General features: G+C 51.1%; 66 protein-coding genes and 1 pseudogene (1 of these 67 running past the window's edge). 16 read left to right on the top strand and 51 right to left on the bottom strand.

Annotated elements, in window-relative coordinates; translation table 11 throughout:
- Nucleotides 1–103 precede the first annotated feature (103 nt).
- The 28 genes and pseudogenes from ABK821_RS16405 to ABK821_RS16270 form a co-directional block, all read right to left on the bottom strand.
- Nucleotides 104–841: a hypothetical protein gene (locus tag ABK821_RS16405; protein WP_343178971.1), complete on the bottom strand. Its 738-nt coding sequence runs from the start codon at nt 839–841 to the stop codon at nt 104–106.
- Nucleotides 842–1,769: 928 nt separating this feature from the next.
- Nucleotides 1,770–1,904: pseudogene (locus tag ABK821_RS16400) on the bottom strand (OmpW family outer membrane protein); the annotation flags it as partial.
- 210 nt (nt 1,905–2,114) lie between these two features.
- A complete protein-coding gene (locus ABK821_RS16395) occupies nt 2,115–3,257 on the bottom strand; it encodes a tail fiber domain-containing protein (RefSeq protein WP_181244898.1) in 1,143 nt (380 codons plus the stop codon).
- Nucleotides 3,258–3,297: 40 nt separating this feature from the next.
- Nucleotides 3,298–12,489 carry a carbohydrate binding domain-containing protein gene (locus tag ABK821_RS16390; RefSeq protein ID WP_224359153.1) on the bottom strand — a complete coding sequence of 3,064 codons (9,192 nt, stop codon included), beginning with the start codon at nt 12,487–12,489 and terminating at the stop codon, nt 3,298–3,300.
- Between the two features lie 65 nt (nt 12,490–12,554).
- The gene (locus tag ABK821_RS16385; protein WP_020806107.1) at nt 12,555–13,145 is read right to left on the bottom strand and encodes a tail assembly protein; all 591 of its coding nucleotides are present in this window, start codon (nt 13,143–13,145) and stop codon (nt 12,555–12,557) included.
- A 25-nt stretch (nt 13,146–13,170) separates the two neighbouring features.
- Nucleotides 13,171–13,593 (bottom strand): hypothetical protein, encoded by a 423-nt coding sequence (locus tag ABK821_RS16380; protein WP_032448928.1) that lies wholly within the window; start codon nt 13,591–13,593, stop codon nt 13,171–13,173.
- Between the two features lie 41 nt (nt 13,594–13,634).
- On the bottom strand, nt 13,635–14,345 hold the full coding sequence (locus tag ABK821_RS16375) for a C40 family peptidase (RefSeq protein ID WP_127719056.1): 711 nt from the start codon (nt 14,343–14,345) through the stop codon (nt 13,635–13,637).
- Between the two features lies 1 nt (nt 14,346).
- Nucleotides 14,347–15,102 (bottom strand): phage minor tail protein L, encoded by a 756-nt coding sequence (locus tag ABK821_RS16370; protein ID WP_224359152.1) that lies wholly within the window; start codon nt 15,100–15,102, stop codon nt 14,347–14,349.
- Nucleotides 15,099–15,446 carry a phage tail protein gene (locus ABK821_RS16365; protein ID WP_224359151.1) on the bottom strand — a complete coding sequence of 116 codons (348 nt, stop codon included), beginning with the start codon at nt 15,444–15,446 and terminating at the stop codon, nt 15,099–15,101. Before ABK821_RS16365 ends, ABK821_RS16370 begins: the two co-directional genes overlap by 4 nt.
- A 6-nt stretch (nt 15,447–15,452) precedes the next feature.
- Nucleotides 15,453–18,599, bottom strand: a complete 3,147-nt coding sequence (locus ABK821_RS16360) for a phage tail tape measure protein (protein ID WP_224359150.1) — start codon at nt 18,597–18,599, stop codon at nt 15,453–15,455.
- Nucleotides 18,583–18,855 carry a phage tail assembly protein T gene (locus tag ABK821_RS16355; protein WP_004111806.1) on the bottom strand — a complete coding sequence of 91 codons (273 nt, stop codon included), beginning with the start codon at nt 18,853–18,855 and terminating at the stop codon, nt 18,583–18,585. Before ABK821_RS16355 ends, ABK821_RS16360 begins: the two co-directional genes overlap by 17 nt.
- A gap of 62 nt (nt 18,856–18,917) precedes the next feature.
- Nucleotides 18,918–19,346 (bottom strand): phage tail assembly chaperone G, encoded by a 429-nt coding sequence (gpG, locus tag ABK821_RS16350; protein ID WP_074185833.1) that lies wholly within the window; start codon nt 19,344–19,346, stop codon nt 18,918–18,920.
- A gap of 10 nt (nt 19,347–19,356) precedes the next feature.
- Nucleotides 19,357–20,100, bottom strand: coding sequence for a phage tail protein (locus ABK821_RS16345; RefSeq protein WP_219676139.1), 744 nt, complete (start codon nt 20,098–20,100; stop codon nt 19,357–19,359).
- 6 nt (nt 20,101–20,106) lie between these two features.
- Entirely contained in the window at nt 20,107–20,505 is a 399-nt protein-coding gene (locus tag ABK821_RS16340) for a phage minor tail U family protein (RefSeq protein WP_064396347.1), read from the bottom strand.
- Entirely contained in the window at nt 20,502–21,086 is a 585-nt protein-coding gene (locus tag ABK821_RS16335) for a phage tail protein (RefSeq protein ID WP_077266527.1), read from the bottom strand. Before ABK821_RS16335 ends, ABK821_RS16340 begins: the two co-directional genes overlap by 4 nt.
- A gap of 8 nt (nt 21,087–21,094) precedes the next feature.
- Nucleotides 21,095–21,448, bottom strand: a complete 354-nt coding sequence (locus ABK821_RS16330) for a head-tail joining protein (protein WP_181244906.1) — start codon at nt 21,446–21,448, stop codon at nt 21,095–21,097.
- Between the two features lie 10 nt (nt 21,449–21,458).
- Nucleotides 21,459–21,833, bottom strand: coding sequence for a DNA-packaging protein FI (gene gpFI, locus ABK821_RS16325; protein ID WP_395033982.1), 375 nt, complete (start codon nt 21,831–21,833; stop codon nt 21,459–21,461).
- 95 nt (nt 21,834–21,928) lie between these two features.
- A complete protein-coding gene (locus tag ABK821_RS16320; RefSeq protein WP_064396353.1) occupies nt 21,929–22,954 on the bottom strand; it encodes a major capsid protein in 1,026 nt (341 codons plus the stop codon).
- Nucleotides 22,955–23,021: 67 nt separating this feature from the next.
- A complete protein-coding gene (locus tag ABK821_RS16315) occupies nt 23,022–23,354 on the bottom strand; it encodes a head decoration protein (RefSeq protein WP_181244908.1) in 333 nt (110 codons plus the stop codon).
- Nucleotides 23,355–23,363: 9 nt separating this feature from the next.
- A complete protein-coding gene (locus ABK821_RS16310) occupies nt 23,364–24,695 on the bottom strand; it encodes a S49 family peptidase (RefSeq protein ID WP_181244909.1) in 1,332 nt (443 codons plus the stop codon).
- Nucleotides 24,676–26,268: a phage portal protein gene (locus ABK821_RS16305; protein ID WP_181244910.1), complete on the bottom strand. Its 1,593-nt coding sequence runs from the start codon at nt 26,266–26,268 to the stop codon at nt 24,676–24,678. The genes ABK821_RS16310 and ABK821_RS16305 overlap by 20 nt, the downstream gene beginning before the upstream one ends.
- Nucleotides 26,265–26,471: a phage head-tail joining protein gene (locus ABK821_RS16300; RefSeq protein ID WP_015367380.1), complete on the bottom strand. Its 207-nt coding sequence runs from the start codon at nt 26,469–26,471 to the stop codon at nt 26,265–26,267. Before ABK821_RS16300 ends, ABK821_RS16305 begins: the two co-directional genes overlap by 4 nt.
- On the bottom strand, nt 26,471–28,393 hold the full coding sequence (locus ABK821_RS16295; protein ID WP_181244911.1) for a phage terminase large subunit family protein: 1,923 nt from the start codon (nt 28,391–28,393) through the stop codon (nt 26,471–26,473). The genes ABK821_RS16300 and ABK821_RS16295 overlap by 1 nt, the downstream gene beginning before the upstream one ends.
- Nucleotides 28,368–28,913: a terminase small subunit gene (locus ABK821_RS16290; protein WP_126488843.1), complete on the bottom strand. Its 546-nt coding sequence runs from the start codon at nt 28,911–28,913 to the stop codon at nt 28,368–28,370. The genes ABK821_RS16295 and ABK821_RS16290 overlap by 26 nt, the downstream gene beginning before the upstream one ends.
- Nucleotides 28,914–29,206: 293 nt before the next feature.
- Complete coding sequence (locus ABK821_RS16285; RefSeq protein WP_126488842.1) at nt 29,207–29,626, bottom strand: hypothetical protein; 420 nt, start codon at nt 29,624–29,626, stop codon at nt 29,207–29,209.
- The gene (locus tag ABK821_RS16280; protein WP_126488841.1) at nt 29,626–29,958 is read right to left on the bottom strand and encodes a hypothetical protein; all 333 of its coding nucleotides are present in this window, start codon (nt 29,956–29,958) and stop codon (nt 29,626–29,628) included. Before ABK821_RS16280 ends, ABK821_RS16285 begins: the two co-directional genes overlap by 1 nt.
- A gap of 90 nt (nt 29,959–30,048) precedes the next feature.
- On the bottom strand, nt 30,049–30,228 hold the full coding sequence (locus ABK821_RS16275; RefSeq protein WP_224250511.1) for a hypothetical protein: 180 nt from the start codon (nt 30,226–30,228) through the stop codon (nt 30,049–30,051).
- A 299-nt stretch (nt 30,229–30,527) separates the two neighbouring features.
- A complete protein-coding gene (locus tag ABK821_RS16270; protein WP_217290983.1) occupies nt 30,528–30,692 on the bottom strand; it encodes a YnfU family zinc-binding protein in 165 nt (54 codons plus the stop codon).
- Between ABK821_RS16270 and ABK821_RS16265 the strand changes: the two genes are divergently transcribed.
- A complete protein-coding gene (locus ABK821_RS16265) occupies nt 30,691–30,948 on the top strand; it encodes a hypothetical protein (RefSeq protein WP_142445542.1) in 258 nt (85 codons plus the stop codon). The two genes, ABK821_RS16270 and ABK821_RS16265, sit on opposite strands and share 2 nt — an antisense overlap.
- A gap of 370 nt (nt 30,949–31,318) precedes the next feature.
- Nucleotides 31,319–31,489, top strand: a complete 171-nt coding sequence (locus ABK821_RS16260; protein WP_217294396.1) for a YnfU family zinc-binding protein — start codon at nt 31,319–31,321, stop codon at nt 31,487–31,489.
- Between the two features lie 214 nt (nt 31,490–31,703).
- Here ABK821_RS16260 and ABK821_RS16255 read toward each other — a convergent pair whose 3' ends face one another.
- The 12 genes from ABK821_RS16255 to ABK821_RS16200 form a co-directional block, all read right to left on the bottom strand.
- On the bottom strand, nt 31,704–31,898 hold the full coding sequence (locus tag ABK821_RS16255; protein ID WP_220138176.1) for a hypothetical protein: 195 nt from the start codon (nt 31,896–31,898) through the stop codon (nt 31,704–31,706).
- Nucleotides 31,899–32,013: 115 nt separating this feature from the next.
- Nucleotides 32,014–32,307: a hypothetical protein gene (locus tag ABK821_RS16250; protein ID WP_032734587.1), complete on the bottom strand. Its 294-nt coding sequence runs from the start codon at nt 32,305–32,307 to the stop codon at nt 32,014–32,016.
- Nucleotides 32,304–32,498, bottom strand: coding sequence for a hypothetical protein (locus ABK821_RS16245; protein ID WP_064388790.1), 195 nt, complete (start codon nt 32,496–32,498; stop codon nt 32,304–32,306). Before ABK821_RS16245 ends, ABK821_RS16250 begins: the two co-directional genes overlap by 4 nt.
- Nucleotides 32,449–32,724: a hypothetical protein gene (locus tag ABK821_RS16240; protein WP_014837906.1), complete on the bottom strand. Its 276-nt coding sequence runs from the start codon at nt 32,722–32,724 to the stop codon at nt 32,449–32,451. Before ABK821_RS16240 ends, ABK821_RS16245 begins: the two co-directional genes overlap by 50 nt.
- Nucleotides 32,721–33,065, bottom strand: a complete 345-nt coding sequence (locus tag ABK821_RS16235; RefSeq protein ID WP_042944971.1) for a hypothetical protein — start codon at nt 33,063–33,065, stop codon at nt 32,721–32,723. Before ABK821_RS16235 ends, ABK821_RS16240 begins: the two co-directional genes overlap by 4 nt.
- Nucleotides 33,062–33,604: a glycoside hydrolase family 108 protein gene (locus tag ABK821_RS16230; RefSeq protein WP_049094270.1), complete on the bottom strand. Its 543-nt coding sequence runs from the start codon at nt 33,602–33,604 to the stop codon at nt 33,062–33,064. Before ABK821_RS16230 ends, ABK821_RS16235 begins: the two co-directional genes overlap by 4 nt.
- Complete coding sequence (locus ABK821_RS16225; RefSeq protein ID WP_031280382.1) at nt 33,601–33,900, bottom strand: phage holin family protein; 300 nt, start codon at nt 33,898–33,900, stop codon at nt 33,601–33,603. The genes ABK821_RS16230 and ABK821_RS16225 overlap by 4 nt, the downstream gene beginning before the upstream one ends.
- 704 nt (nt 33,901–34,604) lie before the next feature.
- Complete coding sequence (locus ABK821_RS16220; RefSeq protein WP_219676272.1) at nt 34,605–35,207, bottom strand: hypothetical protein; 603 nt, start codon at nt 35,205–35,207, stop codon at nt 34,605–34,607.
- Nucleotides 35,208–35,220: 13 nt separating this feature from the next.
- A complete protein-coding gene (locus tag ABK821_RS16215) occupies nt 35,221–36,252 on the bottom strand; it encodes a DUF968 domain-containing protein (RefSeq protein WP_224359148.1) in 1,032 nt (343 codons plus the stop codon).
- Complete coding sequence (locus tag ABK821_RS16210) at nt 36,252–36,455, bottom strand: hypothetical protein (RefSeq protein WP_224359147.1); 204 nt, start codon at nt 36,453–36,455, stop codon at nt 36,252–36,254. The genes ABK821_RS16215 and ABK821_RS16210 overlap by 1 nt, the downstream gene beginning before the upstream one ends.
- Nucleotides 36,452–36,844: a DNA-binding protein gene (locus ABK821_RS16205; RefSeq protein WP_224359146.1), complete on the bottom strand. Its 393-nt coding sequence runs from the start codon at nt 36,842–36,844 to the stop codon at nt 36,452–36,454. The genes ABK821_RS16210 and ABK821_RS16205 overlap by 4 nt, the downstream gene beginning before the upstream one ends.
- A 342-nt stretch (nt 36,845–37,186) precedes the next feature.
- On the bottom strand, nt 37,187–37,420 hold the full coding sequence (locus ABK821_RS16200) for a DinI-like family protein (protein WP_224359145.1): 234 nt from the start codon (nt 37,418–37,420) through the stop codon (nt 37,187–37,189).
- Between the two features lie 449 nt (nt 37,421–37,869).
- Here ABK821_RS16200 and ABK821_RS16195 point away from each other — a divergent pair, with 449 nt between their 5' ends.
- From ABK821_RS16195 to ABK821_RS16185, 3 genes are read left to right on the top strand one after another with little or no spacing between them, the layout of a single operon-like run.
- Complete coding sequence (locus ABK821_RS16195) at nt 37,870–38,955, top strand: DNA methyltransferase (protein ID WP_224359144.1); 1,086 nt, start codon at nt 37,870–37,872, stop codon at nt 38,953–38,955.
- Nucleotides 38,956–38,974: 19 nt separating this feature from the next.
- The gene (locus ABK821_RS16190) at nt 38,975–40,009 is read left to right on the top strand and encodes a ParA family protein (protein WP_224359167.1); all 1,035 of its coding nucleotides are present in this window, start codon (nt 38,975–38,977) and stop codon (nt 40,007–40,009) included.
- 3 nt (nt 40,010–40,012) lie between these two features.
- Nucleotides 40,013–40,882, top strand: coding sequence for an SIR2 family protein (locus tag ABK821_RS16185; RefSeq protein WP_224359143.1), 870 nt, complete (start codon nt 40,013–40,015; stop codon nt 40,880–40,882).
- A gap of 177 nt (nt 40,883–41,059) precedes the next feature.
- Here ABK821_RS16185 and ABK821_RS16180 read toward each other — a convergent pair whose 3' ends face one another.
- Genes ABK821_RS16180 through ABK821_RS16140 form a run of 9 tightly spaced genes read right to left on the bottom strand, consistent with a single transcriptional unit; the run spans nt 41,060 to nt 45,007 of the window.
- Entirely contained in the window at nt 41,060–41,272 is a 213-nt protein-coding gene (locus tag ABK821_RS16180; RefSeq protein WP_004103039.1) for a hypothetical protein, read from the bottom strand.
- Nucleotides 41,273–41,668, bottom strand: a complete 396-nt coding sequence (locus ABK821_RS16175) for a hypothetical protein (protein WP_224359142.1) — start codon at nt 41,666–41,668, stop codon at nt 41,273–41,275.
- Nucleotides 41,661–42,014, bottom strand: coding sequence for a hypothetical protein (locus ABK821_RS16170; protein ID WP_224359141.1), 354 nt, complete (start codon nt 42,012–42,014; stop codon nt 41,661–41,663). The genes ABK821_RS16175 and ABK821_RS16170 overlap by 8 nt, the downstream gene beginning before the upstream one ends.
- On the bottom strand, nt 42,011–42,277 hold the full coding sequence (locus tag ABK821_RS16165; protein ID WP_224359140.1) for a DUF977 family protein: 267 nt from the start codon (nt 42,275–42,277) through the stop codon (nt 42,011–42,013). Before ABK821_RS16165 ends, ABK821_RS16170 begins: the two co-directional genes overlap by 4 nt.
- Nucleotides 42,278–42,279: 2 nt before the next feature.
- On the bottom strand, nt 42,280–42,720 hold the full coding sequence (locus ABK821_RS16160; RefSeq protein WP_224359139.1) for a PerC family transcriptional regulator: 441 nt from the start codon (nt 42,718–42,720) through the stop codon (nt 42,280–42,282).
- Between the two features lie 13 nt (nt 42,721–42,733).
- A complete protein-coding gene (locus ABK821_RS16155; RefSeq protein ID WP_224359138.1) occupies nt 42,734–43,279 on the bottom strand; it encodes a replication protein P in 546 nt (181 codons plus the stop codon).
- Nucleotides 43,191–44,174 (bottom strand): DUF1376 domain-containing protein, encoded by a 984-nt coding sequence (locus tag ABK821_RS16150; RefSeq protein WP_224359137.1) that lies wholly within the window; start codon nt 44,172–44,174, stop codon nt 43,191–43,193. Before ABK821_RS16150 ends, ABK821_RS16155 begins: the two co-directional genes overlap by 89 nt.
- Before the next feature lie 54 nt (nt 44,175–44,228).
- Nucleotides 44,229–44,783, bottom strand: coding sequence for a toxin YdaT family protein (locus ABK821_RS16145; protein ID WP_048982894.1), 555 nt, complete (start codon nt 44,781–44,783; stop codon nt 44,229–44,231).
- A gap of 2 nt (nt 44,784–44,785) precedes the next feature.
- Nucleotides 44,786–45,007: a YdaS family helix-turn-helix protein gene (locus ABK821_RS16140; RefSeq protein WP_040228062.1), complete on the bottom strand. Its 222-nt coding sequence runs from the start codon at nt 45,005–45,007 to the stop codon at nt 44,786–44,788.
- 131 nt (nt 45,008–45,138) lie between these two features.
- Here ABK821_RS16140 and ABK821_RS16135 point away from each other — a divergent pair, with 131 nt between their 5' ends.
- From ABK821_RS16135 to ABK821_RS16105, 7 genes are all read left to right on the top strand, one after another.
- On the top strand, nt 45,139–45,549 hold the full coding sequence (locus ABK821_RS16135) for a helix-turn-helix domain-containing protein (protein ID WP_040228064.1): 411 nt from the start codon (nt 45,139–45,141) through the stop codon (nt 45,547–45,549).
- Between the two features lie 251 nt (nt 45,550–45,800).
- Entirely contained in the window at nt 45,801–45,923 is a 123-nt protein-coding gene (locus ABK821_RS16130) for a hypothetical protein (RefSeq protein ID WP_259657996.1), read from the top strand.
- A gap of 533 nt (nt 45,924–46,456) precedes the next feature.
- Complete coding sequence (locus ABK821_RS16125) at nt 46,457–46,651, top strand: DUF1482 family protein (protein ID WP_205351987.1); 195 nt, start codon at nt 46,457–46,459, stop codon at nt 46,649–46,651.
- 161 nt (nt 46,652–46,812) lie between these two features.
- A complete protein-coding gene (locus ABK821_RS16120; protein WP_224359136.1) occupies nt 46,813–47,109 on the top strand; it encodes a hypothetical protein in 297 nt (98 codons plus the stop codon).
- Nucleotides 47,110–47,250: 141 nt separating this feature from the next.
- Nucleotides 47,251–49,341 carry an exonuclease gene (locus tag ABK821_RS16115; protein WP_224359135.1) on the top strand — a complete coding sequence of 697 codons (2,091 nt, stop codon included), beginning with the start codon at nt 47,251–47,253 and terminating at the stop codon, nt 49,339–49,341.
- A gap of 51 nt (nt 49,342–49,392) precedes the next feature.
- Complete coding sequence (locus ABK821_RS16110; protein ID WP_181244914.1) at nt 49,393–49,641, top strand: excisionase; 249 nt, start codon at nt 49,393–49,395, stop codon at nt 49,639–49,641.
- Complete coding sequence (locus ABK821_RS16105) at nt 49,619–50,746, top strand: phage integrase Arm DNA-binding domain-containing protein (protein WP_181334505.1); 1,128 nt, start codon at nt 49,619–49,621, stop codon at nt 50,744–50,746. The genes ABK821_RS16110 and ABK821_RS16105 overlap by 23 nt, the downstream gene beginning before the upstream one ends.
- A 45-nt stretch (nt 50,747–50,791) precedes the next feature.
- On the opposite strand, the gene ompW is transcribed toward ABK821_RS16105, so the two are convergent.
- Nucleotides 50,792–51,430: an outer membrane protein OmpW gene (ompW, locus tag ABK821_RS16100; RefSeq protein ID WP_395033980.1), complete on the bottom strand. Its 639-nt coding sequence runs from the start codon at nt 51,428–51,430 to the stop codon at nt 50,792–50,794.
- 312 nt (nt 51,431–51,742) lie between these two features.
- On the opposite strand from ompW, the gene ABK821_RS16095 reads away from it, so the two are divergent.
- From ABK821_RS16095 to yciA, 3 genes are all read left to right on the top strand, one after another.
- Nucleotides 51,743–52,486, top strand: coding sequence for a YciC family protein (locus tag ABK821_RS16095; protein WP_138361306.1), 744 nt, complete (start codon nt 51,743–51,745; stop codon nt 52,484–52,486).
- A 54-nt stretch (nt 52,487–52,540) separates the two neighbouring features.
- Nucleotides 52,541–53,080 carry a septation protein A gene (locus ABK821_RS16090; RefSeq protein WP_138361305.1) on the top strand — a complete coding sequence of 180 codons (540 nt, stop codon included), beginning with the start codon at nt 52,541–52,543 and terminating at the stop codon, nt 53,078–53,080.
- Nucleotides 53,081–53,380: 300 nt separating this feature from the next.
- Nucleotides 53,381–53,779 carry an acyl-CoA thioester hydrolase YciA gene (yciA, locus tag ABK821_RS16085; protein ID WP_138361304.1) on the top strand — a complete coding sequence of 133 codons (399 nt, stop codon included), beginning with the start codon at nt 53,381–53,383 and terminating at the stop codon, nt 53,777–53,779.
- Between the two features lie 32 nt (nt 53,780–53,811).
- On the opposite strand, the gene ABK821_RS16080 is transcribed toward yciA, so the two are convergent.
- A complete protein-coding gene (locus tag ABK821_RS16080) occupies nt 53,812–54,348 on the bottom strand; it encodes a YniB family protein (RefSeq protein WP_138361303.1) in 537 nt (178 codons plus the stop codon).
- A 130-nt stretch (nt 54,349–54,478) separates the two neighbouring features.
- On the opposite strand from ABK821_RS16080, the gene hxpB reads away from it, so the two are divergent.
- Nucleotides 54,479–54,619 carry the 5' end (the start) of a hexitol phosphatase HxpB gene (gene hxpB, locus ABK821_RS16075; protein WP_343178973.1) on the top strand. The gene runs 528 nt beyond the window's last position, so the window shows 141 of its 669 coding nt (coding positions 1–141); the start codon lies at nt 54,479–54,481; its stop codon lies beyond the right edge, outside the window.

Below are 54,619 nucleotides of genomic sequence, written 5' to 3'. Positions count from 1 at the left end.
GCTCAGACGAATCACTCAACAGCCAGCGCACCTGCCGCCCGAAGCAGAGGGGCATATACTGAAGAAAACTGAGGATCCATATGGGGTGGTCCATGCCTTGCTTTTACAATAATTTCTGCGCTAATGGTTCAGGGGAAGATAGCGAATCCGACTCCCTGGGAAGCACAAAACCCCGTTCCATTAAACGCGCTGCGATAGCAGGTTGTTTGACTGCCAACGCCAGGCGAAGCAGATTATCCGCACTGCACAAAGGCACAGAGGTGCTCTCCGGCAAATCCAGACAGTAATCCATCCGCGTCACATTCCCTGCCCTGATATAAGTGCGTAAAGCCTCGCAACGCGCAGCGGCAGTAGTTCGTTGAAGAAGAACGTTAACGATTTCATCTTTCAGTATGTTGTTACTTATATAAACAGGTAAATAAATCTGATCAGGGGATGCCCCTGCATCAAGCATGATAGTGATAACTTCAGGATATGGCGTATTCTTAGCCGCCACCTGTAAGGGAAACAAAGCTTGCGACTCAACAACTTCTGACTCCGGCCAGAAAATACGCAGTGGCTTCACAATGCCGCCCATCACGGAGGCATCTGGCGTGGATACGAATTTTTTTTTATAGCGCTCATTTTCCAACGCGAGCCCGGCAATAGCGGCTCTGACCTCGTCTGGCGTTGCACGGGCATAAAATTGCGGTTGGTACAAAACCCCGGGCTCAGACTGAACGGCGCGGAGATGATTGACCGAATCACCAATTATCCCACATCCGGTAACAAAGAATACGATGGCAATAGCTATTGCCCCGAATATAACCTTAACCTGGTGTCCTTTACCAAACTGATGCATAGCAATTCCTTGTCAATATCTGGTTATACCCGTCATACTTCAAGTTGCATGTGCGTTGGCTTTCCTCGTTCACCCCAGTCACGTACTGGAGTACGCTCCCGGGGATTCACTGCGTCGCCGCCTTCCTGCAACTCGAATAATTTAGGGTATATATTTGCTATTTCTTATCACAATCAAAATGAATTGCACAACTTTTCTATCTAAATGTTCGCGCAAAAAAATCGTCTGACCGTTTCTTCAGGACTCATATCATAAATTAAAAATATCTTTATTCCTGTGTAAATCATAAATTGCCGCTATTTTTCCCTAAAATGGGCGCTTTTAATAAATCCACTAAATATTTCTGTGCATAGTAATATGCCTCAACTAATTTAAGTCGCAGGGCAAACAGCACTCACACTGAAGGAACCGCTGAAAAAAATCCTTATTTATATGCGAGCTTTTTCAGCAACGTTCATATAAAGCGCATGTTGGCAGGGTGTACCGTAACCCGCGGGCAGAATTGTTATCGCGAGGTTTAGCGGGAATGTTCCCTATCAACCCAGTTCTGCACTGCTACCATCTGCATCGCTCAGTTTGGTTGATGGGCCGTTAGCGAAGGAGGTTACAGGCTTTCAGAACCGATGTTTTACCCTGCCCCTCTTTCCACACTTCCCTGGAGCTATGACAGCGACCAGACCACCAGAGGGCAGCCCGAACAGCGACGTTTTTAACGCCGATTGAAAAAAATCGCTTCCGCACAAAAGTTGGGGTTGATATCTCAAATGAGAAATATTATCTTTCTCACTACCGAATAGTTGAGTAAACAACTCAGGTATTCGGTACGACATTGCTCACATTGCTTCCAGTATTTTTGCCCGCACTTGTGCGGGCTTTTTTTTATGGCTTACAGCAACCGGCCATGCAATGACCGGTTTTGCAGACGACGTTAGAAACGGTAGCCTGCAGAGAACATAAACACCCACGGATCCAGACGGACACTGTCGTGCTGCTGAGCGCCAGCCAGTTTATAGTTCGCGGTGGTATCGATATCCATGTACCAGACCGACACACCCCCAAGAAAAGAGTAATGATATGTTTTTTAAACGAAAATCCTTGTGTCAGAATATGAAAATAAGTTTTTTTTCGCAATTTTAACATCTTGATTTGCCTGAAAATAATTATCGTTTTGCAGAATGTTTTTGTACATATCAACAGCACAAATACTGTATATAAACACAGCTATAATGACGAAGTAGGAGAAGAAAAGAAAAAATCAGGGCTGCTATCCGGTTTAACCTAAAATATTGTTTAGCTTAGTCTCTAAATAATCTACTCGCTCAATCAGCACTTTTACCGCCGCCAGTGTATCCATCAAGAGCACGTTGTTATCGAGCTGAAGGCGGTCATCGTCCACCCTCTCACCGTTGAGCATATACGACGTGTTAATCTGCTTAACATACTGTTGATCGACCTGCTGTGCCTGCTGCGCGATTATTCCCCGGCGCGTCCTGTTCTGCTCATCGTCGTTATAGACGAACGTCACCAGCTCAAGCTGACGAATGCGTTCAAAAGACAGCTGGCCGTCAGTCGGTTGAATGTCATGCTTTAACCGCGCATCCGATGTGCCCTGGAACTGAACGTTCCCGTTCTGGCTGCTGTAGATTCTCCCATCGTTCAGGAACTGCCAGTACTGAACCGCGTTAGCGTAGCCGCGAACCATTAAAACATACCTGTGGTTTGTGCCTACCTGCTCTTCGTACCACGATCCTGCGGCGCCTGAGTCGCCGTTACTGTCACCCCCCCGGTAGTTGAACCTGTACAGCGTCTGAGGTGTGCCGATAACCGTCCCATTTGCCGGGTTGGTGGGATCGACATCAACCCTTGAAACATATCCCGGCGAATAAGGGGCGCTGTAAATCGTTGACGCCCCTGAGTAAATCCCGAATCCGCCACGGACGCGCAAACCGGGATAAATAGCCAGCGCGCCGTCTTCAGTGATGATCCGGTGTGTGTAGTCAGCAGCGCTACCTTTGTGGTGAAAATCAATAAACGGCGCGGTATCGCTGCTGATCTCCAGATTGCCGGCATCAATCGCAGTGAACTGCGTACTGCTGTTCTTCCTGAGTATTTGCCCTGCCGCTGTAATAGTGGCGCTGAACGTCACGCCCTTACTGAACGTCTGCGGCTGCGTAAATGTGTTTGTTATAGTAGTCTTCGCCACGCCTTTCAGGGCGTTGTCGATTGCAGTCTGCCGGGTGCTATATTCGCTCAGGAATTGCGACCACGATTTCACAGTCCCGGTCGTGCCATCCGGTTTAGTTACCGTCACGTTACCGGAGCCGAATAGAAATTGCTGCTGATTGGCCAGGTCTGTATAAGTTCTGTCGAAGCACTTCTGAATGCTGGCTGCTAATGCGTCGCTGATTGTTGCCATGTTGATTTCGGCCCCCGAAGGGGCCGCTCCATTTTTTTAATTATCTCCATGAACCTGTCGAGCGGGTCATAAGTGCAAAACCGCCCACCCACCTATAAATACCGCTTCCCTCTACCGTAATCTCGCATCTGACGTTCTGGTCGGTAATTCCGGCCTTCACTCCCATCACAGGGATATAGCGAGTTGATGCGTTAGACGCTGCGGAAGTCACACTAAACTCGTTTACCTTCTCACCCTTAATCCATACCATGATTTTGCCCACAAAATTCACATCACAGGCGACAACGGCGGAGACGGCATAAGTTTTAGATAGCCCCGCGCCAGAATCATAGTGAGTAATGTCGGGTCTTACCCCATTCTTGAACACCCCAGCAGAGCAAATGTCTCCAATAAAATTGCTTGCCTGCACGGTCCCCCTGAATGTCCCATCGGTAGCGTCGATTGTTCCACGGAATGATCCGCTTGACGCCTCAACATGTCCGCGAATGGTCACGTTATTAAATACCGCTGAACCGGCCTTGTTGATCGCCCACCCGGCGGTGTCGCCGTTCCAGTTGGTCGACTGGATATTATTGCTAATCTGCGCAAAGTCGATGACCAGATTTCTGGCCATCGCCTGCTGCATATATGCGCCGTTACCGTCGACACCGAAGGCCAGATTGCTTTTATCGCCGTTGGGCACATAAACACCGAACTGGTCAGCCTGCACCAGGAACTGTGATTGCCCGCTGCCGTTAATCCCCAGCTGAATCCCCGCAACGTAGTTCTTGCCGCCGGAAGATGTGTTGACCTTCACGCCCCATTGCGCACCCAGTTTTCCGTTTAAATCCGCCACGGTTGATGCCGTCTGCTGAACGGTCGCTGACATATCCCCGACCTGAGAGGTCAGCGTGGTGATCTGCTCAGTGGTTGATTTTTCCAGGTCAGCAACGGTTTTGCTCGTCGTTGTAATTGCAGCGCTGTTGTCACCAATCATGCTGCGCATCTGGTTAAAGCCGTTCGACATCGCCAGGCCGTTGGCTGCGATAGTTTCATCCTGCCGGGTTATTCGTGATTCAGCGTCACCTACACGTGAGACCAGGCTTGTGATTTGCCCTGCCTGTGCTTTGATATCCTTGCCCTGCTGCGTCACGGTAGCAGAGAGCGCTGTCGTCGCATCGGCAGCGGCTTTTGCGTCCGCTTTCGCATCCTGCGCATCGGTCACGTCGACGATGGTCAGACCGTCAATGAATAGCGAATACCCGGCACCGCCTGACGTACCACGGCACGAGACCCACAAAACGCCCTGTGCGTGGGTGCCGGAGATAGTTGCGACGCCGGTCACCTGGACCCATTGATCACGTTTACCCCCCAGGGAAGTTGCGGTGTCGTTTACCACAACCCCTGCTGGCCATGAGTTACCGGCTCCGCCTTCGCCGCGTGTCATCATACCGATGCGCGTAGACCAGCCCGATGGCGGGGATTCGGTCCCCTGCATCATCACCCATGCGCTGAAACGATATTTACCACCGCTACGAATAGCTAACCAAGTACCGGTTGTCTTGTCGCTGTTCCCGGTTTCACCGCTGTTACGGGTCACCTTACCGGACTTGCTGCCATCGCGTTTTGCCTGCGTCGTCGCGATGAACTGCGCACCTGCGATCCGCTGGTTATCTGCATACGATTCAAACGAGCCGTCAATGAACGGGTTCAGAGACTTCTGCGACACGGTCCCGAGGTCCGCTTTAACCTGTGTCACCGCATCAGCCTGGGCGCTGATAAGGTCGCCCTGGTTCTTGACCGTGGTCTGAATAGTAGAGATGCCGGCAGCATTTGCCGCGATGTCTACCGCGTCGGTGACGTCCAGCAGATAGAGATCATCAACATAGAGGTTACCTTTGGACAGTAACGCCATGAAGCTGACCTGAGCGAACGTGGTGGCCGTCGCTTTCCAGGTCTTACTAATCTCTGTCCACTGCGATCCGGTCTGGTAGTTTTTCGGGTCAAACTGGACTTCGATAACCGGGTTGGTCTGGCCGGTGATACCCATGCGGATTTTGTTATTGCCCTGCGCCGTCGATGGCATCTCGGCATTGCCATCGGCACGAATCCACCCGCCCAGCTTATACGTGCGGCCTTTCTGGATCGGGATGTCATATTTCTGCGCAATGGTGTCCTGCGCGGAGTTGTGTGCGGACAGCTTCAGGATACGACCGCCTGAGTGCGGCGACTGCGCGTCGATAACAGTGGCAACGGTGGTTGAGCCTTGCGTCCAGGAGTCCAGGCCTCGCTCGAAGCCACCATTCGCGACAAGATTACCGGCCATCTTATTATCGATGTCCGCCAGCGCAGCCGTGAGGTTAGAGGATACTACGGTGGTAGCTGCTGCGTTCGCGATGATGTCCTGCTCTGTCTTCGTCACACGCTGCGTAAGCTGCTGCGTCGCGCTGGTGTTGGCCGCGATTAGGATGGCATCGGTGATGTCGTAGATCGCCACGTAATCGATATCCACCTCGGCGGCGTCCGGGAAGCAGTAGATCCCGAAGGTGACCGCCACGGTGCCGTCCGGGCAAGCGTTGAAGTCGTATGTCTTGACGTCGAACGCCGTGGCGAACTGTAGCGTCTGCTGCTCGTAGCCGCTGGTGCCATCCGGGCGGTGCGCCCAGCGTCTGACCATCAGGTTACCTGCCCCGGAAACTTTCTTCGCTTTGACAACAATGCGGTATTTCTTATTCCCGCCATCCACCTGAAATTTGTGCTGCCCGTTTGGGAAGATCCCGGAGTAGTTACCGGAAGCCCACTTTATGCGGACGCCCGCTTTACCCTCTCCATAATCACCGAATTTAATCTGCCCGCCTTCCTGAGTGGTCCACGCGACAGACCCTTGGCGAAAATCGTAGTTTGGGACGAGATTAGCGCCAGCGTCGCGTAGAGACTCGACCCATCCCGCGACGCTGGTTAGCGCCTGGCTGGTCGTGTCGATATCTTTGCCCTGCTGCGTTGTGGTCTGCTCAAGCTTCGTGATTGCCTGACTGTTCGCCGTATTCCCTTTTTCGACGTTAGTCACGCGGCCGGTGACGGCGGTAATTGCGTCGCTGTTCGCCTTGATATTTTTGCCTTGTTGCTCGACGGTACCGGACAGGCTCGACACACTACCGGCAGCGGCATCTGCGGCGGATTTGGCTTCTTGCGCGGCCGTGACTTCCCGCAGATGCCAGTCGGTAGCGTACCAGACAGACTTAAACGGGCTGCTTTGGTTAATCTGCAGAAACGGGCGCAGATATCCGTAAGTCCAGCTGGCCGGGACCGTCCAGCGCCAGACAACCTGTCTCCAGGTTTGTGTCGGGGCCACGTTGCCGTTTGAATTGCGCGCCGTACCGCCGCCTGTGGGTGTCGTTGTGCTGGCGATATACAGGTTAAACGGCGCCGTCGCGTCTGCGCGCGCTGCAACCCATACGGACATCTCAAAGACCTGACCCGGTTTAACGGGGATCGCCGCGAGGTTGGCGAAGTGGTCACGGCGATCCAGGCGGACGACATAGCGGTTAGGGCATCCCGCCGGGATGTCCGCATCATAAGGGATTGAGTCGTCGGTCGCGTCGTCGACGGTATCGCGACGCGTAAAGCCGAAGCTGCTATAGGCCGGGTCAAAGGTCGGGTTAGGGATGTAGTCCCCACCGGACGACGTTGCAGCGTTCAGGCTGGCGTTGAGGCCGGTGATCTGCTGGCCTGTCGTGGTCAGCTTGCCCTCGGCGGTCGACACGCGGGTGGTTAGCTGGTTCAGTGCCTCAATGGTGGCCGCCTTAGCCACTTCACCTTCTACTGTGCTCACGCGGCCTTTCAACGATGTGACGGCGTCGCTGGTCGTCTTAAGGTCTTTGCCCTGCTGCGTGACGGTCTGTGAAAGCGCGGTGACAGTGGAGCCATCCGCTTTCGTGGCGATAGTCTTGCCGAGGTCGGTTTTTACGTTGTCGATCTTGCCGTCCAGGCTGGTGATCTGCCTGGACTGCGTAGACAGAGATCCTTCGGCAGCGGTTACACGCTGGGTCAGACCGGTGATAGCCTGGCCCTGCGCGGTGTTTTTGTCGTCGGCGTCCTTTTTGTTCGCGTCGACAGTATTAGATAAGTTGGTGGTGCGCTCAGCCTGCGCGGTAATATCTTTTCCCTGCTGCGTTACCGTGGCCTTCAGCGCGTCAACCGCTGCCGTGGTTGCCTTCTTCGCGACTTCTGCGTTAGTCGAATCGATGCGCCCGCCCAGGCTGGTGATTTGCCCGGCTTGTGTGGTGATATCCTTCTCTGTCTTCGTTACGCGGGATGATAGATCCGTAACGGCTTGCGCCGACGCCATCCCGGCGATCCCGTTAGACGCTGACAGCATGAAGTTACGGAAATAGAAGCGGGCCGCCGCCGGAGTCCAGCCGCCGCACGCCAGGCGCAGATAGACCCACTGTCCGGGGAAATCATTCGGGATCTTCAGCGTGATAGTTTTCGTCTGCCAGGCGGTGGTAAGGCCGGAATTCCAGTCGAATTTATTCACTAACCACGTGGTCGGGTCACTCCACGTTTTAATCAGGCCAATATTAAACATCTGCGTGCCGGTGCTGATCGTGGCATCTGACACTTTGACATCAAAGGACAGGGTAAGCGTCTGCCCGGCTTCTACGGGTACTTTCGTACCGTTCGCTACGCGGCACGCCGGTTTATCGGTGGTCAGCGCCTTCTGCGTAGCGTCGAATACCGGCGCGCCGTCGCCTGAGCCGGATAACGTCCACGATGAGATACTGGCGGTCGCGTCACCGTTCAGTAGCAAGTTGCCGGTGTTCAGGCGGTTGATAAGGTTCGTCGTCTGGTTTGACGTCGTTTCTAACTTACCTTCGGCAGCGGTTACCCTGGTGGTTAGCCCGGTCATGGCTTCAGCTGTGGCGTTGTCCTGCGGCGCTTCGCTCCACTCGGTGGCGACATTACCCACTTCGAATTTCGGCGAGTTGATGAACAGCGTACGCGCGACCGTAGCGGGTTGCAGACGGCCCAACAGCAGACGTTTTGTGCCGGTCCCGGCGGTCTGCTTCCACTTGACCCAGTATCGTTGCCATCCGGTGGTAATATCGAAAGTCACACCACCATCACCGGCAGATCCTTTCTTGCCCTGGCTGGTTTCCCATGATCCGGTGGTATTCGGGTTGTAGAAATAGGCGTTAAATGTCAGCGCAACGGACCCTTTCGCATAGAACGAATAGACGTACTCGGTACCGTCAACCGGTGCGGCAAGTGTGACCTCTGTCTGATTGTACGCGGTGCCGTTCGCCGCGACCGAGATAGCCAGGCTGGCATTGCCTTTGAACCGCTCTGATTTGCTGGCGTTGCCGTAGCCGGTCAACTCGCCCGAATTCGGCAGCAGGTTGGCCCCGCCCACGCGCATGTTGTCCAGCCTGGAGTTAAGACCGGTAATGCTCTGACCCTGGGATGCGATCGTGCCGTCCTGCGCGGTGTTCTTCGCTTCGATGTTCTGAATCGCGGTCGTATGCCCGGCGATAACGCCGTTTGCCGTGGCGAGGTCAGCGGCTACCTGGTCCGTTTTGCTCGCCGTGGCTTCGAGATCGCTGGCGATAGTGTCCATGCGAGAGGAGGCCGCTGCCGTTGATTTATCGTAGTCCACGCGCAACGTGTCCACGCGAGAGCCGATCGCCTTCTCCGCTGTAACGCGAATTTTGCGCTCTTCGTAAATCAGGCCGCTGGTCAGCAGGTCCGGGTTAGTGCCAGTCTGCGTGCCGCGAAGCTGGACCGCTAACTGGTTGCGGGTGGTAGCCTCGGCGCTGTCGGCATCGGTCATTGCCTGGCGTAGTTCCTGAACTTGAGCCTGTGACGCCCCCGGAGTCGGACGGCCCACGGCGAACCAGTCGATCTCGAAGTGGTTAGCCGTAGACAGGCCCGCCGTATTGAAGTCCAGGCGTACACGACGGATGTCTGCCGATGCGGTCCAGGGGATGTCCGCGATAGACACCACTGCGATCCCTGTGGACGGGTCGAATTGTGGTTCAGGTACGGTGATTCGGCGAGTGTCGACCCATCCTTGTTCAGTCTGGCCGGTCCACCACAGGCGAAGATTCCACGACGGCGAGCCGATTTTGCGGACGCGAAAGCGAATGTATTTATACGCTGTGGCGTCGATTTTGGTGGCGTTCGGGCTGCGCATTGTGCCGGTTGGCCCTGCCGGAATCAGCCAGCCATCGGAGGTAATCGGCAGCGGTAATTTCCAGCTATCATCCTCGGCCCATCCTTCGGAGTCTTTATCGAAATAAGAGATCGATGTGAAGTCGAATTGTTCGCCAGATCCCGCGCTGAGAGACGCGATTTGCAACGCCAGTGAATCGTTGACGTTCTGAATCGTGGTATTTACCGTCTGGATCTGCGCGTCGACGGCGTTCTTCTGTGCCAGAAGGTCATCGGCGGCTTTCTTAGCCACGGCAGCGTCGTCTGTTTCGGCCTTCGCTACTGCATCGGCGACTTTTTTCGCTGCGTCGGAGGCGGTCGCGGCGTCACCAGCCGTGCGGTCTTTGACTTCCTGCGCCAGTCCTGCAGCTGTGGTGTTGCCCTTTGAGATTGCTGCCGTTAAGTCTTTGCCCTGCTGCGTGACAATAGCACCCTGCGCGGCGACGTCCTTCGCCGCCTGGTCAGCGGCTCCCTGAGCGGCGTCCGCAGCCTGCTGCGCAGCGTCGGCCGCAGCACTGTTGTCCTGGATTCCTTTATTCAGTTCCTCATAAGTATCCGAGCCTTTCAGCGCATCGTCGAGCTGCTGGTAATAGTCATCAACGTTATCGCTGGACATTCCCTGCACCCAGCTGGTCCACGGAGAGACATTACCCAGGCGGTCAACCAGCCGCGCGCGATACCAGAAATGCGTGGCGATCTGCAGGCCCATCTGCTGATACTGCTTGCCTGGATACGCTAAATCGGTCAGCGGCATCGCACCGTTCCCGCTCTTGTCCGGGCTGTACTGCAGCTCTGTGCGCTGGGTATCTTCTGAACCTTCCGGGAATTCCCAGCGAATCTCGATACCTGCGGTCAGTGAAACGGTCGTCAACGACAGCGGCGGCTGCGGCTCACCGACTTTCCCGGTCAGGGTCTTTTCTTCCGAGTACGCCCAGCTACTGGAAATTTCAGCCGCGTTGATCGCGCGGACCCGAACAAGATAACGACCGGCATAAATGCCGCTGACCTCAAATGACGTGGTCGAGCTGCGCGGCACGTTAATCCAGTTGCCATCATTGCGGCGCCACTGTGCCTCATAGGCGACAGCATTTTGCACCGCGTCCCAATTGGCCTGCAGGGTTTCGACGCTGATCCCCTGATTCACCACGGAGAATGACGTCAGGAGGATGCCATCTGGCGGAGCCTGATTGCCTGGCGGGATAACACTAATCGGGCGCTGGTCGATGATTGCGCCGGTATCGATACGCGCAAATTTATCCGGGTCATGAGCCACGCCGGTAATGGTGAGCGTGCCGTTATTGTTGTCCTTTACACCGATAACGCGGTACTGCTGCGGCACCAGGTCGGTATATTCCACGATCCAGACGCACTCCGCCTCTGGTGTCTCGCTGTATCCCGTCGTGACCGTTACCTGCCGGCGGCCATTCACCGACTGGATGGTCCTGGCCTGCGAGATACCCGATGGCAGATTCAGATGCAGGCGGTCGCCCTCTTTTGCATCGATATCACGGTCGAGCGTGATGACGCGTCCATTCACCGCGCTGATACGACCACCATTAACTCGCCCGGCCAGCCGTTCGTCGCCCAGCCCAATGATGTAGCCCGGCTGCGGGATCCTGCCGTCAAGACCAACATCAATCTCGACCATGCGGTCCTTGTTATTAGTTAGGATCCCCCATAACCCTTTACGATGGGCTTCACTCTGCCGCGTACACCCAATGGCCGTGACTTCCAGTTGGTTAAAACTGTATCGGGAAACCAGTTCCGGGATAAATGCGGGCTCCATCGCATCGGCATAGGCGTTATCCGGATCAGACCATGAGACCAGCGCATTGGTGTATCGGGCCTTACTGGTGCTGCTGGAATAACGAGGACTACCGATAATATTCGCGCGCGTATAGTTGAAATCAACATCACGCGGCATATCGGCCTGCACGATAATCTGTTCACCACTCCAGCAGGTCATCCCCCGGAAAATAGCAGCGAAATCACGCAATACGGTGTAGGCGTCGTTGCGCTCCTGAACATAAACATTACAGAGATGGCGAGGTTCCATGCCATCGCCACCCCTGCCATCGGGTATCAGTTGATCGCAATACTGCGCAATCGGGTAAAGCGCCCATTTGGAGATATTCGCACTGGTTAGACGATCGCCAAGACCGAAACGATCAGAGACAACGATGTCGTAATAAATCCATGCCGGGTTGTCAGTCCATGCCCATTTGAAGCCCCCTGTCCATGTGCCGGTATATTCACGCGTTTCCGGGTTATAGTTGTCCGGGACGCGGACAATACGCCCGCGCGGCTCGCAGGAGATTTGCGGGATAGAACCATTGAACTGGCTGGAGTCGAATTCGATATAAAGCAGCGCTGTATGTGGGTAACGCAGCTTCGCGTCAATAACTTCGGTATAGCTCTGCAGCGTCATGACGTCGCCGATTTTGACGCTGTTTGCGTCCGGCGATACCTTGCGAAGACGCAGCGTCCAGGTGCTACCTGCCTGCGGTAAATCGATGCGGTGGCTACGTTCATACCCGGAAGTTGTTTTTCCTGAGACGGCGGTCTCCAGTACGGTCTGCCAGGCGCCGCCGTCGGTCTGCAGGTCAATCGCATACTTGACGGTATTCCCCACTACATCGCCGTCGTCTTCCTGCTTCATCAGGGAGGGCCATTTCAGGCGGACACGAACGGCAGAAAGCTGGGTATTGGTAAACGTATGGGTCCAGGCGGTCTCACTGGAAACTTCCGTCCCTACCGAAATTTCATTTTCAGTACCTGGAATACCCTGAATATAACTTTGTGCCTGCGTCCCAGGTCGGAATTCCCAGGCCACACCACTGAAGTTTTGCGAACCATCGGCATTCTCAAGAGGGGTACCGTCGAGATAAATATCTTTCCCGGTTAAACCACCAGCAAACTCCCCCTCACCCAATGCGATAAGAATTTTGGCTTTTGCTACAGACTGTAAATCGTCCGGCTGTTCCGTGGGCGTACGCTGTTTAGAGCTGCCACCCTTACGCCCTTTAATGATGTTATTTGCCATATTACGCCCATAAAAAAAGCCACCGCAAGGTGGCCTGAATGGATGGTATTACTTATTAAAAATATTTATTGCTGGTCTTCGACATAAATACCGGCGGAAATAATCGCGCCGCCAATTCGTCGTTTGCCGTAAAGAAGGCCAACCGGATAGCCCTGCGAGGCGGTATTGGTTACGCCGCCAAAGGCATAGCTGGCTTTATTGTCGGAGGATTCTTTACGGGCAAGGCCACCGGGCTGAGGAGAGAGCATCTGGATCACGCCTCCAAGCATCATTGATGCGCCCATACTATAAAGATATGGTGCGGCCGCAGCAGCGGGAGTGAATGTGGAAATGAACCCCGCGACCACAAGCACTGCCCCGAGAATTGTTTGTAAGATGCCAGCCTTTTTACTACCAATGACTACAGGGACGATGCGGATAACCTCTCCACTTACAGGGAATCCTAAATCATCCTCACTAATATTTTTCTTCCCTTTGAATACAGCAAAGGTTAATCCTTTTTCTTTGCTGTTATTCATGAATTTTTCAAATCCCGGAATTGTTGCAGATAATGCTGCTCCAGCCTCATGAACAGTCGAAATCAATCGATGATGAACATTCCCAAAGGTTTTACCGAGGACTCCAGAAAGTTCGATTTTTGTCATTATTTCCTGCATAACAACTCCAGTTAGTGAAAAAAGTTTAATTAATGGTTGTCGGCCTTATATCCACATTTGCATTAGAATCCGTAAATATTCTTACTACTTTCCTCTCCCCAGCCTTCACAATGAATATTCGCTCTTGCCGCTCAGGGCTCAAACTACATAATCCTTTCCCTGTCAGATTAGCACCAACAGCCCACTCCCCTTCAGATATATAAAATGTAGCCTTTTCTTTAGGGTTCAGTTTTGCCACTTGCTCCCCATTTAAATAAACCGCTGCATAGCATCCGGACCCAACTATTCCCGCATCGCGAATGATAGTCAGAGCTGTATTATTACCAGCATTTATTTGATATTTAAAAACCCTTTCCTTTGGGGCAGAAATCGCTTTACTTGGAGGTACTACAGTACTTGCACACCCAGTTATAGATAAAATCATTAATGCCAACGCTATTTTTTTCATCTCGGTGTCCCTTCTGTCTTTAGTTAAAATTCCATAAAAGATTAACACAGAGAATGATATCGGACGATTTTCATCGTCCTGTCTAACCAGTATCCACCATACGGCACGCGCTGACTGAGATGACCATAAAGGTGGTGTAGCAGCATGTTACCTTCCAGCAGAATCCCGGCATGGTTCCACTTGTTCGACTGCACCTGCATGATAACCATATCACCCGGCTGCGGCGGGCCATCAAATTCACGGAAACCACATTCATACCAGCAATCGTGATAAAAATTTTCGGGATAGTCGTTTTCCCACCAGGGGTAATCAACGCGGTAATCGTGCAGCTCGATACCGTGGGTCTGCCGGAAATAGCTCATCACCAGTCCCCAGCAATCATAGTGGCCAAGAACGAACGGACGCTCGAGGAGGGGCAACTCGCCGCGTGGGTGTATGGTCCGAAGATCACCTTCTGGCCAGCTGAAAATATACCAAGGGAGCAGCGTAGCATCACACTGCGCCTTATCCAGTTCGCTGGGTTGCGTAGTCGCATCCGGATGGCTGTGAACAATGCCGATAATCGTTCCCCAATCCTCGACTTCTGCGTAATCCTCTGGCGCCAGAATAAAATTATCATTCGACTCGCTGGCCAGGTTACGGCAGGGGAAATAGCGCTCCACTCGTCCCCTTTGAGCAATCAAGCCGCACGCTTCACGCGGGTAATCAGCTGCAGCATGAACCTGTATAGCCTCAATCGTTTTCTGGCGCATATCAGCTCCTTATCAGCGACGTGCCAGGGAACCCGCCAAACGGCAGTTCGTTATGCTCGCCAAAACGCAGTTTGCAGGCAGTGAGTGTTCCGTTGCAGACGTCCTTCGATGGGTCATCAACCGGCTTGTTATTCTTGTCGAAATACTTTGTTCCGGCATAATCGCAACCATCGCCACTACGGTATTTATTGCGAATACACCAGGTACAAACAGAATGATACTGACGGGTTGGGATCAGCTTCCCCTGCAGCCCCATCGGGCTATCTAGCGCGAACTCTACCGTTTCATCGGTTTCAAGACTTTTGGTATCGATAAAATAGAGGTGCCGTTTCTCCTGCGTTGGATCCGCGGTGGCATTACCCTCAGGGAAATTTCGCGCATCAAGATACTGCTTTTGTGTCTCATGGATAATGACCCGAGCCATCGCCAGATCGTCGTAATGCACACACAACGCGGAAATCGAACTATCAATGTTGCCCACCCTCAGTGTCGGCTGCGCGTCGCTTCCTGAAGTCGAGGATTCGATCCCCTCTAATTCACACGGCCACGCTTTATATTCGGTTCCCTGCCACCAGATACTTTTAGCTGGCAATTTCGATTCATCGCCACCAGCGGCTAAAATTTCCGCTTCAGTATGGGGAATGTTATACCCGTGGAAATATAAAATATCCCCCATATTAAAAGCACTACCATCAATTTCAAAAAGCCGGATTTCATCTCCCGGCTCCAGTTTCTGATAATCAGCGTGAAGACTCATGGTACGAATGCCTGTTCAAATGTTGCGGTGACTGTCATGACTTTATTGTTCAGAATGGTTTTTTGCAGGCTGTCAGCCTGTACACGCCATAGCGCCAGCTCGTCATACGGTGGTTTAAACGTAAAGGATTTTGTTTTATGCCGTCGCAGGAATTTATAAATATCCAGTCCTGTTTGCAGATCTCCGGTAAATGAAAATGCATAATTTAAGGTTTCCGGGTTTATTCCCTCCCCTGAAACCTGCGCATAGCCGTCGCCAAATTGCGCCTTGCGAATATTATCCTTGCTCGTTATCGCGGGCTGACTGACGGCCTGAATTCGCCAGGAGAATGTTTCAATAGTCATAAGGTATTAACGCCCTTCTTTTATTGCCTTCCACAGCGGCGTCCCGGGCCGTTGGGCCTGTTCGCTGACGACGCTGATGATGGCGGGTTTCAGTTGCTTAAGGATACCGTTACTGTCAATCGCTGACCGCTGCGTAGACTGCTGTTCGCTCCCGCTACTGATATAGACGCCCCCCATGTTGACCATCACACCGCCAGGGGAGACACTCGCCGGGCTGGCAGCGTTGCCGACATACCCGCCGGCAGCATAACCGCGCATCATCCGGTAAAGATTGCTCACCCCAATGCGGCTGGTCGCCTCTTTTGTGAATACAAACTCACCGCGGTGCACAACGCCAGCAGGCTCATATTTACCGCCGTGGCCAGTGTAGCCGCCGCCGTCGTATCCTGGCGGACGATAAGAGGGTACCGGAACTGATTGCCCAGATGATGTATTGCTTGCGCTACCGTTGATCCACCCCATAGCCGCCTGAATGGTATAGGCCACGATCAGCTGATTGATGACCTGAACAATCATCTTCAGAATGGATGTGGTGAACTCCTTAAAGCTCGCCTTTCCGGTTGTTGTCAGCGCTGTCAGCTGGTTGGCCAGACCACTGAATGTGGCCTGAGAAATATCTTTCACAGATGAGAAAACATCTGTGGCCGAATCCTGATACTCCGCCCACCCCTGTTTGGCGCCGGCCAGCCAGTTACCGCGCAATGCATCCTCAGCTTCATAGGTGGCTTGCTGTTCCGCCAGCACCTTCCGCTGCGCATCAGGATTGAAGGCGTACGTTTCACTCAGCTTTTCAAGTGTGGTCCTTCTGTTTGACTCCCTGCCAGAAAGCCCGTCAGCCTGAGCCTTTATCCCCGCCCGGATCGCACTCTGCTGCTGCGCGAATTTATTGGCCTGATCTGCAAGATTATTCAGCTTCTGCTGCCGGGCAACCTTATCACCGAGATCGGCAAGCTGGCGTTTGTATTCCAGCGTTTCATTTTTGTGGGCCAGCAGGGATTTTTCCTGCGTGGACAACTGGCGACGGCCGGCGGCCTCCTGTAAAACGGTATACTGGTTTTCCGTCTGCCAGAGATCGCGGCGCTGCTTACTAATCACATCGTTAACGTCGGTATGCTGCTGCAGGGTTTTAAGCTGCGCCTGCAGCGTCAGCAGCTCCGCGTGCGCCCCTTCCTCAGCTTTGTTGCCTGCGGGCGTAGTATATTGCCTGCCTTTCGGCGTTTTCGGATCTTTGTATTTGCTATCTATACCCGCGCGGATTTTCGCGATATCGCTGTCCGTCCAGCGGGTGGCAATCCCTTCGATGGCATCCTGTTTATTTTTCGCAACCAGCTTATTAAATTCTTCCTGAGCTCGGGCCCGCCGCTCGGCTGGTTTCAGGCCAGCGTCAAGAAGCTGGTTAAACTGCTGCTGATTCCTTATTGCCTGCTGCTGCTGATCATTGCGCAGCTTCTCGCGCGCCGCGGCTAACCCCTCCTTAGCGTACGCTTTATCAATTTCGTCAAAAGTTTGTTTTGCCAGCGCTTCCCGTTGAGTGGCATTACGTAAACGTTCGGCATCGGCTTTGATTAACGGATTATTACCGGAGTAGTTGGGATCGACCTTCAGGTTGGCTTCCAGCGCCCGGCGTTCTTTTTCCGCAGCCTGCCAGTCTGCAAAAGCTCCCTGCCGCTTCATGGCCGTATCAGGATTACGACCAATGCCCATCATGGCATCCCAGGCGCCGCTGGCGGCATTTTTCACCCAGTTCCACGCGGTTTCCAGTGTCCCCAGATTTTCCTTCACCGCATTTGCACGCTGGATAACGCTGTCGGAATAGGCACGCATCGCGAGCTCGGCAGCGCGCTGCGAATCCCCCATCGCCTGCGCAGATGAAATCTGTTCAAACTGGCTTGCGGTAAGAAAATGCAGCGAATCATTCAGCGTTGCGACCGCATTAACCGGATCCTCTTTCAGCCGTTTGAACTGGTTAATGGTTTCATCCACCGCCTGGCCGGTTGCCTGCTGGAGCCTGGCAGCCACGTTGGCAACCCGCTCGACGTCAGCGCCACCGAATGCCCCACTTCCGACAACCTGCGCTAATACTCCTGCCGCGGTGTGCTGAGTGATTCCATTCCCGGAGATGCTCCGCGCCAGCGCCTGCAGTTGTCCCGAGGTTTTCCCGGCATAGTTCCCGGTGAGAATAAGCTGTTTATTAAACTCCTCGGCTTCCTTCCCGCCCTCGTACCACGCCTTCCCCAGCAGAACGACGGATGCCGCTATGCCGCCGACAACACCAGCGATGCCGAGACCGCGCAGCGTCATTAATTGATCTATCCATCCTGCCCGGTTAGCCAGGGTGATGCCGGATCCGCGAAGCGCTCCAAAGTTACCACGCAGCAGCTCCCCCATCAGCACGCCAAGTTCCCTCCGCGCGCCAGCACTCTCGAGACCAAGGCTGTGCGTGGCAACCTTTGCCGCCTCCAGTTTACGGATATAGACTTCAGCTGCATCGCTGGCGCCAACCTGCGCCGCTTTCATTCTCAGGAGCTCTGTGCCAGAAAGCTTTTGCTCAACAACCTGCGCCTTCAGCTGACGAAGAAATTTCTCGCGCGCCTGGTTCGCTTTTTCCTCAACCTGCTGAAGTTCTTTCTGCCGCGCCGTGGTGCGGGAAATCAAAGAGAGATAATCACCCTGAGTGATGTTCCCCTGTGCGCGGGCCTTGCGAAATTGTTCCTGGACACTCGCCAGCGACCGCGTTTCACCGTTAAGAGATCGGACGCCATCTATCTCCCTGAAGAACGATTCCGCCAGCGCATCCTGCCGCCGCGCCAGCGCCTCTGCCTGCGCGTCATTCTCCCGATAACGCTGGTTTAACCCGGTGACGCGCTGGTAAGTCTCATCGACCGATTTGGAGACTCGCTGCAGTTCGCTCTGAAGCCCAGCGGCGGCATCAGCCTGTCGCTTCTGCATATCGGACACGGCGCCTGCGCTGGCGGCGCTGGTGGTTTTCAGCGCGCTGATTTGCGCCTCTGCCGCACTACGCATGCGCGTCTGCACTTTGTCCGATTCATCCGCCATACCGGACAGTTGCCCCTTAATCCTGGCGATCTGTTCTGTGAAAGTGGCGCTGTCGACATCCAGGTTGATGACAAGATCGCTAATCTGCTGGGCCATATCTGGTGCCTCCCGTTATTCCCTCTGCGGCCAGCATCATGGCGTCATCATCCTGCACATGATCCGCTGCAGCCTCAGCGGAGGGGGACAGCAGGCTGAAGTGTGCAGGAGTGATGTCCGGATCCCGGTATAAGAAGGTTGAAATGGTGTAAAGCAGCCCGGAGAAGTGGGCATCGAGCTGCGCGTCCTGAAAAAAACGCTCCCGGTAAAAGTGATGCCAGTCGCCGAGCTCGGAGGACGTCATGCCAGCAAGCATGGCGCGCCAGTCGGGTCGCCCGAACTCGCGCGCCAGCTTCAGGACAAAATCAAGCTCACTGGCTAGGGCTTTTCCGCAGTAACAGGTTCATCACCCAGTGCGGTGGCATCAATGTGTTCATCCGCGGGTTGATCTTCTTCGACAACCGGCGCCAGCATGCCGGAGAGCAGCTTGATCTGCATTTCCGCTTTGCCAATTGCCTCCGCTGGCCAAGTGCTCATCACCTGCTGGTGCAGTTCTTCTTCAGTTGCCCCTTTCGGATCGTTATGCCAGAGCGAGAGCGCGATAAGGCGCGCGCCTGCGCGAATACTCATACTGACCAGCCTGGTGGACATTGTCTGCTCATCCAGGTCATCAGAAATGGCTGATAAGGCTTTTTCTTCCGCGGCCAGATATTCGAGATAAGTAATACGCTGTAGCGCCGATAATTCGGTGATTGGTACCGCGGCACCGTTATAAGTGAATTCGTCTTTTTTCAAAAACATGCTCATGCCTCTATCCTCAGGAAGCCGTCACAGTGGTTTTGCAGGTCGCCACAAAATTACCGTCATTGCTCATGACAATAATGTCGGTCGCGCCAGCCGCCACGCCGGTGACAATCAGAGATTTATCACTCACGGCCACAGTCGCCTTCGCGCTATCCGAGGTTGCCGCACGGAAAGACTGTTCCGATGCGCTGGCAGGCAGGAAGATGACGTTTAGCGTTGTGGTTGCGCCGACGGCCACGCTGGCCGTTGCCTTGTCGAGTTTGATGCCGGTCACTGCGATCGGCGGGTTGCCGCTTTCTTCCGCCAGTTCCGGTTTCCCGGTATTGGTGATTTTGGCGGTACGCGTGATCACTTCCTTCGCGGGGATGGCTTTACCCAGGCTACTGCACCAGCCTTTGAACACATCCACGGTACCATTCGGATACTTAATTTTGTACGCCCGTACAGAGCCATCGACGAACCAGGCCACCAGCGATTTTTGACCCTCTTCTCCCGGTTTCCAGGCCAGCGTTAATGATGTATCCCCTGCCGATTTTGCCCCCTGGGCGGTAGCGGTCCAGTCTGCATCTTCATCATCAAGATAGGTATCATCGTAGGACTCCGCCGTCATTTCACCCGGCGTCAGCTCCTTAATTTTTGCCAGGCGTTGCCAGTCAGCATCGGACAAAGGGTTTGCATAAGCATCCCCGGTCCCCGTGTACAACCAGAGTGTTGTTCCCGCCCCTTTTACCGGAGCAAGTGGATTAGGTGTTGGCATAAATCCTCACATGTCATAAATAATTGAATATTTCATATCCGCGGAGCTCCAGAGCCCGAGGCTGTCATCCCTCTGGTATTCGTAACCCTGCTGTACCATCACGGAAATCAGTCCACTCAGCGCGGAGATACCTGAGATTGCCGGGTAAACCCGGGCTTCCATCCACTCATCAAGTTCGGAGTCAGGTACCTGGGCAGGAAGGAAAACTTCAATATGTAAAGTGGCCTGCCAGGTATCAGCATCCAGTTCCTCCCCGGTGTATTCGGCATCAGTCAGATAAACTGCCACAGCAGGAAAATCTTCTTCCTCAATGACAGCTGGACGACCATCAAAAAAAATGGCGCTATTCCCTATCACGCTTTCCAGGCCATCGATCACGGCCTGGCGTATTTCGGTATGTTTCATCGTTTCAGGTGTAACCTCAGTTGTTGCTTGAGCGCAGCGGCCAGTTGCTTTGGCATCTCCACATCAAGCATGCGTTTCTTCTCCGCTTCGAAAGCAGTTGTAAGCGGCGCAGCCAGTGGGATTTTCACAACATCGATGGGGTAGCGATTTTTACCTTCAATACGCTTCATGACATGCCAGCGACCGTTGGCTAATTGCTGAATGAAAGCGTCCCTGAAAAGATATTTTCCGATCTTCAGGACACTCCCTCTCCGTAGAAGCGCCCCTTTCTTTCTGGTTAAGCGGACCTGGGCAGCGCCCAGTTTGATCGCCGGCAAGTTCCCCCGATTAACCTTTATCCTGGCGTTCATTCGGCCATTTGAAGATGCTTTGCTGACCCTTACCCTCTGTTTAACCAGTTTGACCGGGAGGCCTTTCACTCGGTTATCCCCTGCGATGGTTTCCTTAGCTACTTTTCGGGTTGCAGCGGTGACTGCTGTTCTGGCTACTCGATTGATTGCCCAGGCGCTGGCATTAGGCACCATATTGCGATCAAGGCTATTGAGGTTTGCAATGACTTGTTCCAGACCCTTAATACCCATTACACCTCCTATCGGCGGCGGTTTCCTGCGGGGGGCTGCCCGTTGCATAGCCAGAGATGGCAGGATCCGCAATCGTCCGGACCAATCCTGTCAATCCAGTAGGAGATTCCGTTAATGGTGAGGGTATCCAGCCGCTGTAACTCGCTGGCATCTGTCGATTTCACGAAAAAAGAAGGGCTTGTGCCCTCCACTCTCACACCAGGAACCGCATAGCCAATATTTTCTGGATCATCAAAGACACCGGAAATACTCAGCCCGGAAAGCCCACCCGAGGTGATTAGCGCCACCGTCCCCATGGTTGAGCGGATCGTTTCATCAGCCCGCGATATAGCAGCATCGAAAACATTATCGAAATCGGTCATGTCCACTCCGCTACAGTTCGACAGCCAGCCCCCGTGTAATCAGCTCTTCTGCATCCCCGGCGCTGACACGAACGGTAGTACCCGGCAAAACAAGACTCACCTGTTCATTCTTTACCGCGTGCAGCGCTTCGAGGTGTAACGTCGTGAGCGTTTTCACCGCGACCAGGTCATCTGAAGCAGACTTTGTTTCCTGGGGCGCCGGCGTTAATGCGTTACCCTGCGCATCGCGATCCTTCTCCTCATTGCCGGATGCCGTATTTCCGTTCCCCGTTTCATTGCTATCGCCACCATCGTCGATATCATCCCCAATCTCCTCCTCCAGCTCTGCAATGCGCAGCGCCAGCTCTTCTTTCGATCCGGTCAGACTGACCTCACGGTTCAGCATGCTGCCCAGGTCTTTCAGGCGAGCAATTAACTCTTCTTTGGTCATCACTGTTTCCCCTTTATAAGAAAGGCCCCGAAGGGCCGTGGTCCAGTTCGTCAGGCAAGTTTTACGGAGACGAACTCATCCGGATCAGCCAGCAACATTAGCGGTGCTGACTGAATCATGGTGAATTCGCGAGCAGGGTCTCCCGACTGAACCCAGTTTTTTGGGTAGCGAGTTGAAGCGTTAATACCTTCACGCTGGGCGTCTGCATCAAGGATGCAACCATAGGTGCGCAGACCACGGGCCTGGGTGTTTCCCAGCACCATTGACAGGTCCGGCAGTGCATTTTTTTTGACGTCGTTTTCAACGAGCTGACCGGCATAAACCACAATGGCTACATCGCCGTACATGCCCTTATAAGAAACGGCTTTACCCAGGTCTTTCAGGGCCGTTTCCAGCTCCGAATTTGAGCCACGGCGAGTATCCAGTTTCTCCTTGACGGCATCGAAAGAACGGAACAGTGCCCAGCCCTTCGGATCGAACACGATAATGTTGATCGTACCGCTGGCGTTAAGCGAATAGGCTTCAATGTCATCGGTAGGATCATAGGTTTTTTTATCACGGCCAGACCATGCTGCAGCCCCCGCCTGGATAATGTTATTGCCGGCACTGCGCCCCATATCCACTTCAACTGGCTCAAATGCTTCCCCACTCATGGTGTATTTCCCATAGAGCACAGCTTCGATTGCTTGCTTCTCTTCGACCTGTGCAATCGCCAGCTCCTCATCTTTCATATTCTGAAGAATGATGCGGCGACGGCGATAAGCAGGATCTGCCAGATTCTGTGGATCTTCATCAGGCAGGCGACGGAGAGTCATTTGTGGGTTAACTTCGTGTTTCGGCTTCACATAGCCAGGTGTAAATTCTGACGTGCTACCGCCACGGGAGCGAATCACTTTCCCGGAGACTATCGGCGACACATACAGCGCCATGTTGACCAGGCCTGGAATTTGCGACAAGTAGACTTTCTCTGTAGTGAAGGGATAACTTTCACGAAAGAAGATGCGCAGGAAAAGCGGATCGAATTTGAATTTCTTCTCATTGACCGCCAGCAGTTGGGCTGTTGTATAAACTGACATAGATTTTTCCCGTAAAAAAAGCCGCAAATGCGGCTTTTATGAATAATGAAAGTGGTAAAGAAGTCGGTTAAACGATGCTGATAGCAGTGCCAGCAAAGGCATTACGTTTAATGCTGTCGTCAGTGACTGCATCCGGCCAGTGAATATCTTCAATACGGAAGGAGCCGGATTTATAAAAGGTAAGTTCCGTGCTGTTCTGGTCGGCGGCTACCGCCAGGATGCCGCATGCCGCGCCAGCATGCTCGCCGTCCCAGGCAACCAGTTTTCCCCCCGTCGCCTCCAGCATTAACGGAGTCATAACGGGCGTTGCCGCTGCCAGTGCGCCAGCGCCATAAGCGGTGTGGGTTGGATCGCTATTACCCAGCGGCTGGTAGTGTGTAAATTCTTCAGTGTTAGCCATGTGAGCCTCTTAAACAGGGGTATTCATCAAATCATCGGTTTCACTGGCAGCCGGTGCTCCGGACGCCAGCGTTTCTGGTGCAGTTTCCATCAGGCGATCCAGCGCGGTTTCGCTTCGGGTCTGTGAACTTTGCGGCGCCGCCGCCAGAATGCGCTGTGCATGCTCAACCGTCATTCCCGGCGTCTCTGCCAGCGCGCGTGCCTGTTCCTCCCGGCCGCTCGCGGCCTCACAGTTCAGGATCCCCATAATTCGGGCATTCTCCGCAGAGACCGCCGCAGCAACCTGGGCATTTACATCCGGTGCGGGTGCAACAGCCGATGGAGCTGCCGGAGTGGTTGCAATTGCTCCATTGGCTTCCGGCGCGGCATTGGCATCTGGTTGGGTTGCAACTGCATTCGTCGTCGTTGTCTTCATCGTTCCTCCGATATGGATGGTCTTTTTGGTATCCAGCGCGCTACGCATCACGCCGATCGCATCTGTACTGTTAACAAGCTCGTCCGCCAGCCCATGATCAATGGACTCCTGCCCGGAGAAGACCGCAGCCTCAGTATCGAGAACCGCCCTCACCGACATCCCCGTATAACCCGCCACTTTTTCAGCAAACATCTGCCGGGTGGCATCGATACGGGACTGAAAAGCTTCACGAACATCTTTCGGCAATTTTTCGTAAGGGTTGCCATCAACCTTGTGGTCGCCGCTGTAAATCAACGTGACCTCGACCCCCTGAGATTTCAGCACCTGCCCATAATTGCTGTGGGCCATCATCACACCGATGGACCCCGTCCTTGCGGTCTGTGTCACCAGCCGGCGTGATGCCGCACTGGCGATAAGTTGCCCGGCGCTGCAGTTCATATCGTTCGCCAGCGCCCAGACGGGTTTAATATCGCGGGCCCGGGCAATAATGTCGGCGCAGTCAAACGCTCCGGCGACCATCCCACCTGGCGTATCCATATCCAGCAAAACACCATCAACATCCGGATCGCTGATAGCCTGCTGCAGGCGGGCAATTACACCGTTGTACCCGGTCATGCCGGAATACGGCTGGAGTGAGCGCGTTTTATTAACCAGGGTCCCGGCAACAGGTAATACCGCAATACCATTCATTACCTGATAGCTACGAGCCGGACGCGGCCCGGCCTCCTCGTTACCGAATAGCATCAGAGGTTCCGCCATTTGCTCGGTGCCCAGGGTTGTCCCCGATACGGTATCAGTCAGGCGGGTAATGCCCAGTTGGCCTGCCAGCGCGCAAAAGAAAACCCGCGCATAGGCGGGTTCAAGGAGCAGCGGTTCGTTAAATGCCAGGCTGGCAATATGTGGAAGGTTACGCAGCTCGGGCGTCATCTTGTTCCTCCTTACCGGAATTCTCCAGACCAGACTGGAACGCCGCAGCTGCCCACGAAGGCGGTCTTAACCCTGCCTGTCGCCGTTCCATCGTTTCACGCACCTGCTGGGCAAAGATTTCCTGATAATCATCGCCGCGCTTTGCGCATTCTTTTTCATAGGTACTGAGGCCTGCTTCAATCAGCATAACCGCCTCCTGCACCTCCTTAAGTCCGTCAATCGCCATCCTGCCGGAGCCGATCCAGTCGCAGTTCGCCCAGCTTGTCCTGGCCTCCTGGAAACTGTAACGGGCGCGGGATGGCAGGCTGACGACACGACGGACGATCGCCTCTTCCAGCCAGCACAAAAACATCATGCTCGCCTGCCGGGCAGCGATAAATTTGCGCCGGCCCATAAAATAAGCCCAGGACTCATTGGCGCTTGCGCGTGCGGTGGAGTAACTCATCTGTGAGTAGTTGCGGGATAACTGTTCGTAAGAAACGCCAAGCCCCGCGGCGATGTAACGTAAGAGGGATTGCTCAAATACGGAGTACCCATTGTCAGTATTCTGAGCAGACTGCAGATTCAGTGAATCCCCGGGCATCAGGTGTGGCACCTTCGCCCCTCCAAGCCTGACCGGGGCGGCCGCATAATAAGTTGCGATTTCCCCCAGCCATCCGGTCAGCTTTTTCGTCTGCTCCGGATTGTCCGCGCCGAGGATAAAGTCCATCGCCGTCTGGGTATCCATCTCACTTTCAATCGTGGCGGCATACATCGCCTTGACGATGGCGCTTTGCAGTTGTGTGTTTTGCAGCGTATCGAGCATTTTCATCTGCTCCATAACGCTATAAAACTGATTCGCCCCCCTTGTCTGTCCATCTTCCATTGGCTCAAACACATGGATAAAGGCCGTTCGCCCGCCAGGTAGTTCACGCGGAATATAATTCCACTTCTGAGCCATCCACCCGGGATAGTTATCCTCGCTGACGTAGTAACCCTGGGCGGCACCAGCATCATTAATCCATACCCCTGCCCGGCAATTACGGGTATCGCCCTGATTGCCTGGATTACCGATCCGCTTAGGACTGACCATCTTAAACTGTGTTCGAAATAGCCTGTTCGCGCTGGTATCCCAGGTCGCCTGAGTAAATAACTCTCCGTTAAAAGTGTGCATGGCCACACCTTCACGGATCATCATGGTGAAAGTGCGTTTACGTTCGGCATCAATAAAACAGTGGTCGTCCTCCGCGTATTCTTTCCAGGCATCCTCGCACTCACGGGCAAAAGCACGCGCGTCCTCTTCGCTGATCCCAAGATAGCGCCAGGCAGGCCGGTGACTAAGACGGAAAAATGAACCAACGATATGATCCTGGTGAAGCTGTACCGCATTTGCCGCGAGGCCGTTATTACGAACAAGATCGTCGGCGCGGGCGTTTCCACGCTGGAAGTTCGGCAGTAGAGCGGCATCACCACTTTCACTGGGTGGATTCCACGCGCGCAGCTGGCCACCAAAGCCACCAGCCCCACCATGGTATCCGGCATATTCCCGGAGCGACGTTTTACCGTCGGGTCCAACAAGTGCTGGTAATTTCATGCGTAAAATCCTGCTGGCCCGCGCCGGCGACTGGTGATGCCAATCTGAACTTCAAGTTCGGCAATATATTTTTTCAAATCAGCAACTGACGTGGCAGTAAACTCAACGCGGCGGCCATCTTTCTGTACCGTCGCAACGCGTTTCCCTGTCATCAGGTCATGAAGTGCGGCGCGGGCACTGTCCAGTTCAGACTGTGTTGCCATTATTCATCTCCGGCTAATGCCCGGGCATAATCCGCCAGGGTCTTTTTCGGTTTAGAGGTATGTTCGTCCTCCTGCATGCTTATCAGAAGAGACTCAAGATTCAGCTGCCAGCGGGAGACGCTTATCCGCAGAGCTGCCAGCGCGTAGACAAAACAGTCCAGCGCCTCATTACGGCGTTTCTTACTGTCCCAGAGTATTTTCCGCTCGCCGCTTACCCATTTTTCAACCTGCTCCTCTGCTGTCAGCTGCTGAGCCTCGGTCAGGTCGAAAATTTCCGGGTTGTTAGGAAAATGAACGGCGCCGGCCATTGGCTCATCACCAACCGGGATAAGAGTTAATCGGTTATAAATCTGCTCCTTCGCCGTATCGGTACCAACCTCCGTCAGATACACCCCGTTTTTATTTCGTTTACGCGGCATATTCGCTACAGGTTTACCGTATACCGATGCACCTTTGATGGGGATTACGCGGAAAAGACCATGCTTTTTCGAACGGCCATAAACGATTGTGGGGTCAATCCCCCCGATATCCCAGCAGATGCGGGAAATGCTCATCTCCGCGCCATTGCGTCGTTTATAGGTCTTATTGATCGCCTCATCGACGCGTTTAAGGGTCTGCTCGTCATCATGACGCCCCATGATAATCTGTCGGTCTACCAGCCAGCTTTCTTCACCGGGTCCCCAGCCCCAGACTCGCATTTCGTAACGGTCAAGCTGTGAGTCAATCCCGGCGGTCAAATAGACAACGCGATCCGGCACTGCGGCAGCAAAGAGTTCCTTTCGCTCTTCGATAAGATCGGCATCAGGCCGTTCACCAATTTTCGGCTCCCAGGTTTCCCCGAGGGTGGTGTTAGTAAAGGTTTTACGTTTGCCTGTATCACCCTTGGTCTTTATCCACTCTTTTACAATCTGCACCCAAGTGGTGAAGGGGCTATAGGCCGTCCAGATATGGAAGGTCACACTGTCTGGCGGATCTATTTCTCCACCAGATGAAGAAAACCAGTTAAGGCCGTCGCCCGTCCAGATGCCAGTTCGCTCACAGATATAGCGCGCATTGGTAAAGTCCAGCTCCTGTTGCTTAATGACGCACCCGTTATGCTCGCACAGGTAAAAAACGCTGGAGGGCTCACCAGGAGACCATTTAAAACCAAAAGGCGTTTCACGATCGCCGAACTTGAGATATTGCTCTTCCCCGCAGTGCGGACACGCAACATGGAAGCGCATAAAATGCTGCGATTCGCTGGCGGCTCGTTCAATCTGGCAGGTACCACGAATTTTTGGGGTAGAGCCGCGGATTGATTTGGGCCAGACAGAACCCTCGATTCGCTTATCACCCAGAAACGTTGGCGAACCTTCTTTCTCGATGTCCTCATCGAATGCCGCCAGTTCGTCATATCCGGCAACATCAACCGATTTCTCACGATAGTTCTTTGCAGCCTTACCGCCGAGACACCAGAAACCGCGACCGTTAGAGAAACGCTTCATGCTGAGCGTGTTATTGCGGTGCTTTTTCCCATACCACGGCGCCAGCGCCAGCAGTGCGGGAATATCACGGATCGTCGGCTCAACATGCGACTTCATGAAGTTTTCGGCATCGCCGTCGGTCGGCAGCCAGATTAGGGAATTTCGCTGCTTATGCTCAATAAAATAGGAATAGACGCCCAGCAGCATCTTCGAGTAACCGACACGGGCAGATTTAACAACGTTCACTTCCCGTATGTAGTCATTCCCCATCGCATTCATTATTGCGCGCTGGAAAGGCAGCGTGATCCAGCGCCCTTCCTGGTAAGCTGATTCTTTCGGCAAATAATAATTGTTGTCTGCCCATTCCACTGCCGTTTGCGGCTCCGGGCGATAGAGTGAGCGCAGCCCGGCGCGTGCGGATGACTGCAGCCCCTTAATCTGACTGTTCGATATATTCACTCAGCAACCCCGGTATAATTTCATCCAGCGCAGCTGCCTTGTTCATGGCTTTGATTACGTCCTTTTTAAGGAAATCAATGTGTCGATTCTCCAGCTCAGGAAACCGCCGCTGCACCGACAGGGGGATCCCGTCCAGGATACTGGCTATTTCGCCGGCCACGCGTGAAAGCACGAACGTGCAGAATGCGGTCTCCACCACCTCAGCGGAACTTTTGGCATTTTTTAGCTCCTGGGCATCAGCCTGCGAGCGGGTCAGACGGTAGCGCTCATAATCAATTGTTCCTGGCTGCAGATCAGATTCACCAGCCTTACGGAGCTCTTCAACTTCCTTTCTCAACTTTTCGTTTTCGATGTCAGCATCACGTTGGGCAAACCACTTAATCGCGGCAGCGGAATCGTAAAGCACCTCATTACCTTTGCCACCACCACGCACAAACGGCATCCCCTGATCCTGCCAGTTCTGAATCGTACGAATGCTGACACCAAAAATATCGGAGAGCTGTTTTTTGTTCACCTCCATACGCACTCCTTAGGCGAAAACGGGGTACGGAAACGATCATGGGTGATCCGGACAGGAAACGGTCTGATGGCTTCCTTACTTTTTAGGCATCAACCAATTAATAAACAATGAGTTAAAAAGTAGAAGAACGGAAACGCCTTAAATCTCAAAATTTTCATATGTAGCGAGAATCCGCGAGGTCGCCGCCCCGTAGCGACTCGAACTCCCGGAAAGGACCCGCGGCGATAACGGTTCTCATTACCGTTTCAATGATCATTCATCGAGGCCGCTCACTGAACGACCTCTGTGAATGCTCAGCTTGCGAATGCGCCCCCGTCGGCCTGCAGCACATCCTCGGGGATCCGAGCCGTAAGAGGCTCACTTTCGAAAACCTTCAGCCCATTGAAGCCGAGGAACGTTGAAGACTGGCTGATGTTCCCTGCGATGAAGTCGCCAACATCGCTCAGAAATCCGGTCACGACCGTCTCAGTGTGCCGGCGCCAGTAGTCCTCAAGGGCAACCAGCAGCGGATCAGAGCCATTGGTGATCATCTGCTCGCTAACGGAATAAGCCTTCTTACCGGTCTTATCAGTGATGCACTGCAGCTTATTACTCTGCATGGCCACCATGTCGGTATTGTTCACCTGAACGGTCAGTGTCGCGACTTTTTCATCGTCATCATTCGTGGAGGAAGCGTAGAAGAGAGAAAGGGTCAGATCATTACGATTAAACATTACTGGCTCCTGTTGCGGTTACGGTTGCGATGACGGGGGCGACGCGCCGTTTGTGGCGCAGTATCATTCGGCGGCAAGAGCTCACCTTCTTTTTCTGGCTGCACTTCTTCCACGACAGCTGGTGGCTGTTCTGACTCTTTCGGTTGTGGTTGCGCTGGTGCTGCAGGTACGAATGGTGCGCCACCAGCTTCAATCTCAATCTTGAGGTGCGGGAATATCTTAGCGGTATGGTCGAAATGGATAGCTGAAACAGGCAGATGCGCGTAAGACACGCCGTCCCGCTCCAGCGCCACCAGCACGCCATTAACGTATTCAATCTTGATATTTTGCATCGTTTACCTTCACGAATAAAAAAGCCCCGCTATTGCGAGGCGCATATTTATCAATGGGTTGCTATAAGCGGAGATAGTTATAAAGGCTATTTAGGTATAAATCGAACCCGCAATCCCTACTACCGCAGCTAGCATCAAAAAGGTGACTGCAGTTCTACGCATTTGCACGCCATAAAATGAGAGGGCCATCCCAACGAATACCACAATCAGAACGCGCCACATAGCCAGAGCGAGGAAGATATAGCCTTCCGTGGCACTATCAATTAGCACATCCACACATCATTTCCTTTTCAATCCATTACCGTTGGTAATGATTTTATCATGTCCAAGAGACGGATTGTTATGTCGTTAGCTAATCCGGACTTACTCATTATCAGTAGTTTTCCTTTAGCAGTCCGCTTGCTCTGATTTGTTGTGCTCCAGAATGTCGCGCCTGGTCTGCTTTTATCCTTTCGAAAGAGAAAGTAACAACCATTCGACTTAGCATTACAGAGCCATCCCGCAAAGAGGCCCTCTAATTCAGGCAATAAAAACCGCCCTGAGGCGGTTAGTTTCAGTCTGGCGGTATGTTACCTGTGAATGACAAACAGTGATTTGCATCTCGGGCAGAGTAACGCCTGTTCCTTGCGTACCTTTGTAGTAGGATGATTGGATTTATGCCCGCAAACAGGACAAGTCACTGTTATTTTTGACGCAATATTTATACGTTTTAATGCGTAATCGAAAAATGACATGATGATTACCCTTTCAATAAATGGGTCTTATTATATCACCAATAGAGCATTTTTTAATCAACCCAGCACTTGCGCTTGCTGTTTCCAGGATGACTCCCTGGCTAAAGTGGCTTCGCAATACCATAAAAAAGCCGGGGGTGGCCTTTCTGATGGCTATGAAAAAGGCCGCAAAAAGATGCGGCCTTTTGTCATGCACAGTTATCAATTAAATAAACTCTCAGGAGCCATCCGGGAGAGATTACCTAAAAACGAGTAACTGACCTCCGACAGACTGGTGTTGGGACGGAGGTGCAGTGATAGTAGTGTGTTTTATTTTTCTTCATACTAATAAACATATAATAATGGCAGTTCGTCTTTTTAACCGACAAATACCATTCAAATAGCCTATATATGCAGATGATTGCTCTGAGAGTATTGTCACACTCAATGAAAATCTTTGAAAATGTCATTAGCTGGTTTACTCGCCGTCGAACAGGTGCAGCGGCCTTGCCCTAACGAAATTAGCTTTAGTCGTTCGTTGTCATCTACCACACAAACAAAGTAGTCACAAAAACATAAAGGTTATAAAGTGAGCTATTTCCTGCCCTGTGGTGTATGGTTAGCAATCACTCACGAGGATAAAAACCATGTCGATGCTCAAAGACAAGATACGTACACTCAGACCTGTAAAAAGCACCTGTCCTCACTGCTCTCGCCAGTCAACACATAGCCTGTCGAGAATAAAAAACGATATAACATTGATCTGCCCATACTGCGGAAATATTTTCCTCCCCTCAGAAAGTAAACCTGTTAAGTAACTGATCGAATACTTTACTGAAGCTGAAGTTCACTCTTAGGCTTCAGTAAACGAAACGTTGACATGCTTCTTCTCCTGCTTCTGGCAATAAAAAAGGCCGCCATTGGCGACCTGGGTTCAAATTATGTGTGTCAGGGCATATGACACGAGTAACCGCAGTAATAGCCACCGTTGGATTGCGGGTTGACTTTCTGCATATTCTCTGCAACCTACATTTAAGTATAGATCGAACCAGCAGTCCCGATTATCGCAGCAAGCAGAAAGAAGGTGACGGCAGTTCTACGCATTTGCACGCCATAAAATGACAGAGCCAACCCGACGAAAGCAACAATTAAAACTGTCCACATATCCAGTAAGAGGAAGAGATATCCCTCGAAAGCACTGTCAATCAGTACGTCCACATCGCGCATTCCTTTTAATAGATAAACTCCGCTGAAATACTATCACGATAGCGTTAGCAGACTATCTGCTAATCATCAAGCATCGACTGACTTATTTTCGGTGGATTTCTTTTCGCAAGTTGTGTTAGCAATCAGCGTCAGGGCGAGCCACTGCGCGGCATGCCCACATACAGGCTTCCTGCATTTTGGTGCGAGCGATTGCCAGACAGCGCAAAGCTTCATCAATCTCCCGAGCCTGCTCAGCACTTAACATTGCCGGGCCATTACGGACAGCCAACAATTCACCTCGCTCGGTATCAAGCAAACTACATAAGTGGCGGCTGACGCCTTTGAGGCGGTTCATGCGCTCAATCTCGCCCGCGGTTAATGTGCGGTAGCCTTTTACAGTGCTGCCGTCCTGCGGTTTTGCTTCACTCATTTCGTAGCCTTTTCGGTTGGTTGCGGGCAGTTAGCCTGCGCTGATTTGTTGTACGCCAGAATGTCGCGCTTGGTCTGCTTATCTAGCACGTCAATATCGTGGTCAGTCAGGTAGATAATCCGCACCCAGTTGCAGGCGGTATCAACCACCACCGGGGCGGGTAAATCTTTCGCGCAGCTCGCGATCAACATCGTCATCGCCCATACGCTTAACGTCTTCCTGTACATCGCTGGCCCCTTTCGTTGCATCAGCCCGGCGTTCTGCCGCGGCGACGGTAGCAGCGGCGTTTTCTTCAGTGCGCTGCTGCTCGGCTTTGGCTTCCGCCTTGCTGGTCCCGCGCGCATGGCCTAACCCAAACGCGCCAGCGATTAAGCCAAGCAGAACGACTACCAGCCCGCTGATAAATTCAAGGCTCATTGCGCCTCCTGCTGCTCATCGGCTATTTCTTTCAGCTTTGGCTGTCTGACGTATTGAGAGAGGATGGCGAGCACCACCAGGGCCGGGCTAATCATTGCCACAATGTTTGCAGGCAGAATATCTTTGATATCCGGCGGCAGCATCGCCCAGGCATGAAGAGCTGCGTCCGGAAATGATTGGGCCCATACACCGACCAAAGCGCCGGCAGCACCCAGGCGGACAGACCATGTTTTAAGCAGCAACCGGGCATGACCAACAAACTCCAGCCGGGTATATTTGCGCACTAGCAACAGAACCAGCACGGCCACCAGCGCCAGCAGAGCGAAAATAATCATCTTCATAGGCTCACCCGCTCTTTAACCCAGCCGTATAGAAACGCTTCGTTAGCCGGCCTCGCTTCGGCCAACTCAAGATAGCGAGCCCCCTGGCTGCAATTCAGCGCCTTTAGCAGCGTGGCTTCGCCATCTTTGCCACGAACGGCGAGATAACTTTTCAGGGCGGCGATGGTGAGATTGCCGATCGCGCCGTCCGTCTTCAGATCCGGATATAGCTTGCCCTGCATATTCAACGCCGTTAACCAGCGCTGCAGGAATGTACTGGCGACACGTGGCCCCATGTTCACGCCAGTATCACACAATTCCTGTGCAATGGCTGGCGACAACTCGGCGATGCAGTCAAACTTCGGTTCTGTCCAGTATTGCGACAGATAAATTGCTTTGGCTGTATCCCGTGGTAACGCCTTCATATCGCCGCTATAGCCATATGCGCGGGCGGTAGTCTGCGTGATACCCCAGCGCGTTGGGCCGCCTTTATCATTCGGGTTATTTACGTAACCCCCTTCTTTACCGAGGATGCCCTCGATAATCTGATCTGCTGTCATGGCGCCTTAACTCCGGTAATGCGCTCCCAGAAATAGGTCAAAGCAACAGAACCCATTGCCCCGCTAATTCCGGAAGTGGCCAGTATCATGTAAATGCTCAATCCGCTTTCAATGCTCACCAGACCAGCAATAACGCCGGTAAACCCTGAAACCACCATTTGGGCAAGAGCATTGATCAAGCTCCATGTTGCCTTGCTCTGCTTCACATCTATCAGGTAGCGGACAAGTCCACCCCAGCAAGCAATGATCAGCAGAACCAGCCAGGACATCCCGGCAATGCTCTCTTTGTCTTGCATACGTTTAGCCATAGTTACCGCCTCCGATTAAAGATCGGGAAGCTGTGTGTTTGAAAAGGGTCAGGCCCGTCAGGCTGGATTTAACAACGAAGCATGTCGATGATGATTCCTGCGGGACCTGATAATAAAAAAGCCATGCAAATGCATGGCCTTGTGATTTGAATCCGTTATTTACAAAAAGTAGTCAAGACAGTATCTTTCGACTTCCGGACAAAAAAACATATACCGGGACAAAATCTAAATGTAACTGCCTTGCCTGCATGAAACCATGCGGGCTTTTTTTTTGCCCAAAGAAAAAGCCCACCGAAGTGGGCCTTACAGCTATCATCATTTTTTATTAGGTGTGGTGCCGGGTGCCTCCCGGTAAGTCGCCGCCAGTCCACAGACGACTCGCAATGCGCAAAAAAACATATCAGACTGGCAATGCCCCTCCGCATAGGGGGATTCACCACACCAAAAATTTAACATCTGATGAAACTCGTTTCAATGCTCTACGACGATGTGACAGGGGTACTGATGCAATGCATCTCGCGAATACCCCTGTCGTATCGCCGGAAAGCAAAAACCCCGCTCTTGCGGGGTTTTCGTTGTAATCAAATTGTCGCTTCTGTCGCTGCCGAGTGGCGCAGCTCTGCCAAGCATAAATGGATTATCTGATTTTTTGGCCCATTTTCAACATCAAAAGAGATTTATAGCACTTTTTGTTAATCAGCATGAATTCCCTTTCGTACCGACAGAAATGTTTTTGCTCTGAATATTTCCAAGCACCATCGCACGCGTTTGCGGGCTTCACCATCTGTTAGCCACGGGGCCACCAGCTGTAATTCCCGGGTTATGTCAGAGATTTTTTTGCGTGTGGTGTAATAACTAACTCCTACCAAATAAACCGGATCCCCCGCTTCAAATGCGTCGAGAACACAACGTTCTACGAATTCAGCATCATCATCATGAATAGCGGAATCTATCAGGCCGATGACAGGCTGAGGCCATAAAATCACATGTGCTCGGTTTAAGGCTTGCTGGCCTCGATATCCCTCCTCCCTCGCCTGTTCTATCGCTGCGGTCAATCGCTCCAGCGCTTTATCTGACCAGCGGTCCCCTTTCAAACCTCGCCAGCAGGAGTGGCCTGTGGGATTGCGGGGAGCTGTTCCCCCGCGCATGTTCTCTCCCCATATTGTAAGTAGCGATTTAATCCAGGCAGACTGAATACCATTCAGGGGCGTAAACCGGCCCAACCAGCTTTTGCGAGGCGCTGCGGCCACTGTTTCTAATCCAGCGCGCTGCAGCCGGCGTTGACGTGGTGTCATCATGCTCTTCTCCTTACGCCAGAACGCCGAGCGCATAGGCCCGGTCCAGCAATTTAATAATAAATTCCGGCTGAGTGCCGTACTCACGCTCGAAAGCAACTGGATCGTGATGAAGCGTCCGGTGATGCTTGCGGCAAAGGGGGATCGTAAAAATATCGTGTGCCTTGGTACCAACGCCGCCCTGCCCCCATCCGATAAGGTGATGCGCATCGTCGGCCGCCTGACCGCAGCACATACATGGCTGAGTCTTTACCCAGGAAATAAAGCCATCTGATACCCAGCGGATCCGCTTAGGTCTGGTGAATAAAGTGGCTGGTGCAACGGGATCAACAACCACTGGCACTTCTGGTTTTATCGGGGCTGGTAGTTCAGTATGCCTGGCAACCTTAGAGACAAGCGGGGAAAGAATGCTGGTGGCCGGTACCGATGGGAAGATTTCGCTTTCTTTGTAGACTGACTGGAAAACCTCTTCTTTAAGCCGAAGAGAACGGCGCGCCATCTCTTCTGTGATTTCGTCCCCTATTCCAACGCTGACAGCCCACCAGCACAATTCAGCAAGTGACAGGGAACGTTCAGCATCAAATCCCAGTGCGATACGGGCAGCATCAATTATCAGATCCGCGTTATTGATACCGACCAGGCTATCAAGGATTTGATCGGTCTGGTGCTTCAGCTCGTTATCACAATGCCAGCATGCGACGATTGCCCCTGTTGAATGGCGGAATGTTACCAGCTCTGAATGGTGATAATCGGAATGTGGCCACTGGCAATGCTTGACCCTCTTAAGCAACCAGGATTCGAGACTATTCACACCACCTGCTGCCCTCACTACCCGCTCTTTCATAAAGAATGGGCGAATGTCGGGATCATCTCGTAAAGGTTGCCCGGCGTCAGGAATGCGCCCGCTTGGGAGAGCCTTCATTTTTTCTGGCAGAGTCTCCACCAGCACGCGCCCACCGCTGAATAAAGACATCAACTCTCTACCGGGTTTAAGCAACACAATTCCCAAGTGCCGGGCAACATCAACATTTAGTAATGCGCGCATCAGTCCCTCCACATTTTTTGTGTATAGGTTCTGTTAACGCGCGGTGGCTTGCTGGATTCCGGCAACAGCACACGGAGTTCCCAGTAGACAAAGTCGCTCGACAGGCTTTTCTCAACCGGACAATTCTTTTTCCGGTAGCGTTCCGCCAGCTCCAGAGCCTGAGACTCTGAAAGTTGTTCATAGAGAAACCAACTTTTCTTCATGGCTGCTCACCGAATAGTCGCAAAAACTCAATCGCTCTTTCACGCGCACCAGGTTCGTCAGCGATCATTTCCTGCAGCAGCTGCACGGCGAGCATGGGCTCCTTTCGCCCGACGATAGAAATTCCGCGGGAGACACGGCGAGATATTTTTATGTATTTTTTTTTCTCTAACGCACGCAAATGCAACAGAACAGCATTAGACGAGCTAACGCCGAGCATATCGGCCAGTTCAGATAGCGTCGGTGGGTAGCCATGCTGATTGATGTAGGTCACCAGCAGATCGAATACTTCCTGCTGGCGAAAAGTTAGTTTTGAAGACGAAATTAAACCGGCGCTCGATGAAGGAGCACCAGTCTGATGGGATTTTGATACTTCGGGGGTTTGCGTCATGGTTTCTCTCCGCGACGCAGCAGGTATAGGTTGTTCAGGCCTATGTCGGGAGTGTAACAGAACCAGGAGGGACCTGGTAACCACTACCGGACCTCGATTTTTCAATCATCTGTGAAAATAGCGAGAGAGTCCCCACGATCTCATCTGGCTTTAGAGGCATGAACGAAATAGTATCGCCACGACGATACATCAGAGCACGCTCGCACAAAGGAAATGATGTCAGACGGGCAACAATCACTCCATCGTCACATCTGATTATCGCATAGCCGTTGTTCGGCATTTCTTGTTTTCTGTCCATAGCATATCCCTCAAAAATAACCGGGTCGGTCATCGGACCTCAACTCAAAAGAACCAGTCGTCAGTACTTTCCCAAGTGTCCTGAGGGATTTGCTCCACCCGCTTTTTATCCCCATCCATCCCACCAAACAAACTCAAACCATCAGTGCCAGTTCGGCGAATGATCAAACGGCAGCTGTTAAAATTCTGGTTCAGCCTCCGCAGTAGCTCCTTTTCTAAGGCCGGAACTGCACCGTCAGGCAATGGCTTTTTGCGGTCGATTGCGATTTCAACTTTCATCGTTAGCCTCCATCAATACACTGTATGAATATACAGTACATCTATATGGATGAATATTCAATCGCTTAAGAGCGTAAATTGTTAATTTTCAGTCAAGGGAATTAAAAAAAAACACGGCATAACAACTTGAATCAAATGGATTTAATAAAATTTTCTTGGCTAATGTCTCTTGACAAAGAGTCTGTAGTTTAGCCCTAGCTGGTCTCACCCGCTCAGGAGAATCAGGCACAACGTCAGCGTAAAGAGTAAGCAACAATGATTTTTGTCAAAAAATTACAACCCCACTTAACAAACAAGCGACTAAGCAGCAGACATGTTCTACAGCTTTTGCTTGCACAAACAATATGCAAATCACACGTCGATGAACTTTATGGGCACACAAATCCCATGTATGATACCTATCGTGGATTTTGTTCCATTTGCTTAGATTAATTATATTCGAGACTAAAATGACATCAGCAGATATCCCAATTAAAACAGAGCGTCTACACACTGTAGCCCCGTACATTGGGAAGATGCGACCCGAAATCGCTGGCTGGGCCATCGAGACCGTATCCAAGCCTGGTGATTTGGTGTATGACCCATTCTGTGGGTCAGGTACTGTACTCCTTGAAGGTTGGCTCAAAGGCCGGCACACTATTGGTACTGATCTAAATCCTTACGCCTGTCTAGTATCACGCGCCAAGCTAAATCCGTATGAACATAACGGTGTTGAAGCGGTTAATAAACTTCTAAATAAATATTCTGCTTCTGTAGATGAGATAAAATTAACGTTCAATCTTGAAACAATTCCTTGTTGGGTAAAGGATTTTTATAACCCCGAAACATTAATTGAGTTGTTGGCTTGGGTTAAAGTTTTAAAAGCAAATAACGATGAATTTGCACTTGCCTGCCTGCTTTCCATAGCTCACCATCAACGTCCGGGCTTTCTTTCTTATCCATCAAGCCATACTGTGCCTTATCTCAGAACAAAAAAATTCCCTCCGAGTGAGTTCCCAGAGCTTTACGAATACAGAGCAGTACGTCCTCGACTCGAAAAGAAAATTTTAAGAGTGTATAACTCACTACCCTCAGTCGATCCCTCATTGACTCGAAACGTATATCAGCAAGATGCTTCGACATTGAATTTAGATCGCAAAATCGATGCTATAATTACCAGCCCACCATATATGGGGCAACTTGATTATGCTCGTGATAATAGATTAAGACTTTATCTCATGGGTATTGAGGAATGGTCTACCCTTAATAAAACCATATCACCAAGCGCTACTCGATTTGTCGAGCAATTTAGTATATGTCTCAATTCATGGCGAAAAAATTTACGTCACGGCGGGAAATTGGCAATTTTTGTCGGAACAACAACAAACACCACTAAAAAAAGACTCGACGATATTGTTGTTGATTTAATCAATAATAATTGGCCTGACTACGAATTAACTGACAGAATATCAAGCGAGATACCAGAAGCCAGGCGTGCAAGAAAAAATTGCAAAGGAAGTGTTGCTGAATCTCTTTTGATATTTGAGTATAAATAAGGAGAATCTCTTGAAATCAGTGGCTATGTTTAACAATAAAGGAGGAGTGGGCAAGACTACCTTGACTTGCAATTTAGCCTCTTTTATAGCTATGAACTTTAAAAAACGAGTGCTAGTGGTTGATTGCGATCCACAATGTAACTCTACTCAACTTATCATGGGTGTAGAGCAATCAGCAGAATTATATATTTCTCAAAATAATAAAATTAGCACTATCAAAGATGTTCTTCAACCTATTGAAGATGGTGATTCCACAATAAATACAAATTTAACGTTCCTCAAATCAAGTGAAAATAGATTTGGCGTTGATTTGCTACCTGGACATCCTTATTTCGCTATAATCGAAGACAGACTTGGCACGGCTTGGGGACAGCTTAGAGCTAGAGACAGGCAAGGTTTTAGACAAACAAATTGGAATACACTGCTTTGTAACCACCTAGAAGATAAGTATGATTTAGTTATGTTTGATTTAGGACCCAGCTTAGGTTCTATCAATAGATCGGTTTTAATGGGTTGTCAGCATTTCTTAACCCCTCTCGGTTCTGATGTATTTAGTATAATTGGCGTAAAAAACATAGCCTCATGGTTAAATAATTGGATTGATGATTATAACCATTCTTGGTCTGCGCTCGCTCCTGAAGAAAAAGAGGATCTGCAGAACAGATTTTCTGTATTAGATGCCCCAAGAATTAAAAAAGGTTTCATTGGATATACAGTTCAACTATACATAACCAAGTCATATGGTAAAGAACGAAGAGCTACAAAGGCTTATGAAGCAATTATTGGCAATGTCGATAATGAAATTAGAAATTCTTTAAAAGATTTTTATTGCGACAATTTACTCCAAACACCACAAAACTCTAAACTTGGAGATATTCAACATTTATATAGCCTTGTTCCATTAGCGCAAAAACAATCGGTTCCAATTCATGCGCTCACAAGCACTGATGGATTAGTAGGTTCACAATTTTCAGCAGTCAGAGAATTTTCTAATAAGATTAGGCCAATTGCTGAAAATTTACTTAGAAATCTTGGGATGCAATTTAAGGGTTAGATTATGATACATTGGCCAGATTCCTTAATAGATGAACTAGCTGCCCGCAGATGCGTAATATTTCTAGGCTCTGGAGCATCAGCACCCGCAACTAAACAAGTCGGTGAAGAGTTAGTGCGCCCTCCAACTTGGGCTGGCTTGCTTAAAATTCTTTTAGATAAATGCCCGAATGATCCCCAGGGTTCCAAGAATAATGCTGAAACTTTGCTAAGTAAAGAAAATTACTTGGATTGCGCTGAGATAATTAGAAAAACATGTTTATCAACCGCAGAGTACAATAGATGCATTAGCCAAACATTTTCCGGATATGAAGCAACTGATATTCATAAAGCTGTTGAGATATTAGACCAAAAGGTTGTGATTACAACAAACTTTGATTGCTTATATGAAAATCATTGTAGACAAGGCGAAGGAAGGGACGGCTATGCTATATTACGCTACTACGATGGTGGATTAATAGCACGTATGCGCTCCCCAACAAGGTTGATAATTAAAGCACACGGTTGCACAAGTGAACCGGAGAGAACAATACTGACCAAGTCTGATTTCTTTAATGCCCGAAGTGACCACAAAGGTTTTTTTGATGCATTAGAAAGTATATTTCTAACGCATACTATTTTATTTATAGGGTATAGTATTAATGACCCGGAAATACAATTAATCTTAGAAAACAACATCATTACTTATCCAAGCTCAAATCCTCATTATGCCACAATGCCTAAAGGTTCGCATGCATCCATACTCTCTGCATTCAAGAACACTAATAACATTGATATTCTAGAATATGACAGCGCGAATAATCATGCCCAGTTATTGGAATGTTTAAACAACTTATGTTCCCAGGTAGAGGAAAGAAGATCACTCATAGCCTAAATTATAACTACTCAGTCATTTGAACTAAGAGCTACTATGCCGGGAGTTCCCCGGCGTTTTCGTCTTTTGTGAAGACCATACTTACTTCGGCAGACTATACTGTTCCACGCACGTCCACCAGCAAAAGGCTTTCCAATTCCTGAATGCGTTTGCAGGCATATTCCAGTGACGTATCCACTACTTCTCCTCCGGCTTAATGATGTGCGGAGTAATATTCCGACCACAGTCGCAGCAGTAGAATGCTTTCCCGCCGCGAATGCCATTGGTATGCTGCCCCTCAAGAAATGAACCATCCCAGGAATAAAACTGTTTGAAATCCACAATTTCTTTCGTGTGGAATCCGTTATCACCTCCACAGTGTGGGCATGACGTTGGATTAGTCTTATCCATCTAATCAGCCTCCTTGGCGGCAGCGGCAACCGTCGTGCGTGCATAGACGATTACTCCATCCTCGGGGCGCTTGCGCGGTAAATAGATCTCCGGGCGGGGCCAGAGTGCAATAAAGCGTGATTCTCTGTTTTCAAGGCGGTGATACGCTTTCTCACTCATCACACCGACCGGGCGAAGATTCTCATGTTCGCGCTCCAGCTCGGCGTTGCGCTTTTCAGCCGCATCCAAGTCTTCCCCTAATTTTTGCGCCATCTGGAACCAGTTAGCGCGCTGCTCTTCCTTAAGCTCCAGCGCCTCTACCAGCGATAACGCGAGTTTTCGCAGATGGTCTTTACTGCCAATTGCCGGATTTGAAAGCTCAGCACGCAGCTGCGCCAGTTCGGTGATATCAGTCATTCCAGGCCTCCAGCTCGTTCTCAATCTCTTCGTCGATCTCGTCGATGGTGGTTTCTTCATTCAGGTAGTCGCGAGCTTCTTTGAGATAATGCTCCCGGCGCCCGTCGTACCATGCTGAGAACTCTGGCGACCAGTCATGCCTATCACCTACATCAGCGAAAAAATCATGCATTGCGTTGTTGTAGGCCATGCTCTCAACCATGCTATCAGCGGTAGTTAGCGCCGCTTCACGGATATACCCGCGGAGGTCACGCTTGCGCCAATACGGGTTTACCTTTGAATCACAGAGAGGTTTAAACTCCACTTCCCAGCGACGGATACAGCGTGCATTTAGGGATTTACTCATTTGGCAGCTCCTGCGGTTTTCCGATGACTAAATCTCTGAAGGTCAAAATCAATGGTCGCCCGCTGATCGCGGAACAATCCAAGACGCCCGTAGCGAATGACCTTCCCGGTTCTGACTGCAGCCTGGAAATATCGACCTGCGGTATCCCGGCACATGCGTAATTCGGCACAAGCTTCTTTCACCGTCAGGCGCCCTTTCTTCCATGTAAGATCAACAATTTTCTGAATGCACCCCTGCTGCTGCTCACGTGATTTGTTAGCCATGGTCAGCACCTCGCAGCATTGCGGAGACAGCGGCTACGCTGGCGGGCGATGTTCCACATTTCGTTGGCGTTACTGGCCATTCCCAAAATGGCAGTGTAAGCCGTAGCCGCCCGGCGGTAGAGCCCCCTTTCTTCGAGCTGGCGAGCCTGGACGATGGCATCTTTTACTTTCTGCGTTTTCTCCGGCGTAGCTCTGATAGCCGGTTCGGGCAATTTAACGTCCGGAATATCCACGCCGGCAGTAACGCGATAAACATACTGAACTCCGTTGTGCCAGCGGCGCAACTTGCCAGCAGCATACAGTCGGCGAAGGTGATTTCCCGCAGAGCTGGAGGGTAAATCCAGCACATCGCAGATATCCTGTAGTACGCAGCCCGGCGTTCTGTGCACGATGACGATTACCATCTGTGCCTGGGTAACTCGTTCTTTGGTTTTTTTGGTCATGGTCAAAACTCGCTTACTTGGTTAAACCTGCCGCTTTGCGGCGTTTGTACTCTTCCATCAAAATCTGTGCTGGCGTGGGTCCCGGAGGATGCCGCGGTGCCTCAAGCTGTTTGCGTATTGGCGGGACCGTAAATCCGTTACTGACATGCTTCGTCCATTTCGTCAGTAATTTTTCAGCCAGTCGTCTCAGCTCCCGCTCTGTCATCTGGCGTTCGATCCCGCTACGGCGCATTTCAATACAAATGTGATACAACACCTCATCTGGCCATTCGTATTCAGTGCTGTCGGCATAACGGTACGATTCGTTTCGCCAGCGCTTGTACTCTGCCATTACGGCATCAGCAGTGAGTCCAAAGGGATTTGCACCGCTCTCGGATACCAGAGAAACAAACTCAGCAAGATCTGGTGGCCAGGTATTCCCCATCGCGCAGCGTTCCATGCACTTGCGGCAAACCAGAGTGATTTGGGCCTCAGTCATCGAACCGATCTGAGCTATCCACATATCCGATGGCGCCGCCCCGTTCTTCTGGGTCCAGCGGTTCGAAAAAATCTCCCCCATGACAGTCCAGAGCCTCCATGCCGTATCCGCCGCCAGTAAGTCCGTGTTTCTGCTCCCAGCGTTCTCTGGCTGCCTGAATCTCCTGAACTGCCCGGGATGCGGTGTTAACTGGTTGAATTCCTGCATTGCCGTTACCTCCGGTTGCTGGTTGTGATTTGGATTTAGCTCTGGCGTTTATCACGCTGCGGGCAAATTTCTGTTCCCACTGGACTTGTGTGAATACCTTCCCTTCGGATTTCCAGTACGCGGTAAACTCAGCCAGCTCTGTCGGCAGGTATGCCGGTTCAGGAAGCGCTATTCCCCAGGTAGCAGCCAGCTGCGGCCAGTCCTGTGACGGTAGCCACATGTCGTGCATCGTGAATTTACCGATCGGAATATCAAGTCCAGCCAGGTATTGCGGTTCCTGAATCGCTGGAGTTTCACGCCCGCGTAGAGAGGGGTTTTCTTTTAGATCTGTATCTATATCTGGATCTTTATTAGTTGGATTGCCGTTATCATTCTGTTCAAACGGCTCATCAACGCCCGTTGAACGGTCGTTGCCATTCCGTTTCCCTTCTGCTGTTTTTTTAACTTTTCTGGCTCTTGCAGAGGCTTTTCCCGCATCAGATTTCTGTCTCTGAGATGAACGAACCATCTCCAGATCCCTTTCAATACGCTCATGTACCCACTCAGTGCCGTTATCGTTAAAAAATTCCTTTAACGAGGCTTCAACGGAAGCCCAACGGTCGTTGGTTAGCCGTGCAATTCTCGAAAGCCGACTTTTAGGGATAGCCCTCCCTGTTTGCCAGTAATTGAACATCAGCAGCAGGTATGCGCCATGCTCCTCAGTTGACAGATGCATGGTGTCCGCCAGGTAATCAGCAATATAAAGTTGCATGTAGGGCAGCGCTGCCATGGTTACTCCTGGTGCCCGAACAACACGGGCGTATAGTCATTGGTAAAAACTCGATTAGAAACACTGTGGCGCTACGGCGGTAATGCTCGCCAGTAGTGGTCCCGCCACATCTGCAGGTAGCAGATTAAAAAGCGCTATTGCCGCATCGCGGATTTCACGTTCCAGTTTTTGAAGTGGAGCTCCAAGTAATTTGGCCTGGTGCGCTTCGTTACATTCTTTAATAGCGCTGGCCACCAGCTCGGTTTCAGTTAATCCCCTTTTCAGGTCATGCTTTCTGGCTATCTCTATAGGCATGGCGTCAGCAATTGCGGATGACAGTCGAATCACATAACTGGTGTACTTCTCAGACGCCCCTTCATTTTTCAGATATCGGTAGAGATTCTGCTTATTGACGCTGATCCCTCTCCCATTTTGCTTTTCCCACTGTTCGGCCACCAGCTGCGCAATAGTGTCTTGCGCGCGACCGGGTAAGGTTGCCTCCCACTCCTGAACCGCTGCAAAGATGGTCTGGCACTTAACGCGGTCCCGGCGCCGCGGTGCATACTGATTTTCCGTTTTCAGTTGCATACCCATAATCGGGGTATGATTTTTAAAAGAGATGGTTTGCATGGTTAGTCCTTTGGAAGTCCATCGGCAGGATTTGGATAAAGGTCTGGGCGCAATTCGTGTGGAGTTACCTTCCAGTCAACCGCTTTGCTCACCTTGATAACTAACTCCCCGGGGATTTTATTTTTGAACCACCCATTTACTGTTTGAGCTCTCCTTTTCATACGACGGCCGAGCTCAGCTTGGCTGCAGATGTTCAAGAGCTTTTTTTGGATTGATGCCTTCATCGGTTGGTCTCGTTGGTTATCGATGGAAGACAATAAAACAAATTTAATCGATACCGTCAAATTATTTCGATAGATAGAGCTACAGAAAAAATCTGTATAATTAGTGGTAACTTTATGAATTGGATGAAGAGATGAACTTCGGAAAGAGATTACAAAAGGCGATAAAAGATCTCGACATATCGCAATCTGAGCTAGCCCGCAGGTTGGGAGTTAAGGCTCAGTCGGTGAGCGGCTGGTGTAACTCTGACATTCTGCCTAGATCTGAAATTTTAAATCTTCTACCGGCTGCCACTGGTTATCCGCTTTCATGGTTTTTTATGGAAGATGGAGAAGTATCTGAAGATATTGATCCGTGGGCGCCGAGCGTTCAAGTCAAGCCATCTTCAGAACTTCAGGAAAGGCTTCTCAAGGCATTTGAACAATTACCGACTGATGATGAAAAAGAGAGAATTATCAGCATTATAGACATGCGTCTTGAAGAACTTGATAACTTTGCAAAGGCTTATCTACAAAAAAGAAATCTTATTCCACCAACAAAATAAGCCCCTCCACTCTCCTTCCCCCATGCGAGGGTCATCAATTGGCCTGCAGCTTTTTTTTGCCTCCATGTATCGATTTAATTTGACGCATATCGATTACTTCGATAATAATACTCGCATCGCAACACGTCATCGAGGCAGGACGCCCACGAAGTAGCTGCCGGCGGCATACGAAACACCGGATGAGATGACAGCAATATCAATCGCAGCAGGTTCAACGTTCGGCTCCCCGGCCTTAAGGGAAGGAAAAAGGTATGGATAAAGCATACGAAGACTATTTTGAAAGCCTCGCTGAAGGTGAGGAGGCATTGAGTTTCAGCGAGTTTACCGCAGCACTTTCAGGTCAGCAGGCAGACAGCACCTCTCCTGAAAGGTAATAGATATCCGGCGCGCTTCGTGGTGGTGAATTGCAGGGTGAAAAAGCTCAATCGTGGAGATCAGCGTCACGACACCACCAACGAAGCGCGCCGACGTAGTGAAAATAAAATTCAGGGTTTGCAATGCGGTGAATGCGGCTATGCGCACGCGGCACAGTTAAAAAGGTAAACATGAGCGGTTTCCATGGTGCGGGAAAAAGCAGGTCGGTATCAGTTGTTAACTGGCTGATACCACCGGGAGGCACCCGGCGCCGCATCGCAAAGTCTGATTAACGGTTAGTCAGCAAGTACCGTTAGCCGCGTTAAGGCTGGAGCTGAAATGAGTAAAAATGGCATTCGCTCAGTAGTCATTTCGGTATGTATCGGGCTCATCTTTTGGGCTTTAGTTTCTAAACCTATCACGGAGTTTGTCACATGGTTGATTTCGCTCGTGTAACGACTGGGAACCAGGCAGTACGCCTTCACTGGATTACCGCAAGGATCCGCCAGCTCTGCTATTTCCTCGCCCAAAAAGGCGACCCAGAGGTAAACGCATGAGCACCCTGTACGTTCTGATTATCGGCGTCTGCGCGATTACAGGTGAATGCTCCGATGTTCTGACTGGCATTTATGAATCAGAGCAACAATGCGTTGATTCTGCCGCTGAGCAGCACGTCAAAGGGCAGTGTTTACCTTACAAACAGGCTTTCGCCTGGGCCGACGACCAACGGCCAGCAGTACGCTTTTAAACGAGTTTTGACCAATGGCTTTGCCAGCTTAATGCCCGGTGCACAGGGCATTGCGATGGTAATACCGCCATCACAACCAAACAGGAGACGAGGCCTGTTCTGGTTAAATTGGAAAAGTTGACTTTGCCCGTCTCACGGCGGGCCTTTTTCCCGGAGGCTTTATGTCAGCCAACGAACTGGCGTTGAAATTCAGCACCGCACCTGCTGAGCAACTCATCGGTGTCTTGCCTGTTCTTGAGGTCAAGGAAGTTCTTCATGATGAAGTTGAAGATGAGGTTCTGAATGAAGTTTGGATGGAACACAAACTTGAAATGGACGCCACTGAGGAAGTTGTAGATGCATTCGCTACGGCAATGAAACTGGCGCTGACACAATCTGCAAAAACAGCAAAAGCGACGTTACGAAAGGCGCTTAAGGAATATCCAGGCTACGGGCAGGAGCCATCAGCAGCCCCATAAAGCACAAAACCCGCGCAAGGCGGGTTAAGTACCCGGTCAGCCGACCAAAGCTTTCCGGATTCGAGTTTTGACCAATGACCACCACCAAGGCGGCTGCCATCAGCTGCCGGGTATCTTACAACCTGAAGGAGCCCGAACGCAATGAACAACTATGCGTACCTAATTAAAGCCAAAGCAAAGGCGACAGAAGCAAAAAGCTATTTTTGCTGGTTTTCTGCAAAATCCGATTCTCGCGCTGAACGTGAAATCCTCAATATTCTCGAAGACGCAGGAATCAACGTTGGCCGTGGTGCTGACCACCAGCTGCCGATCCGCACTCACTGGTTTATCGTTGATGATTTACCAGAAGAAAGCGTTCTCGATGATACATGGTGTGACCGCTACGAACTCAGCGGCGAGGATGGAATCACCTGGCAGAAAATAACCCAACCCCCGGTTGAAGAAAAATCTCCTGTTGCTGAAAATGGTGCAATAACAAATTCTGAAGAGATTTATTCTAATGATGAAAATGCTCTATTCAGTCTTGCAGAAATGCCGTTCCGCACTCAATTGCTCGCGCAGTATATGGAACGTGACCGCCATGTTTACCATATCAGCATTCCACTGCGTGACCGCCTGTCAGCTCTTGAAATGGATACCGACAACAACGCTATTCAAGATTTGATACTGGCAGCAGAAAACGTACCAGATATTAAAAAATATGATATGCCAGGCATCTGGAAATTCACCAGCGCGTTCAAAAAAGTATTTCCTGAAGGCAAGCGCTACGAACTCGGAAAGAAAGTCCAGTTTGCAAAGTTATGGTTCGAAACCAAAGCCATTGATCGCGGCATTCTCGTTAAAGAATGGACTGCAGGACATCAGGTTACCGAAATTATCCATTCAGGCGATACTGCCACGACTGAACGCTATACACGTGCCATAACTCAAAATATGGCTAACCTGGCTATTGAGATCGCCATTGCTCAACTTTATCCAAATGCAGAGCCCGGGAAAATTACACGCCCTCAACTCATTGGCGCCAAGGAGCTTGTGGATCGCGAAGAGAATGTTCACGCAAAAGCCATGAAAGTTTTGGGCAAAATTAATGACATACTCGACTACGATGCCCATAGCATATTCGGCGTTACCCGAGCCATTAAATGGAATGGCGAAGAAAGCGCTTCAGAACTACGGGCAATGGTCCGTAACTGGCTCGCGGCTAATGGCATTTATGAAAACGGCGAACGCTCAAAAGGCTATCCGGAGTGGGAGGAAGATCCACGTGCTGGCCGTCACTCAAACACTACAGATTTAACCCGGGAGGATGTCGACAGGAAACTTGCTGCTGACCGCGGTGAGTACGTCGAAGGCATCAGCGACCCAAACGATCCAAAATGGGTACATGAAGACCTGACCCAAAAAAGGCAGCCTGAAATTGCCAAAGTTAGTCCCGGCATGTACTCAGTTGAAAGCCTGATTGACCCCCCCACTCCGAAAATCGCCGACGAAGAGGCCAGCAGTAATGTGCAGGTGGAAGAAAATGGCAGTAATGAAGTCGCGGATTCTGATGAAATATCAGAGAGCGAAAAGGCAAATGAGCACGCTACGGGCAACGCTGAGTCTGGTGTCGCGCCAGATGCCGTAAAAATTGAATCCGGTCATCATAATATTGAAGAATCTCGTGTTGATTATGTTCACGTCATGGTGGATCTGGAAACCATGGGAAAAAAATCTGATGCCCCTATCGTCTCCATTGGCGCCGTAATATTCGATCCGGCAACAGGGATTCTCGGCGAAAAATTTTACAAAGTAGTCAGCCTTGAATCTGCGGTTTCTTGGGGCGCTGAGATTGACCCATCAACGGTTATATGGTGGATGAAACAGTCGTCTGAAGCCCGTTCAGAAATTGCCAACGATAATGCCATTCAACTGGATGACGCCCTGCTCCAGTTCAGCGATTTCGTTCTCGAAAATATTCCCGGCGGTCGTAAAACGGCACAAATCTGGGGTAATGGTGCAACTTTCGACAACACCATTTTACGCTCTTCATATGAACTGGCATGTATTGAATGCCCGTGGGACTACTGGAATGACCGCGACGTCAGAACGATGGTTGAACTTGGCAAAGCTATTGGCTTCGATCCTAAAACTTCTATCCCATTCGAGGGGGAACAGCATAACGCGCTGGCGGATGCTCAACACCAGGCCCGGTACGTTTCTGCAATATGGCAACGTTTGATTAAAAATTGATTTTCTAAATTCAGCAGATGGCCCTTAAATGGGCCATCATTGGGAGGATAAATGTCGAGATTAGTTCTTCTTTCAGTATGGGCTGAACATGAATTTGGAGATCCGGTTCCTGCACCATCAACACTGAACAAGTACGCGAAGAATGGAATGATATCCCCACCACCACAGAAGGTGGGGAAAAGCTGGCGGGTGGAATTGGACGCTCGCTTTGTTGGAATGACGACAGCACCTGAGGTGAAAAAACAAGATCACCCGTTGTTGAGGAGAATTCTTGAAGATGGGCAGACCACGAAAACATAATGTAACTATACCGGGGCTTTCCCCTTATTTTGATTCCAGGACAAAAAAGGTTTACTGGCGTTATAAACATCCTGTTACTGGAAAATTCCATGGCTTAGGCACTGACGAAAAAGTCGCTAAAGAAATTGCGATAGAAGCTAACAGCCGTCTAGCTGAACAGCAGATGAGAAACATTCTTAAAATAAAAAGCGAGGTTAATAAACACATTGGTGGTTCAGCAACAGTGTCTGAATTCACCCCTCGTTATTTAAAAATCCAGCAAGAGAGATATGATCGAGGTGAAATAAAACTCAACACTCTAAAACAGAAATACTCACCTCTAAAAGTTTTTGAAGAACAACTTGGTATGAAACCTCTCGATCAAATTACAGTAAAGGATATTGTAGGTATCCTGGAAGAATATAAGGAAAAGGGTCATAACCGTATGGGGCAAATATTCAGGAAGGTCGCTATTGATGTCTTTGCAGAAGCCCAGCAGGTTGGCGACGTTCCCGTCGGCTTCAACCCAGCAGAAGCTGCAAAAAAACCTCACGTCAAAATTACGCGCCAACGATTAACTTTCGAGGAGTGGGAGTTAATCTATACTGCGGCGAAGAAAGATCATTATTTTCTTCAGAAAGGGATGCTTCTTGCTCTGGTAACAGGTCAACGCCTGTCTGATATTTGCAACATGAAATTTACCGATATTGAAGATAACCATCTACTTGTCGAACAGGCCAAAACAGGTGCAAAAATCGCGATACCGCTCGCCCTGCGATGCAACCAACTCGATATCAGTCTGGGTGAAGTTATTTCTCTGTGTAGGGATCAGGTGCTTAGCCAGTATTTACTTCACCATCACCACGCTAAAGGAAAGGCAAAGCGTGGCGGGAAGGTGCAGCCGGCAACTTTAACAGTGGCATTCAGTAGAGCAAGAGACGAAGTTGAATATGAGTGGGGAAAAAATGGAACCCCTCCCAGTTTTCATGAGCAACGATCTCTGTCTGAACGTCTTTACCGAGAACAAGGCGTAAACACTCAGATCCTGCTCGGTCATACGAGCAAAACAATGACCGACAGATACAATGATTCACGCGGAAAAGAGTGGAAAAAACTGGTCATATAATGACCAGTTTTGCAGAAGAGTTTTGCAGGGGTTTTGCAGAAAACTTTAGAACCGGTATCCGGCAGAGAACATAAACACCCACGGATCCAGACGAATACTGTCGTGCTGCTGCGCGCCCGCCAGCTTATAGTTGGCGGTGGTGTCGATATCCATGTACCAGACCGACATGTTAATCAACCAGTCACGGTTAATCAGGTAATCCATCCCCACTTGTCCCGCCGCGCCCCAGGAATCTTTCAGGCTCAGGTCCGATATCCCCGCGTTTTTCCCGTTGTCGTTGACACTTTCATCAAAGAAAGTGGTGTAGTTAATCCCCACGCCAACATACGGACGCAGCTTGCTGCTGGAATCGCCAAAGTACCACTGGGCCATTAATGTCGGCGGCAAATGGTGAACGGTGGCAATGTTACCGGTTGCCGCCGTCCCGACCTTATGACGGAATGGCGTCGCCGCCAGGAGTTCAACACCGATATTATCCGTTGCCATATAGGTGAATGTCAGGCCCAGTTGCGTGTTATTGCTAACATTAAAGCCCCCCAGACTCCCCAACGTACCGCCAGCACCCTCTGTCGGCCTTACCGTCGCGGTCCCCGCGCGGACAAAAAACTCACCCGCCTCATGAGCCGAAACGCTACTGGCAGAGAGACTACCCAGAATAACAAACGCCGCTGCTAATTTTTTCATTATCCACTTCCTCATTATGGTTATTCAGCGCAAGTATATACCCATAATGAAGTATGTTTGATCCAACATAGATCACATTAAATCGCTAAATTTAACATTTATTGATCCAGATTAATTTTCACTATTATGAGTGGAATCAACGTTCAATAAGCCACATCAAATTTCCCTTTGCAGTCGTAATGGGATAAATCATCACTCCCGGCAGCAATTTACAAAGATATACTCAGCGCGCCAGAGCAGAGAGTGATACCCAACAGCGATTTGCGGTACAATCGCCCGCTAGTTAACATCGGCAATACTCAAGGAGAATGCATGTCTATCACGGCAAAGTCCGTCTACCGTGACACTGGAAATTTTTTCCGCAATCAGTTCGTCACTATCTTGCTGATTGCGTTGCTATGCGCGTTCATTACGGTAGTGCTTGGTCATGCCTTTTCACCCAGTGAAGAGCAATTATCAATTTTGAGCGAAGGCGACAGCCTGGCAGGCAGCGGCGGGCTGTTCGAGCTGGTCCAGAACATGACGCCGGAGCAGCAGCAGATCTTACTACGGGCTTCCGCTGCCTCTACGTTTTCCGGTCTGGTGGGTAACGCCATTCTCGCGGGCGGCGTTCTGTTGATGATTCAAATGATTTCCGCAGGTCAGCGCGTCAGCGCCCTTCGCGCAATTGGCGCCTCCGCGCCGATGTTGCCAAAGCTGCTGTTACTGATTCTGCTGACAACATTTGTGGTGCAGATGGGGATGATGCTGGTGCTGGTGCCAGGCATACTGCTGGCTATTGTGCTCTCTTTCGCCCCTGTCATGCTGGTGCAGGATAAAGTCGGTATTTTTAGCGCCATGCGTAGCAGTATGCGCCTGGCCTGGGCCAATATGCGCCTGCTGGCACCCGCGATAATCGGCTGGCTGCTGGCGAAAACCCTGCTGTTGCTGTTTGCCTCCAGCTTCGCGGTATTGACGCCAAATGTTGGCGCGGTGGTGATAAATACCATCAGCAATCTGATCTCCGCATTGTTGCTGATCTATTTATTCCGCTTGTATATGCTTATTCGTAACTAACTTAATCTGGCGCGAGGTATCTCCCCGCGCCATTCTGAACGACGGAATTGATGTATGAAGCAGTTTCTGGATTTTTTACCGCTGGTAGTCTTCTTCGCATTCTACAAGCTGTACGATATTTACGCCGCGACGAGCGCGCTGATTATCGCCACCGCCATCGTGCTGATTTATAGCTGGGTACGCTATCGCAAAGTCGAGAAGATGGCGCTGATTACCTTTGTGCTGGTTGCGATATTTGGCGGGCTAACCATTTTTTTCCACAACGATGAGTTTATCAAATGGAAAGTAACGGTTATCTACGTCCTGTTCGCCAGCGCGCTGCTGTTCAGTGAATGGGTAATGAAAAAACCGCTGATCCAGCGCATGCTGGGTAAAGAACTGACCCTACCGCAGCAGGTGTGGTCGCGTCTGAATCTGGCATGGGCGCTGTTTTTTATTCTCTGCGGGCTGGCGAATATCTATATCGCTTTCTGGCTGCCGCAAAATATCTGGGTCAACTTCAAGGTCTTCGGCCTGACGGCTCTGACGCTGATATTCACGCTGCTGAGCGGCGTTTACATCTATCGCCATATGCCTCAGGACGACAACCACTAAAGCGCGATTCCCCGGCACGTATCCCGCGTGCCGTTTCCCGCAGGTACAAAGCCCCGCCGCATAAACGCTGTTTTGCCAGGCAGTCCGACTGTGGACGGTTTTTTCTCTGCAACGCCCTGCGGTCAGTCGTGTCGGCATGTCTATTCCTGCACGCCGGGATCCTCCAGGCTGAATGAGTACCGCGTCCGGAAACGGGTATCTGTTCTTGCCCCGCCCTGACAGGCATATTCCCCTATTCTCTCCACGCCATTTTCGTAGTAGCATCGCGCCTGATCATCTTTGACGGGTACAGAGTATAGAATGGCGACAACAGATCTCGCGCCGAAGGGCGAAATGGTTTTACGCACCCTGGCCATGCCAGCTGATACGAACGCCAACGGCGATATTTTTGGCGGCTGGCTGATGTCGCAAATGGATATTGGCGGGGCGATTATGGCGAAAGAAATTGCCCATGGCCGCGTAGTCACGGTACGCGTCGACGGCATGACCTTTTTGCGCCCGGTGGCCGTGGGCGACGTGGTGTGCTGCTACGCTAATTGTATAAAACGAGGCAACACCTCGGTAACAATCAATATTGAAGTATGGGTAAAAAAAGTGTCGTCCGAGCCGATCGGCCAGCGTTATAAAGCAACCGAAGCGCTGTTTATCTATGTTGCGGTCGACAGTCAGGGCAAACCGCGTGCGCTACCTGCCCAGTAAATCAGCCAGCCCGGCGTGACCGGGCCCGTTGATTACAGAAAACCGAGCAAAGAGAAGAAAAAGTATCCCAGTACAATACCGATCACCGGCAATACGTACAGCGGGAAATACTGCACCAGAATCGTATGGCGTGGCACCACAATGCGTTCAGCAATCTGCTCACGCGTCAGCCCTTCCGGCCCTTTGGCCTGTTCCAGAATCAACTGATCCTCAACCCCTTCGCGCAGAAACTTCGCCTGACGCCCCATCCGCGCGCCGGAAGCCTGTAACGCCATGCCGACGAACAGCAAAATATAGATCACCCAGAAACCGATATTGATACCGTGTTTAAAATCCGGCAACGGCGAGTTATACCAGAACAAATTGAGGAATGGCGTGTTAAAGCGAACCATCTCAATCATTACATGCGCAAAGTCCATCATTACCGCGTCAATCCCTGGTTTTTTCTCGCTATGCTCATACATAAACTTCAGCACGGAAATCAGCGTCGAGATCGCCGCCGGGATAAACACTACCCATCCCAAAATGCGTTTAAGTACTGCAATGCGTCCAGCTTGTTGATACGTCATGGGTTCCCCTTGTTAAGACGCCTTATCCATTTTCAGTCTACCCTCATCGGCGAATTTCGCCCAATCATGCGCGGTATGATATACCATGAGGAGCGATTCGTTACCTGATTACGCTACCGGAGAGGGACTTATGTCAGCAAGGCGCCAGATTCACGCCGCGATTTTTGATATGGATGGATTATTGATTGATTCTGAGCCGCTATGGGATAAGGCGGAACTGGAGGTGATAGCCAGCCTTGGCGTAGATACTCGCCGCCGCGGCGAAATGCCT

This window comes from Klebsiella sp. KE9456 (genome assembly GCF_043832615.1).
In the GTDB taxonomy this organism is placed as follows: domain Bacteria; phylum Pseudomonadota; class Gammaproteobacteria; order Enterobacterales; family Enterobacteriaceae; genus Klebsiella; species Klebsiella indica.
The sequence above is the reverse complement of the archived record's forward strand: the minus strand, read 5'-3'. Positions and strand labels throughout refer to the sequence as shown.

Bases quoted from the DNA above. Each gene is read 5' to 3' on its own strand.
- ABK821_RS16305 (WP_181244910.1), bottom strand. From the start codon at position 26,268: ATGAAATTACCAGCACTTGTTGGACCCGACGGTAAAACGTCGCTCCGG.
- ABK821_RS16250 (WP_032734587.1), bottom strand. From the start codon at position 32,307: ATGAGTGAAGCAAAACCGCAGGACGGCAGCACTGTAAAAGGCTACCGC.
- ABK821_RS16300 (WP_015367380.1), bottom strand. From the start codon at position 26,471: ATGGCAACACAGTCTGAACTGGACAGTGCCCGCGCCGCACTTCATGAC.
- ABK821_RS16360 (WP_224359150.1), bottom strand. From the start codon at position 18,599: ATGGCCCAGCAGATTAGCGATCTTGTCATCAACCTGGATGTCGACAGC.
- ABK821_RS16315 (WP_181244908.1), bottom strand. From the start codon at position 23,354: ATGGCTAACACTGAAGAATTTACACACTACCAGCCGCTGGGTAATAGC.
- ABK821_RS16365 (WP_224359151.1), bottom strand. From the start codon at position 15,446: ATGACTATTGAAACATTCTCCTGGCGAATTCAGGCCGTCAGTCAGCCC.
- ABK821_RS16195 (WP_224359144.1), top strand. From the start codon at position 37,870: ATGACATCAGCAGATATCCCAATTAAAACAGAGCGTCTACACACTGTA.
- ABK821_RS16165 (WP_224359140.1), bottom strand. From the start codon at position 42,277: ATGGCTAACAAATCACGTGAGCAGCAGCAGGGGTGCATTCAGAAAATT.
- ABK821_RS16245 (WP_064388790.1), bottom strand. From the start codon at position 32,498: ATGTTGATCGCGAGCTGCGCGAAAGATTTACCCGCCCCGGTGGTGGTT.
- ABK821_RS16385 (WP_020806107.1), bottom strand. From the start codon at position 13,145: ATGCAGGAAATAATGACAAAAATCGAACTTTCTGGAGTCCTCGGTAAA.
- ABK821_RS16375 (WP_127719056.1), bottom strand. From the start codon at position 14,345: ATGCGCCAGAAAACGATTGAGGCTATACAGGTTCATGCTGCAGCTGAT.
- ABK821_RS16140 (WP_040228062.1), bottom strand. From the start codon at position 45,007: ATGAAGGCATCAATCCAAAAAAAGCTCTTGAACATCTGCAGCCAAGCT.
- ABK821_RS16145 (WP_048982894.1), bottom strand. From the start codon at position 44,783: ATGCAAACCATCTCTTTTAAAAATCATACCCCGATTATGGGTATGCAA.
- ABK821_RS16290 (WP_126488843.1), bottom strand. From the start codon at position 28,913: ATGGAGGTGAACAAAAAACAGCTCTCCGATATTTTTGGTGTCAGCATT.
- ABK821_RS16205 (WP_224359146.1), bottom strand. From the start codon at position 36,844: ATGACGCAAACCCCCGAAGTATCAAAATCCCATCAGACTGGTGCTCCT.
- ABK821_RS16235 (WP_042944971.1), bottom strand. From the start codon at position 33,065: ATGAAGATGATTATTTTCGCTCTGCTGGCGCTGGTGGCCGTGCTGGTT.
- ABK821_RS16125 (WP_205351987.1), top strand. From the start codon at position 46,457: ATGAGCACCCTGTACGTTCTGATTATCGGCGTCTGCGCGATTACAGGT.
- ABK821_RS16220 (WP_219676272.1), bottom strand. From the start codon at position 35,207: ATGACACCACGTCAACGCCGGCTGCAGCGCGCTGGATTAGAAACAGTG.
- ABK821_RS16240 (WP_014837906.1), bottom strand. From the start codon at position 32,724: ATGAGCCTTGAATTTATCAGCGGGCTGGTAGTCGTTCTGCTTGGCTTA.
- ABK821_RS16215 (WP_224359148.1), bottom strand. From the start codon at position 36,252: ATGCGCGCATTACTAAATGTTGATGTTGCCCGGCACTTGGGAATTGTG.
- ABK821_RS16185 (WP_224359143.1), top strand. From the start codon at position 40,013: ATGATACATTGGCCAGATTCCTTAATAGATGAACTAGCTGCCCGCAGA.
- ABK821_RS16380 (WP_032448928.1), bottom strand. From the start codon at position 13,593: ATGAAAAAAATAGCGTTGGCATTAATGATTTTATCTATAACTGGGTGT.
- ABK821_RS16105 (WP_181334505.1), top strand. From the start codon at position 49,619: ATGGGCAGACCACGAAAACATAATGTAACTATACCGGGGCTTTCCCCT.
- ABK821_RS16170 (WP_224359141.1), bottom strand. From the start codon at position 42,014: ATGAGTAAATCCCTAAATGCACGCTGTATCCGTCGCTGGGAAGTGGAG.
- ABK821_RS16115 (WP_224359135.1), top strand. From the start codon at position 47,251: ATGAACAACTATGCGTACCTAATTAAAGCCAAAGCAAAGGCGACAGAA.
- ABK821_RS16080 (WP_138361303.1), bottom strand. From the start codon at position 54,348: ATGACGTATCAACAAGCTGGACGCATTGCAGTACTTAAACGCATTTTG.
- ABK821_RS16395 (WP_181244898.1), bottom strand. From the start codon at position 3,257: ATGGCAACAATCAGCGACGCATTAGCAGCCAGCATTCAGAAGTGCTTC.
- ABK821_RS16130 (WP_259657996.1), top strand. From the start codon at position 45,801: ATGGATAAAGCATACGAAGACTATTTTGAAAGCCTCGCTGAAGGTGAG.
- ABK821_RS16095 (WP_138361306.1), top strand. From the start codon at position 51,743: ATGTCTATCACGGCAAAGTCCGTCTACCGTGACACTGGAAATTTTTTC.
- ABK821_RS16090 (WP_138361305.1), top strand. From the start codon at position 52,541: ATGAAGCAGTTTCTGGATTTTTTACCGCTGGTAGTCTTCTTCGCATTC.
- ABK821_RS16135 (WP_040228064.1), top strand. From the start codon at position 45,139: ATGAACTTCGGAAAGAGATTACAAAAGGCGATAAAAGATCTCGACATA.
- gpFI (WP_395033982.1), bottom strand. From the start codon at position 21,833: ATGCTGAACCGTGAGGTCAGTCTGACCGGATCGAAAGAAGAGCTGGCG.
- ABK821_RS16285 (WP_126488842.1), bottom strand. From the start codon at position 29,626: ATGTTTAATCGTAATGATCTGACCCTTTCTCTCTTCTACGCTTCCTCC.
- ABK821_RS16255 (WP_220138176.1), bottom strand. From the start codon at position 31,898: ATGCGCGATGTGGACGTACTGATTGACAGTGCTTTCGAGGGATATCTC.
- ABK821_RS16230 (WP_049094270.1), bottom strand. From the start codon at position 33,604: ATGACAGCAGATCAGATTATCGAGGGCATCCTCGGTAAAGAAGGGGGT.
- ABK821_RS16225 (WP_031280382.1), bottom strand. From the start codon at position 33,900: ATGCAAGACAAAGAGAGCATTGCCGGGATGTCCTGGCTGGTTCTGCTG.
- ABK821_RS16180 (WP_004103039.1), bottom strand. From the start codon at position 41,272: ATGGATAAGACTAATCCAACGTCATGCCCACACTGTGGAGGTGATAAC.
- ABK821_RS16405 (WP_343178971.1), bottom strand. From the start codon at position 841: ATGCATCAGTTTGGTAAAGGACACCAGGTTAAGGTTATATTCGGGGCA.
- ABK821_RS16345 (WP_219676139.1), bottom strand. From the start codon at position 20,100: ATGCCAACACCTAATCCACTTGCTCCGGTAAAAGGGGCGGGAACAACA.
- ABK821_RS16370 (WP_224359152.1), bottom strand. From the start codon at position 15,102: ATGAGTCTTCACGCTGATTATCAGAAACTGGAGCCGGGAGATGAAATC.
- ABK821_RS16320 (WP_064396353.1), bottom strand. From the start codon at position 22,954: ATGTCAGTTTATACAACAGCCCAACTGCTGGCGGTCAATGAGAAGAAA.
- ABK821_RS16335 (WP_077266527.1), bottom strand. From the start codon at position 21,086: ATGGGTATTAAGGGTCTGGAACAAGTCATTGCAAACCTCAATAGCCTT.
- ABK821_RS16175 (WP_224359142.1), bottom strand. From the start codon at position 41,668: ATGACTGATATCACCGAACTGGCGCAGCTGCGTGCTGAGCTTTCAAAT.
- ABK821_RS16155 (WP_224359138.1), bottom strand. From the start codon at position 43,279: ATGGGGGAGATTTTTTCGAACCGCTGGACCCAGAAGAACGGGGCGGCG.
- gpG (WP_074185833.1), bottom strand. From the start codon at position 19,346: ATGAGCATGTTTTTGAAAAAAGACGAATTCACTTATAACGGTGCCGCG.
- ABK821_RS16340 (WP_064396347.1), bottom strand. From the start codon at position 20,505: ATGAAACATACCGAAATACGCCAGGCCGTGATCGATGGCCTGGAAAGC.
- ABK821_RS16160 (WP_224359139.1), bottom strand. From the start codon at position 42,720: ATGACCAAAAAAACCAAAGAACGAGTTACCCAGGCACAGATGGTAATC.
- ompW (WP_395033980.1), bottom strand. From the start codon at position 51,430: ATGAAAAAATTAGCAGCGGCGTTTGTTATTCTGGGTAGTCTCTCTGCC.
- ABK821_RS16260 (WP_217294396.1), top strand. From the start codon at position 31,319: ATGTCGATGCTCAAAGACAAGATACGTACACTCAGACCTGTAAAAAGC.
- ABK821_RS16330 (WP_181244906.1), bottom strand. From the start codon at position 21,448: ATGACCGATTTCGATAATGTTTTCGATGCTGCTATATCGCGGGCTGAT.
- ABK821_RS16390 (WP_224359153.1), bottom strand. From the start codon at position 12,489: ATGGCAAATAACATCATTAAAGGGCGTAAGGGTGGCAGCTCTAAACAG.
- ABK821_RS16200 (WP_224359145.1), bottom strand. From the start codon at position 37,420: ATGAAAGTTGAAATCGCAATCGACCGCAAAAAGCCATTGCCTGACGGT.
- ABK821_RS16120 (WP_224359136.1), top strand. From the start codon at position 46,813: ATGTCAGCCAACGAACTGGCGTTGAAATTCAGCACCGCACCTGCTGAG.
- ABK821_RS16110 (WP_181244914.1), top strand. From the start codon at position 49,393: ATGTCGAGATTAGTTCTTCTTTCAGTATGGGCTGAACATGAATTTGGA.
- ABK821_RS16270 (WP_217290983.1), bottom strand. From the start codon at position 30,692: ATGTCATTTTTCGATTACGCATTAAAACGTATAAATATTGCGTCAAAA.
- ABK821_RS16265 (WP_142445542.1), top strand. From the start codon at position 30,691: ATGATGATTACCCTTTCAATAAATGGGTCTTATTATATCACCAATAGA.
- yciA (WP_138361304.1), top strand. From the start codon at position 53,381: ATGGCGACAACAGATCTCGCGCCGAAGGGCGAAATGGTTTTACGCACC.
- ABK821_RS16355 (WP_004111806.1), bottom strand. From the start codon at position 18,855: ATGCTTGCTGGCATGACGTCCTCCGAGCTCGGCGACTGGCATCACTTT.
- ABK821_RS16280 (WP_126488841.1), bottom strand. From the start codon at position 29,958: ATGCAAAATATCAAGATTGAATACGTTAATGGCGTGCTGGTGGCGCTG.
- ABK821_RS16210 (WP_224359147.1), bottom strand. From the start codon at position 36,455: ATGAAGAAAAGTTGGTTTCTCTATGAACAACTTTCAGAGTCTCAGGCT.
- ABK821_RS16310 (WP_181244909.1), bottom strand. From the start codon at position 24,695: ATGACGCCCGAGCTGCGTAACCTTCCACATATTGCCAGCCTGGCATTT.
- ABK821_RS16150 (WP_224359137.1), bottom strand. From the start codon at position 44,174: ATGGCAGCGCTGCCCTACATGCAACTTTATATTGCTGATTACCTGGCG.